The organism is Corallincola spongiicola (genome assembly GCF_004284785.1).
GTDB classification, from domain to species: Bacteria; Pseudomonadota; Gammaproteobacteria; order Enterobacterales; family Neiellaceae; genus Corallincola; species Corallincola holothuriorum.
In genome coordinates, this window is sequence record NZ_SHLY01000007.1 from 172,054 (window position 1) to 218,908 (window position 46,855).

Sequence of the window (46,855 nt, forward strand, 5' to 3'; positions counted from 1 at the left end):
AACGCTATCGCCAACTGCGCGCCATCGATGCCAATGACTTCCACACCTGTTTTTACTGTGGCTGTATCGCAACTGAATTTGATTTTGCACCCCCCAAAGCTCATTGGCAGTCGTTTCAATATCGGCAATTGTCAGCAGATAACCTGCAAGTCCCCTCGTGTATGGAGTGCATTAAGTTGCTCAAAGGCTGCACGATGGGATTGGTACAGCAGCGTCGTGAATTAGTGCATACCAAAATTGCCAGTAAATACAAAAAGGCGATCGGTGTGTTTTTACGCTGGAATGAAGATGAATTGGAGGAACTGGATTTCTCTCTGCATCACAGCATCGCTGCCGGATTAAAGCTGGGGGAAGAGTCTCATCGGCGCAGTAATTATGTCGGATTTTCCTATGAAATTGACGGTGCCAAAGCGACCGGCTTAGTGCCAACTGCCGCACCGCTCAAGGTGTTTGGTGAGCAGTATGCCAGTGTTAAAGACGCACTGGTGGCGGTCAGTAAAAGCTACCGTATCAATCAGGCCAAACTGGTTGAAGGGATGGCAAAACATGACAATAACCTTGAAGCGGTGGTGATGGCGTGGCAGCAACAACAACAACACGCCATGTTTCAGCGTGAATTAAGAAAACAGTGCGCGGCGTTCGCCAAACAGCATAAACAATCCCATCGTTTCGTGGTCAATGAAATCGAACGTTATCTGGATAAAGATGCTGAACTCTCGATCGCCGATGCGTTAGACAAACTGTATCAAGAGCGGGTAAAGCACTATCAACCCTTGGTGAAGTGATTTACAGCGTTGATCCTAACCCAATGCTCCGCCCTTTAGACTTCTACAACCCAATATAACGCCTACCCACATAATCGCTTAGTTGAATGTATTTGCACACAATGCGGCCAAGCTTGAGCGTAAATATTTCTCAGATTACGAATGATCCTCAACTACGCTTTTATTTCACGCGTCTATTTGATTAGGGAAAAGTAATCATGGAAAGAAACGATATTGCATCCGCTGCATTTATAGTGCTCTCTGGGGCTGCTGCGGCAATGGGACCAGCAGGGGTCCCGATGTTCTTGCTGGCAGCTTCTATCGGAACAGTGTTAAACCTTTATGGTGGAAAAGAGGAGGACCAGGGTCCACCTATTGAAGAGGTAATTGATCAAACCGTTAGTGAGCACTTCGTACTAAATAATGCGCGGATCGCTTGGGCAAAGATTAAACCTGCATACACCTACTATGAGAGTTACGTTAATCGAGCTGAAGGCGGGGAGGAGTTTTCGGCCCGAGATTTAGATACGCTGGCCAGCGCCATTAACGATGCGATTGGTCCAAGCTCGGGGCTGACCCAAGGTTTAGCAATGCTTTACGATGAGCGTAATCCCAATGACTTCGGTAATGTTGAGTACAATTTGCCTATTTATATGCTAGGCGCGAGTTTGCTAATCCAATATCGTTTATTGGATATCGCAGAGCAAAAATTTAATGGTGAAATCATCGTTTCGGCTCAGTGGCAGCAAGTCCGGGAACTGACTACTCAGTTTGTACAAAACGTCACCTCGATCCATCGTTATGTAAAGAGCTTTACCATTGAAAAGATCCTTTACGATGAATTAAATGCAGGTAAGTTAAAGCGTCAGTCACCCGAGTTGGCTGCGCGTAATGACGAATTACAAATGCATTATCTCGGCGGAGAGCAAAAACTTATTAAATACTTATATGATTTGCGGATGATTGAGCAGCGGTTACGGGAAACAGCTTAGTTACCGGGTTCTGACAGTGATACTGTTTTAGCTGAGCATCATGTTGACGATGCTCAGCTTATTCGTTGATGTTCTATTTGTTATAGAGCACCCATTTAGAAAATCGCCTGATAGAGCAGACCTGCACTGACAGCCATGCCTAATACGACCACCAGAAAGGCTATAATCATTTGATTCTTAAACAGTGATTTCAGCAATACCACTTCAGTTAAGCTTGCACCGGCACTGCCAATAATAAGTGCCATAACTGCCCCAAGCCCCATGCCCTTTGCAGCAAGTGCTGCGCTTAAAGGGATCACGGCTTCAGCCCGAACATAGAGTGGAATACCAATCACCGCGGCAACTGGAATAGCAAAAGGGTTACTGTCACTGGCGACGCTAGCAATGAGTTCTGCAGGCATAAAACCATAGATCGCTGAGCCAATCGCAATACCTCCCATCAGGTAGGGCAGGACTTTTTTAAAGTCGCTCCAGGTCGAACGCCAAATAGTTAGCCACTTACTTTCCGACTTCGCTTTTCCGCAGCATGCTTTAGATGTCTTAGGGGTGTCATACGCTTCTGGTTTGACATATTTTTCAAATCCCAACTGCTCTAACGCTACCCCAGCGATGATAGAAACAGCCATCGCAATGATGAAGTAGAAAAGGGCCACTTTGACCCCAAAGGTCACGGCGAATAAGCCAATGATGATTGGATTGAGTAGAGGGCTGGCAAATAGAAAGACCATCATGGTGCCAAATCCTGCTTTGGCTCTGAGTAGCCCTTTCAGAAAAGGGATGGTGGAGCAGGAGCAGAACGGCGTGATGGCTCCAAGAAATCCTGCAATTAAGAAACCTTTGCCATTGCGGCTGCTGAGAATGCTTTGGATCCGTTGTGGTGGGATCACGCTCTGTAAAGCGCCGACAGCATAGCTGATGACTAGGAACAGTAAGGTCAGTTCCAAACTAAGGAACAGAAACATGTTGAGCGTATCCATCAACATGGTTTGGTCTATTGAAAAGTTTAGCATCGGGTATGTATCTTAATCTATATTTCTAGAATGATGGAAATATAATTCTATCAACATGGTCAGGTCAAGATATTTCTAGTAATATCGAAATAATATATGGCGAAGTATGCCAATTACGCCTGTGAATAGTGCCACAATGACCGCTGTATTTGAGGAGATCCTGATGACCATAGAACAAGTCGCCAAGGCGCTAAAAGAGCTCGGGCATCCAACACGTCTTGCCATATATAAAGGGGTGGTTAGAGCGGGTGAACAGGGAGTTGCTGTTGGTGTATTGCAGGAGGCGTTAGGGGTACCAGGGTCCACTTTGTCTCACCATATCTCTAGTTTGGGCTCTGCAGGGCTTATTTTTCAGCGCCGAGAAGGGCGAACCTTGTACTGTGTTGCTGAATATCAACAATTGCAGTCGGTCATCGATTTCTTACAAGATGAGTGCTGTATTGGTGAGTATGAGCAATCTAAATAGCGTGCGGTGTGGGCGCTTGTTTAGCGTACGGTTAACGCCCATACGCTCTTTCGAGGCTGATGCTCGGCTCTGAGCCAGATAATAACCTCAAAAAAATCTGTGAGTTAGTGCGCTTATCCCAGTGATTTATTGGTTTACCTAACGACCAAACAACTATACTCAGTGCTGAATTATATGCTGCGTTTTGGGTGGCTCAAAGTCCCCAAAGGTGGTGTTTGAAACTAGCATCCTATATGCGGAGGTTGGTTGATTGGAGAGGGCATGCGGATCAGCATAAAGGCGACCCATTTTGTCGTGGTTTGTCTCGGTTACATACTACTGGCTAACTTGGGCTCGTACTTTGCTATACCACCCAGCCCCGCCAGTGCAATATGGCCTGCAGCAGGTTTTGCTCTGGCCACTGTTCTGCTATTCGGCCGGATTGCTTGGCCTGCTATTTGGCTGGGTTCCTTCTACGTTACTCAGCAGATTAATTGGGATGCGCTCAGTTGGGGGAGTTTCCTTCTCCCCGCTACTATGTCGCTGGGAGCGACCTTACACGCAGCTGTTGGTGCTGCGCTGGTTCGCCGTTTTGTTGGTTTTCCTGATCCCTTGCTTAAGCAAAGCAAAATCATTCTGTTTACCCTGTTAGTTGGGCCGGTAAGTACCCTTATATCGTCGCTGATCGGCGCGACCGCTTTGACTGGGTTTGATGTGATCCCCGCTGAGGCGTGGCGGAGCAGCTGGTTGACCTGGTACACCGGTGATTGTATCGGTGCTTTGCTATTTGCGCCGTTTACCTTGCTGGTTTTGGGTGGCGAGAAAGTCTTTGGTCGCCATCGGCGGCTCTTGGTGGTGTTACCGACACTGATTACCTTCTTGTTGGTGACCTGGAGTTTTAATCTGAGTCGGCAAGCCCACCAAGAAAAGCTGACGTTGGAACGTGAAGCTGCTTTTCAGCAGTTACATGCTGAAGTGGTAAAAATGTTGGAAATAAGTGCCGAGCCTTTGTTGTCTCTCACTGCCTTTTTTCAATTTTCAGAAAAAGTTCGTCGAGAAGAGTTTGTTCACTTTGTTACCGTGATCCGTCGCAACTTACCGGCAATAAAGGCGATATCCTGGGTGCCTAGAGTCACTCATGCTCAGCGTCAGGCGTATGAATCGCAGGCGATTCAGGCGGGTTTTAAGGATTATCAGTTTACCCAGCTTAATGTTAACGGTGTGATGGTGCGTCGACAGCCGGCCGATGTTTACTACCCGATATTTTATAACGAGCCATATATTGGCAACGAAAAGGCATTGGGTTTGGATCTGCTGTTTCACCCGCTGACGAGGGGGGTGGTGAGTCGAACTATCCAGCAATCTGAACTTAGCATTACGCCGCCAATTCAGCTGGTGCAAGAGACAGGTACAAGTTATGGCTTCTTATTACTTTATCCTGTGTGGCTGCATGGTGAGGAGAAGGGCGAGTTTGCGGATGGCTTGGTTGAAGCGGTCTTTCGTGCTAACGATCTGTTTGCTGACTTAACTGTGCAGGCCGAACAGCTCGGCTATGTTTTCAACGTCGATGACATTACTGATGGGGAACAAAGAGCGCCATTGGTGGCGAGGGCTGGTGTTGATGAACGGCCCATTTTTCAGCAAGTGATACCTATCCATAATCGGCAGTGGCAGTTAAGTTATTTTCCTAGAACGTCTGCTGTTACAGCAAAAGATGATTGGTTCAGCTGGTCCACTCTGGTTTTGGGGATGCTGTTTACTGGCTTATTGCAGCTATTCGCATTTGTGATGACGGGAACCAACGCAGTGATCAGCAAAACCGTGGTGGAGCGTACCGAGCAGATGCGCATGGCGAAGGAGGAGGCTGAGCGGGCAAATGCCGCCAAATCACAGTTCCTTGCCAACATGAGTCATGAGATCCGCACGCCGATGAATGCCATTATCGGTTTAACTGAGCTGTTGCTCAGCGATAAGCTGTCATCGAACCAACGCAAGCGTTTAGGTCAGGTTAAAGTTTCTGCCGATACCTTACTTCAGTTGCTAAATGAGTTGTTGGATATGGAGAAGATACTCTCTGAGCAGCTAGAAATAGAGCAGGTATCCTTTTCATTAGATGATGTCATGCTCAAAGTCGATGCGCTGTTTAGTAGTGCAGCGCAACAGAAAGGCATTCAGTTTTCGATCGAGATTGACGATGTGCCAGCGAACTTGGTGGGAGATCCATTAAGACTGGCGCAGGTGTTGTTTAACCTGGTTTCCAACGCCTTGAAATTTACTGAACAGGGAGAGATCAAGTTACAGGTGAGCGGCCGACCGTTAGCCGATGAACGTTGGCAGCTGACGTTTTCTGTGACAGATACAGGCATTGGCATTGCTGACGAGGCGATAGCAAATCTGTTTCAGCCCTTTACGCAGGCTGATGCGTCTATGGCAAGATTGTACGGTGGCAGTGGCTTGGGGTTGAGTATAAGCCAGCGCTTGGTGAACCTGATGGGGGGAGCGATAGAGATCGATTCCCAGCAGGGTAAAGGCAGCTGTTTTCGATTCAGCCTAGCGTTGCTGGCAGCAGACGATCAAGCGAATGATGCTGCCGGGATGACACCTGCCAGCGTTGATCTGTCAGTACTCGCCGATAAAGATGTTTTGATTGTCGATGATAATGGTGTCAATCGAGAGATCCTGGAGTCGCAACTACAGGCGCAACAGGTGCGGGTGTATCAGGCTGAGGATGGGCCTGCCGCATTGGCTGCACTTCATCAACAACGCTTCGACGCCGTATTGTTAGATATTCAGATGCCAGGTATGGATGGTTATGAAGTGTGCCGACAGATCCGGTTGAACCCGAGATTGGCAGAGCTACCAGTGATTGCTGTGAGTGCTAATGTCATGAAGGCTCATCGGGAGCAGGCCTATCAACAGGGCTTTAATGACTATATTACTAAGCCGATTGAAGGCGACCGCTTGTACCCAACATTGGCCTACTGGTTAGAAGGTGAGCCCAGCGACAAAATTCATCTGGCTGAAACATTGGTAGAGCCAGAGCGGGAAGAATCGTCGCCGATCGACCTCGCTGCAGGGCAAGCTATGGCAGCTCTTGATGCTGAAGCAGGAAGCGTGCGCGCCGGAAATGAAGCGCTGTACCAACGTCTACTAGCGATGTTCGTTGATGACTTCTGTGACTTCTCGGTGCAACTACAGCAACAGTATCGCGTTCAGAATAGAGAAGAGATGATCAATCTTTTGCATCGTTTGAAAGGGGTGAGTGGCAATCTGTGTGTGGAGGAAGTCGCAGCGCTTAGTGCCGCATTTGAGCAGCGTTATTTAGATGACGGCGAACTGGATGACGATGAGGTGCAACGCTTGTGTAATGCTTTACAGCGTGCATTCGCTGCGGTTGAGGAGTACCTGCTTACGGTTAAACAGGAGGTGGCTGTCGATGCTTCGGTTCAACCCCTGGAGACACTGCTTTCCGAGCTGCGCCAATCATTACAGCAATCGGAATATATTGATGAAGAGATGTTGCAGCAGGTGTCATTAGCATTGGCCGCTAATAATATTGATGGCAGTGCACTATTGACCGCCATTACGCACATGGATGAAACGTTGGCGTTGCAGCTACTGGATGAAATAGTAGCTGCAACGTAGCGAGATAATTTTTTCGGACGATCGGTCTCAGTGTCTTACTGGCTCTGTGGCTGTTTGTCTCAAGCCTAATTGTTCTAACAGCTGTTTAGTACTCGCTTTAATCAGCGGGTTTTGCTGCAGTGCCGCGCCAGCCAATTGAAATCGCCCGGTCAACGCTTCAACCTCGTGTGCTTCAAGATCCCAAGTCCGCAACCAACCTGACTTCACTATGCTTCCCGGTTGCCATTGTCCGCTGTTGTCTGACTCGACTTCTCCTACTAACAAATAATGGTGAAGTGTTGGGTCGTCCATCTGCTGTTGCAGCATGGCATCATTAATGTCGGTTAGTTCAAAGATGGTCCAATGCTTGAGTCGCGCGACATATTTATGGTCTAGTTCCATGGCTATTCTCCTGCGGTTAGCTGTTGCCAGGTTGATGAACTGCCAACGTGAATCGCTATTTGAAAATGCATGTGCTGTCTAACAGCATAGTTAAATATAGGGCAGTCATTGATTGACAGCCTGCGAGCGTCGAACTTCGCTGCCTCTTGGCGGTCAAAATGGCTCGAATTAGTTGTTATATCAAAAGCCCTGTTGTTTGAGCTTGCTATGCTTTTAAATCAGTCTTCTTTCTCTTTTTGATCACTATGGAGTGATGCATGACCGTATCTTCTTTGGCCCAAGCGGGCATCTTAGCCGCCGTTCCTGCAGCTGGCTGTTATCTGACTTTTTCTCTACGGAGTACGGAGACGCTTTGCACGGATCTGCAAGCGCTGGCGGCTTCAGCCGATGGCGAAGCTTGTGTGGTGGGTATAGGTTTGGCTACGCTGAATGCGCTGAACGTCACGGTTGATGGCATGAAAGAGGTGGCTGCGTTGACGGGGGTTGGAGTCTCCTCTCCTGCGACACCTGCCGCCTTGTGGTGCTGGTTGCGTGGTGACGAACGTGGCGAGCTGTTGCACCGCGCCCGTGAGATCGAAACGATGCTTGCCGGTAGCTTTGAGTTGCAGCAAAAAATCGACGGCTTTAAACATAAAGAGGGGCGGGACCTGACCGGCTACGAAGATGGCACAGAGAACCCTGAGGGAGAGGCTGCTGTGGCTGCAACTTTACTGGCCAGTGAGCAACCTGGACTGGCGGGCAGTAGTTTCGTGACTGCACAATTGTGGCGGCATAACTGGCGTGAATTTGATCAGATGACGCAGGGGGCTAAAGATGATTGTATTGGCCGTCGGCAGACCGATAACGTTGAGTTTTCTGAGGCGCCCCCTTCGGCACATGTGAAGCGCACCGCGCAGGAAAGCTTCACCCCGGAAGCCTTTATGTCCCGTCGCTCAATGCCATGGTCAGATCCCCATGGCAGTGGTTTGATGTTTGTCTGCTTTGCTAACAGCTTTTACCCCTTTGAAGCGCAAATGAAACGGATGCTGGGGCTGGAAGATGGCATTGTTGATGGATTGTTTAACTTTAGCCAACCCCAAGGCACCGCTTACTTCTGGTGTCCGCCAAAGTCGAATCAAGGTGGTCTTGATTTGACTGCGTTGGCTTTGTAATTCGTTCGCGGAACCAGCAATGCCTTTCTCCCGTTGCGCCTCAATTATTGGCGGCTTGCTTATTGCGCTGTTTGCAATCGTTGGCTGTGAGCCATCCTCTAAGTTCGAGTTGCCGCCAGATAAGTCATCGTTGGTCGGTGCATGGTTGCGTGCCCAACCCGCAGGCGATGGTTACGAGGGGGTTGTATTAGAAGCTGACGGTCGAGCATCCGTCCTCGGTATAGGCTCGCTGCAAGCGGCGCATTGGGATTGGGAGAATGGCTCTATATTGCTGGCTGTCTATGAAGACAATACGGCTGTTGAGTTGACCACAACGGTTAAGCGGATGATGGTGGTGGAGTTAGATCGTCACACCATGACGTTAGAAACCCAATCTGATTATTTTTCAGGTCGCTATTTGCGTCGCGATGATGCGGTTAGCCGTATTTTTGGGCGAGTGGTGTTGCCGGTGGCGCAGCTGGAGAACGATTCAACGCTGACTTTTACATTAGAAAGTGATGGTGCCGTGGGGGCTGAGTCCCATCGTTTGCTGTCGCATAAGCTCCGCATTCATAGCAAACAAGTTGACGGCACTGTGCCGTTTTCGCTCTATTTTGTGAATGCGGATCTGCAGCAAGGGTATGACTACCAACTTGTGGTTGAGTTGGCAGACGCCGGCGGGCGACATCATCATCACGCCAAGCATTCTGCCGCGATTAATCGCAACGGCGATCCCGATCCTGAACTGTTGGTTAATTTGGTACCTGTTGAGGTGAAATCACAAGGATAGCCGGGTTATTTGTCATACTCAGCGTAGATGGCTTTAATCTCAGCTGCGAGGATTGTGACGGCTTCATCGAGTACCTCTTCTGACTGGGCGTAAGAGAGGCGAACACACTCCTGCTGATGGCGCCAGTCACTCTGCAAACCTGGAAAGAAATGTTGTCCTGCCACCACGACTAAGCGCTTCTCCTTGAGGCGCAGGTAAAGTGCTTGTGAACTGATGGGCAGATCTTTGAACCACAACCAGAGAAAGATAGCGCCTTCTGGTTTGTGGATCCGGAATCGTGGATCGTCAATCGCCTGTTTAAGCTTTGCCGCCAAATAACATGCTTTATCATGATAGTAGGGCTGTATTAACTCATTACTGACTTTCACTATCTCGCCACTGCTTACCATCGATTCGGCGATGACAGGGCCGATATTGCCAGGCGCCAAACTCATTACGCCAGAAAGATTGGCTAATGTTTTGATGATGTTGGGAGCGGCGACTATGATACCGCAGCGCGCCCCAGGCAGTCCGAGTTTAGATAAGCTGAGACAGAGGATCACATTGTCATTAAAGGGCAGTTTAAGCTCTGAAAACACAATGTTGGGAAATGGCGCACCATAGGCGCAATCAAGTAGCAGGGGCGTGTTGGCAGCCTGGCATCTACGATCCAGCTCTGAAAGTTCTGTTTCGGTTAGGACATTGCCTGATGGATTCGTTGGACATGATGTGACCACCAATCCGATATCTTCTGTGATATCTAGCTGTTCAAAATCGATCTGGTATTTGAATTCGCGGTTATCTAAAAGATTAATTTGCGGCTTAATGCTGGTGAAAATGTCATCTTTAACCCCGAGATCGCTGTAACCAATATATTCCGGTGACATAGGTAACAGGATCTTTTTCAGCGAGCCATCCTCACGCTGTCCAGCGAACAGGTTGGCCAGGGCAAAGAAAGCGCTCTGTGAACCGTTGGTCAGGGCAATATGCTGTGGCTGTATCTCGCTGTCGAACACACTAGAAAGTAACTCTGCCAGATGTTGGCGAAAGCTATCTTTACCGAGCGGCCCGGCATAATTACTTAGTCCTTCCAGCAGAGTTTGATCTTCGGCAGCCGCTTCGATTTGGCGTTGAAAAAGTGCCTTAACGGCGGGTATTTGTGCCGGATTACCACCACCTAGCATCAACATCTGGTCGTTTTGCACCCCTTGATTGAGGTCTTCCATTAACGATGAGATGGCAGAGGGCTGGCTAAATTTCTTTTCGAAGTGACTGGGCATGGCTGATCTGAGTAGTTAAAACTACAGCTTAGTGGTTATTGTTGGCTAAATCGATGATTAGTCCGACGTTTCGGTGGAGTGATAGCCATGGCTGTTCTAGTCTTTAATGCAGCAGTGAGAACAGATGATGTTACCAATGCCGCTCTTTTTCTGCCTTTTACGTGGCAGACCATTCGTCTGAGTTAGCTCGAGATTAAAGGAAGTATGTTATGCGAAATGTGTTTTTTGCTCTGATGTCCCGCATGCAAAACATCCAACGCTGGAGTAAATCGAATCCTACCCGCTCTGAAAATGTTGCTGAACACAGTTTACAGGTTGCGATGTTTGCGCATTGCCTAGGAGTGATCCGCAATACAGTTTACACAGACCGCCCTAAGGTAAATGAAGACAAATTAGCGACCCTGGCCTTGTTTCATGATGGTCCGGAAGTGTTGACCGAAGATGTGAATAGCCTGATTAAGTACAGTGATAACAGAATGCTAAATCTATGCCGCGAAATGGAACATATCGCTTGCGACATGATGGTAAATACGGTGCCGGAGGAGATGGCTGATATCTATCGGCCGCTAATTCAACAGCATGAGCAGGGCAGTGAAGAGGGGCTATTTGTTAAGGCGGCCGATATTTTGTCTGCTTATGCTAAGGCATTGTCAGAATTACGGGCAAACAACACTGAATTCAAAGGAACGAAAGAGAAGCTAGATAAGGTGCTGGCTGACTATTGTGAACGTCTGCCGGAGGTTGGCTACTTTATGGAGAAATTTATGCCTTCTTTTATGCTGACCATTGATGATTTAGTGGATGCGGCGTTTATGCCCAGTGATGGAGAGCAGCAAGCGTTGCACCGGCGCCGAGTTATTTAACTTCACTTTGTAACCTGAATAGCGACCACTTTGGTGCTGGCGCACAATGGTGGTGCGGCATTGATGTTTTGTAGCAGTATGTGCCACAGGATAAAAACCGCCATTAAGGCGGTTTTTATCCTGAGGTGATACTCAGTGATCTACTCAGAAACACTGATGACCGAGTTATCTCCACCCATGGGGCTAGGACGATAACTTTCAGCTTCCCAATCGTTATCAAATACTTCCGTACCATCTTCTTTAACCAAGCAGAAGCGGTATTCATAGTCTGCTTTTTCATCTGTTGGCAGATTGACGGTTGCCTTGAAATGACCTGCTTTCAAGCCTTTCATCGGTTCGCGCTGCCAACCGTTGTGTTCACAAAGTAAGTAAACATCTTTGGCGTCTTGAGCGGCCTCTTTGCTTACTTCAAAGGTTACCTTTACTACAGGCTTTGATTTTAGGAACTGCTTCTTAACGGACATAGTGATGTCCCCTCCATTTAGCTAACTTAGGATCCATTTCTAGGCAAAATGACTTAGCAACAGTGTAAGTACAAATATTGAATTTTTCATTACACCGGTCAAATTCCCATCAGTTTAGTGTAATTATTCATCATTCGTGCCAAAACTCAAATCGGAACAGTGACAAAAGCTTGCTGTAATAACATGCGCGTAAAGGTTTTCTTCAAATAGAACCCTTTCGGTTGAGCCTGGATCGGTTTGCCCTGACCATCAAAAGCTTTGGTGGTCACTGAACCGTCAGCGGCTTTTGGTCTGAGCTGCAAATATTCGCCATGGCGTGCATTGATTGAATGTCCAAGCGCGATCAGCTCCATTAACTCTTCCCAGTCCGCTTGCAGCAAGGCTTCCTGTTGTTCTGTGGGTTGCCACAATAGTGGCGTGCCGATGCGGCGTTCATGTAACGGCTGTTGTCGTTCAGCTTCAACTGGTACCCAAAGTACGTGAGCTAGCTTTTTATAGACGAGTGATTGTCGCCAGCACACACCGCTTTGTCCTAATCTCGGCGCGACACAGATATAGGTGGTTTCCAGCGGCTCACCTAAGTGACTCACAGGCAGGGTCTTTAATTCGACTCCGAGCTTGGTGAAGTCAGGTTCCGGCCTGGAGCCAGCGTCGGCGCCTAAAGCGTACTCAATTAGTTGCCCGACCCAGCCCTTTTCTCTGGTCAGGTTTTTCGGCATTTGGATGCTGTAGTGCTCCGCGAGCTCTGCCAAGGAAAGCCCTGCGATGGCTTCGGCGCGAGCAATTAATATATCAAGGGATGTTGGCGCGGATGGACGAGGTTGCACTGTGGATACTCACGTTAAAAGTGAAGCAGTAGGGTAGCATAAAACTATGGCTGTTTCTTCACCAGTGCTTATATTTGAGTTGGCGAAGTTCGTTATAACTAGCTGATTTCATGCTGTTTTGTTTATATTTTTTGTGGCTTTCACTGCGAGTTATAAAGACTATTCACTTAGTTTAGGTAAGTTGCTCACATGATTATCCACAGTAATTCTGGATAACTCGAGATTAACGCCATATCTCAACGATATACTTGCGCAATATTTACTGTTGCGCAGCAAACTCTGGTTCTTGGTTCACTATCTAACCAGATGGCTTGTGGATAAACCAACTGTGGTTGATTTTTGTTCTGATCTTTTTGTGGGCAATTTTTCGATCTGATTCGATCACCTCAAAACGATCTTTGATCGTCAAAAAAGATCATTTAACTGCTATTTTATTTCTGATATTAAAGGAAAAAATATACTTTCCAGTTTGTGGTTTGAGTTTTGTTACCTGTCGTTTAATTTCATCAGATATTTTTATCCACAGGATAGAACACAGTTTTACTCACAGAAATTGTGCATTAGTTCTCATCGCATTCGTTGCTTCTGTGAACAACTTTCCTTTTGCCTTGATTTTATCCACTGAGACTCAGGTCTTATTGCAGAAATGGATGATTGCCGCCACCCACTGATTGTGGAACAATCGAAACATGTAAGTTTTTTAGCTGGATACAGCGAATTGTGATCGATTCAGAAGGCTACCGCGCGAATGTCGGTATCGTCATCTGTAACCGATTGGGTCAAGTGTTTTGGGCGCGTCGCTTTGGACAACACTCCTGGCAGTTTCCTCAAGGTGGTATAAACGAAGGGGAAACCGCTGAACAGGCGATGTTTCGAGAACTCTACGAAGAAGTAGGGTTAAAGCCGCAAGACGTTAAGATTATTGCGACAACCAAAAACTGGTTGCGTTACAAACTACCCAAGCGGTTAATCAGGCGAGATTCATCTCCAATGTGTATTGGCCAGAAGCAACGCTGGTTTTTACTTCGACTGGAATCTAAAGAGGATGCCGTTAACCTCAAGGCAAGCCATCACCCCGAATTTGATGGTTGGCGTTGGGTGAGTTTTTGGTATCCGGTTCGACAGGTCGTCTCTTTTAAGCGGGAAGTGTATCGCCGCGCAATGAAAGAGTTCGCCATTGCTGCTCAGCCGCCTTCGCATAAGCGGCGGCCACGTAGACGGAATAGATAGAGGAGCGTTTTTGCTATGGAGATGTTGACCACGCTGCGAAGAATTGTTCAGCAGGTTAATCAAACCTCCGATCTTGAGCATGCGCTAGACCTGTTGGCGGCTGAAACCAAAGCCGCCATGTCGGTTGATTGTTGTTCTGTCTACTTAGCGGATTATGAGCAGCAACAATTTCTCTTGATGGCCACCGATGGACTTGAACAGGCTGCGGTTGGTCAAGTCACTATCGGATTCTCTGAAGGCTTAGTTGGGTTAGTCGGACAGCGAGAAGAGCCGATTAACGTGGCAAATGCGCAACAACACCCTCGCTTTAAATTCTTCCCGGAAGCAAAAGAAGATACGCTCTGTGCATTCCTCGGTACACCGATTATTCATCACCGCAAAGTGTTGGGTGTCTTGGTGGTACAGCATGCCGATGCCCGCCAGTTCAGTGCTAACGAAGAGTCATTTCTCGTTACCCTAGCGGCGCAGTTGGCGACGGTTATTGCCCATGCAGAAGCGCGTGGGGTGCTTGAACGAGCGAGTGGACGTCAGCGGCGTTGGGTGAAAACCCTTAAAGGGGTACCCGGCTCGCCTGGTGTGGTTATTGGCCGTGCGTTTGTTGCTGAGCCAAGCTATCGCCTGGAATCTGTACCCATTGTTCAAGCAGAAGATAAAGACGCTGAACTCAAACGCTTTATACATGCGTTGGCATCCACTCGGCAGGAGTTGCGGGTACTGGCCAATCGTATGACCGAACTGGTGAGTCCTGAAGTCGCTGCCATCTTCGAGATGTACCAGCAGATGCTGCAAGATGCCTCAATTGCCGATGCTGTCGAAGCGGAGATCGAGCAGGGGCTGGCTGCGCAATCGGCTGTGAAGAAGGTGCTGCTAGGTTTCGTGGATCAGTTTGAAGCGATGACAGATCCTTATATTCGTGAGCGTGCCAGTGATGTTAGAGATCTGGGACAGCGGCTGCTGGCGCAGCTGAACCCGAATAAACGCGATCAACGGCAACTTGAAGATGAAGTGATCCTGGTGGCAGAAGAGGTCACTGCGTCGATGTTAGCCGAGATCCCAAGGCGTAAGCTTGCCGGTTTACTGTCGATGCGTGGTTCGAATAACTCCCACGCAGCTATTTTAGCGCGAGCGATGGGGGTACCGGCGCTGCTGGGTATCGAAGAGGTACCTGTTGCGCAATTGGATGGTTTAGAGCTTATTATTGATGGCTATAGCGGCGAACTTTATGTCTCGCCGAATGAAGCTGTTCTGAGTGAATATCGCCGGCTGATTGGCGAAGAAGATGAACTGCGCAGCGTCTATACCAAACAAGCCGATCTGAGTGCCACCACCCCTGATGGTTTTGAAGTCCGTATTCATCTGAATGCGGGTTTAAGTGCTGATACCGATATTGCACACAGTTCTGGCGCCGATGGTGTTGGCCTCTATCGTACCGAGATCCCATTTATGATGGAGGATCGTTTTCCATCGGAAGAGGCGCAGTTCAATATCTACCGTAAAGTGCTGCAAAGTTACTGTGGCCGCCCTGTCACCATGCGCACCTTAGATGTGGGGGGAGATAAATCGTTACCTTATTTCCCTATCAATGAGGATAATCCTTTCTTGGGGTGGCGTGGGATCCGAATGACGCTGGATCATCCGGAGATCTTTCTGGTGCAGATCCGGGCCATGCTGCGGGCTAACCTGGGTATGGATAGCCTGAATATCATGTTCCCCATGATCACCAGTATCAGTGAAGTCGATGAAGCATTGCGCTTAACTCGGCAAGCTTACCGTGAGGTGAGCGAAGAGATTGCTGCGCAGGGTAACGATCAACTATTAGCTCGGCCTAAAATCGGTGTGATGATCGAAGTGCCTGGGATTATTTATCAACTGCCAGCGTTGGCGTCTCGCGTAGATTTCATTTCTGTTGGATCTAATGATTTGACCCAGTATCTGTTGGCGGTCGATCGGAATAACTCCCGTGTTGCCGAGCTTTATGATTCCTACCACCCAGCGGTATTGCTGGCACTGAAGCATATTTTTGATCAAGCGCATAAGTGCGGAATTCCAGTGAGCTTGTGTGGTGAATTGGCTGGTGAGCCTGCCGGCGCATTGCTTTTGATGGCAATGGGCTATCGCCAACTGAGTATGAATATTCACAACATTCCTAAAATTAAGTGGGTGATCCGTAAGGCGCGCCTTGACCAGTCGAAACAAGTTTTAGATCAAGTGTTGGCATTAGAGTCTCCCAATGATGTGAGGCGTGTCATGTCACAACATCTTGAGACATTAGGGCTGGGTGGTTTGGTTCGCGCGGGTAAATAGCCCCAGTGTCTTCTGCATTATTTATTTTGCTCTGCTCACTACCTGTGGGCGTTTTAGTGGGCGCTATCTCAGGCCTGCTGGGTATTGGTGGTGGGCTGGTATTAGTGCCGGTTTTTTATTTGCTTCTACCACTTGCGGGCGTGCAGCCTGACAACCTGATGACAATGTCATTGGCGAGTTCACTCGCGGCGGTCATTATCACCTCACTCTCTTCCTGCTTGGCCCACGCTCGATTGGGTAACGTGCCGTGGCAAAATATTCCGCTGCTGTTGTCTGGTTTAGCCAGCGGTGCCTTAATGGCTGGCTATTTGGCTGCACTTATCCCTGCTTGGTTTTTGGAGCTCGCGTTTGCCCTGTTTGCGGGCGCTATGAGTATTCGCATGTGGCTGGATCAACGCCAAGCTAAGAGTGAACAGAGCAAGCCCTATCGGAAGTTCCATGTGCTTGTTGCAACAACGGTCATTGGTGGTGTTTCGGCACTGTTGGGGATCGCTGGTGGTACGCTATTGGTTCCCTACTTGAGCAGTCACGGTATGATCATGAAACGCGCAATAGGCGCTTCGGCATGCTGTGGTATTATCGTCGCCGCTGCGGGTACGCTGGGTTACATAAGTAGTGGATTGCAGGTGAGCCACTTGCCTGAATTCAGTATTGGCTATGTATATCTGCCCGCAGTGTTAGGTATTGCTATCACTGCGTTGTTTAGTGCTCCGTTAGGTGCCAAGTTGGCGAGTCGTTGGCCAACACGTAGGTTAAAAAAGATCGTCGCAATCATGTTGCTCTTGGTTGCTGTTAAATTACTCCTGTTTTAGAGATTGGATCGTTACATGGCCGATGAGTTTATGGTGTTAGCTAAGATTGACCCGGTGATTTTTTCTATTGGGCCACTGTCTATACGTTGGTATGGCATGATGTACCTGCTGGGATTTGCTGCCGCCATGCTATTGGCCAATTATCGTGCGCAAAAGCCTGGTTCCGTGTGGACGAAAGAGCAGGTTGGTGACTTACTCTTTTATGGCTTTCTCGGGGTGATCCTTGGTGGGCGGATTGGCTATGTGTTGTTTTATCATTTCGATCTGTTTTTGGATAACCCGCTCTATTTGTTCCGTATCTGGGAAGGTGGTATGTCTTTCCATGGTGGCTTATTAGGGGTTATAGCCGCGATGTTTTGGCGTGCCCGAAAAGAGCAGAAAACCTTTTGGCAGGTGGCTGACTTTGTCGCACCTTTGATCCCTATCGGTTTAGGATTGGGGCGCCTGGGTAACTTTATTAACAGCGAACTATGGGGGCGTCAGAGCGACGTGGCATGGGCGATTATCTTTCCTGATCCTGCGTCTGGCGGGGTACCGCGCCACCCTTCGCAGCTGTATCAATTCGCCCTGGAAGGTGTGGTGCTATTTACGCTGCTTTGGTGGTTTTCATCGAAAACTCGGAAGCCAGGCGCTGTCGCAGGTTTATTTCTGCTGGGTTACGGCAGCTTCCGCTTCCTGGTTGAATATGTGCGTGAGCCGGATGCACACTTGGGAGTGTTGATGAATATGATCACGATGGGACAATTGCTCTCGCTTCCCATGATAATATATGGCGCATACCTGATGTTACGCGCTGCTCCTGCAGCCGCTAAGTCATAGACGTAGGATTTATGAAACAGTATTTAGATTTGATGCAGACACTGCTGGCGCAGGGAACTCGTAAAGATGATCGCACCGGTACCGGTACGTTTTCTATCTTTGGCCATCAGATGCGTTTTAATTTGGCCGATGGTTTTCCTTTGGTTACAACCAAAAAACTGCACCTTCGCTCAATTATTCATGAGTTGCTTTGGTTCTTACAAGGCGACACGAATACCGCTTATTTAAAAGAAAACGGTGTTTCTATTTGGGATGAGTGGGCTGATGATGAGGGGAACCTTGGGCCTGTTTACGGTGCGCAATGGCGCAGTTGGCCAACACCTGATGGTGGCCATGTTGATCAGATCAGTCGAGTGATTGAGCAGATAAAGCAAGATCCCGATTCTCGCCGTATCATCGTGTCGGCGTGGAATGTGGGAGAGTTGGATAAGATGGCTTTGGCACCATGCCATGCGTTGTTTCAGTTTTACGTGGCAGACGGCAAACTCTCCTGTCAGCTTTATCAACGTAGTTGTGATGTCTTCCTCGGCCTACCGTTTAATATTGCCAGTTATGCTTTGCTGACCCATATGGTGGCGCAACAGTGCGACTTAGAGGTGGGCGATTTTGTTTGGACTGGAGGGGATACGCACCTCTATTCTAATCATATCGAACAGACGAAGCTGCAGTTGACACGGCAGCCGTTAGCGTTGCCTAAGTTGAATATTAAACGCCGTCCAGCGTCGATATTTGACTATAAGTTTGACGATTTTGAGATTGTTGGTTACGAATCCCATCCCCATATTAAAGCCCCCGTCGCTATTTAAAGCGCCGGCGTAGGAGTTGTCATGAGCTTAAACAAGACGTTAAGTGAACTGAGAGTATTAGCGGTTGATGATCAACCGATTATTCTTCACATGATGGCTGGGGTGTTAAATCAGCTGGGGCTGCACCATGTTGAAACTGCGCAAAGTGCAGAGATAGCGCTGGCGATGCTGGAAGCGGGCAATATCGATCTCGTATTGGTTGATATTGAGATGGACGGTATGAATGGCCTTGAGCTGGTCAAACGTATCCGTTGTAATCAGACCGGCTTGTCCAGTGCAACACCGGTGTTAGTGGTGACCAGCCATACCGAGGCGAGTGTATTGGGCACAGCTATCGCGCTGGATGTGAATGGCATAGTTGCTAAACCGGCAAAACCTGAGCAGCTGGTTCACAAGATCTCAGAAGCGATTAATGCCGAATTTAAGGCTCGCCCAAGGATAGGTTACGAGGTGATCCGTACCGATGTGGTTGAGCCGCTAGAGGCCGATGAGCTACCTGTTGGGCAGCCACAAAAGGTTACTCTGGAGCACCTCGAAGAGGGCATGGTATTGGCTGCGCCTGTGACAACCAAAGAAGGGAAGATCATGCTTAATCAAGGCATTCGTCTGAACAACAATACGATCCAGCGTATCGCAGAGGTTGTTGCCTTACTGGATGACCAACCTATGTTTGAGGTGATCGCCGATTAGTTTGTTGCACAAGCCGCTTGCTAAAAGGCTCCATGGTTGGAGCCTTTTTTAATGCGCTATTGCATCGATAATGCCGTTTGGGGTGAGTTAGGTGTTGCTGGCTCGGCCAACGCTGCATCTGGCATATAGCGTTGACGCCGCTTCTCTTTCAATAGATGGGTATCTACCAACACCAGGCCATCAATGCAGGCGGCGAATTCAGGATCGATACCAAAGTCTAGGAACCGCACGCCACCCGGTTCGCATACTTCGCTGTACTGTTTATAGAGGGTCGGTACGCTGCACCCCATGTTCGCTAGCATGTTTTTGAGTAGAGCAAACTCTTCGATGTAGTTTTCACCGGAAAATGTCACTCCTAGCTGACTATTTTCGGCAACGCGATAGGGATGGTGGGATCTTGCTATTTGCGATGCTGAGCCGAAGTATTGCAGGTAAAACTGGATCATCAGATCCCGTGCTGCGGTTGGCATCTCTTTGCTGATAGAGACAGGGCCAAACAGATAACGGCATTCGGGATAGCGGCTGATATATGCGCCAATGCCGTGCCATAGATAATCCAAAGAACGTCTGCCCCAGTAGCGAGGCTGGACAAAGCTACGGCCTAACTCCAACCCTTTGGCGAGATAGGGGCTCATCTCTTTGTCAAAGCTGAACAGCGAACTGGTATACAACCCCTTGATACCTTGTTCAGCAACGATTTTTGCCGTCGGTGCAAGCCGGTAGGCACCGGCGATCTCTAGATCATTAGGATCCCAAAGTAATAGGTGCTCATAGTAGTTGTCATATTTATCCAGATCCCGCTTGCGACCTGTTCCTTCACCGACAGCGCGAAAGGCGATTTCTCTTAACCGTCCTAGCTCCCGCATGATGGTCGAATTAACCCCAGCCTTGTAAAGTAAGATCTGCTTGCCGTCAGGTGTGGCTCCCAAGAGTTCACAGGCTTTTAAGGCTTGCTGCAGGTAGCTCCTATTCTCAGGGTGACCAATGGCTGTTTCAGTGCGAAATAGCGGGCTTTGGTTCTTACCGATGCGGTAAAGATGACGTTTAAACAGTTTTACCTTCGCCCGGCGAGCAAGTTGATCACCCTTGTAGGCATCGAAAGGGATAGGATCTCCGATAACTAATGACAAAGAGCCACTGGATTGGCGAAACATCTCTTTTGCTAACAATAGGGTCGAAAGCGGCTTGTATAGCATTGAGGTACCATAAAATAGCGCGGAGTTTCTGCCTTTGATAAACACGGGAACGACGGGTGACTGAGTTTGGCTGGCGATCCGCAAGAAACCGCCTTGCCAACGTGTGTCTCTGACCCCTTGTGGTCTAAGCCGCGATACTTCCCCCGCCGGGAAGATAATTATGGCGCCTTCGTTGTCGAGGTATTCACTGATTGAACGCAGCTGAGCCTGTTTACTACCTCCACCCATAGCGTTAACAGGTAATAGCAGATCCCTAAGCGGCTCAAGACTATAAAGTAGTTCGTTAGCGACCGCTTTTACGTCCTGGCGTATGGTGCTCACTAAGTGGAGCAATGCCAAACCATCAAGAGAGCCAATGGGATGGTTAGCAATGATAACGACTCGGCCGGAAGAGGGGATACGGATCCGCTCATTCTCTTTGACCGTGTAAGTGAAGTTGAAGTGTTCAAATATCTGCTCGATTAGCGCTAATCCTCGCAGATGCGGATAGTCATCGGAGAAACGGATGAACTCTTGTTCGTTGAGGAGGGTGCGCAGCATCGCCTTGACCGGTTTATGCAGCCAGGGTTTATCTTGCAGTTTCGGGTAGTGTTCATTGATCAGCTTTTCGACTGACAACATAGCGTTATTTCCGTTGGTATCTCCTGCTCACAAGTTAATTGCTGTTGATGACGGAAATGATGCGTTTTTCTTGCAGTAATATGTCAGTGTTGGCGACTCAGGGCGACAGACTAAGCTGCTTGATGATTTATGGGTAGTTCAGCCAATTGCTGTGTCTGGTCACTCCAATGTAATAGCTCAAGATCGCCATTGCGCTGCTCCACTAAAGCTGTGCAGCTTTCAACCCAGTCACCATCATTCATATAGATGATGCCATCTTCATGGCGCAAACGAGGCACATGGATGTGACCGCAGACAATGCCATCATAGCCGCGGCGCTTAGCTTCGTGGATAGCTGCTTGCTCAAATCGCGCAATGGCTTGTGCAGCTTTACGACTTTTCTGTTTTAGATAACTGGCGAGGGAAAAGTAGCTAAAGCCAAAATTCCGGCGCTGTTGATTAGTTTTACGATTTAGCCATAACAAAAAGTCATAGGCCCGATCACCAAACCAAGTGGTTAAAGGGCCACATTTCACCGCTGCGTCAAATTGGTCACCATGTACTAGTAACAATTTTTTGCCCTGATGAGTCGTGTAGTCATATTGCAGGTGTAGCTCTAAACCTAGTAAGGGAAGCTGAGTGAAGGCTCTTAGGTCTTCATCATGATTACCGGGTATGTAGATCACTCGGGTACCATTTTTTGATAGCTTGGCGAGTTCATGGAGTACTGCTTGGTGAGACTCCGGCCAGTAGCTTCTTTTTTTAAGTGCCCACAAATCAATGACATCACCGACTAAAAATAGTGTGTCAGTTTTCATGCTACGAAGAAAAGAGAGCAGATAGCTGGCCTGGCAATCTCGACTACCCAGATGAATATCTGATAACCAAATCGCCCTGTAGTGATGGAGCACCGTTCGTGTTGTCATGTCACTTTTCCTCTCCTTCGGAAGCTGATCGAAAGATAGAAAGTGGATGTGAAAAAGTGGTGACATTGAGGTGACATTGAGGTGACGGTTAAATGACTAGACGCTGATATTTTGATTTACTTGATGCTAACGTGACCGATGCGACAAAAAAATGACGCTTTTTCCTGTTTTTTTGACGATTCCTTGATAGAATAGTGTCACTTTTTCGGCAAATAAGGTACTGGGAAGGGAGATGAACCTGGATCAAATAAGAACCAATTCGGCACCCGCGGTGAAGCTGCTGAAGGCAATGGCAAATGAACGGCGCCTCTACATACTGTGTCATCTACATGATGGTGAATTATCAGTTGGAGAGCTCGCAAGATTAGTAGACTTGAGTCAGTCTGCGTTATCGCAGCACTTGGCATGGCTTCGCCGGGATGGTTTGGTGAAGACGCGCAAAGAAGCACAGACAGTCTATTATTCTCTGGCAAGTATAGAAGTTGGCCAGATGATTTCACTGTTGCATAGCATGTACTGTGAACAGCCTGTAGAGGCTGCTGCAGCCTAAATAAGCTGCTTAGTGTGCCAGCAGGAGAGCATACGCATCCTGTTAAAAAAAATCGGCTAAGGCCGATTTTTTAATGCCTGAATTTTGTGAACAGCTCATCGAGACACCAATTTGCCGGATCTGGCCACGGCGGTTTGAGGTGGCAAGTTGAGTTAAGTGGTAATGTACAAGGTAGGGATCTGCAGATATAAAAAAACCGGCCGAGGCCGGTTTTTTTAATGACGAATTCTTTTCGCTTACAGCGCTTGGATTTTAGAATTCAGGCGAGCCTTGTGACGGGCTGCTTTATTCTTATGTACCAGGCCTTTAGCTGCTGCACGGTCCAGAATAGGTTGTGCGCTTACGAATGCTGTTTGAGCAGCTGCTTTGTCACCAGCTTCAATTGCAACAATTACCTTCTTCAGGTAAGTACGAAGCATTGAACGACGGCTAGCATTGTGCTTACGGTTCTTCTCCGACTGCACTGCGCGCTTTTTAGCTGACTTGATGTTAGCCAAAGTTGACTCCTAAAACTTGTTCAGAGGGTTTATCAAAAGGCCGAGGAGGGTATTCCTTTTTCGACCAAAAGTCAATCAACACTTTTTGCTGAGGAAATCAGTATTGGTTTCCTTTGCAAAGCAGCGCTAAGATGGCGCGGAATTCTATCAGCAATCTTTGCCGCTGGGTAGCTGAAGTTCTAGTTTCGTTCAGGGAGTGTTCGTGGGTAAGAGTTTGCTGCGTTCTGGCGCCATCGTTAGTGCAATGACATTAGTCAGCCGTGTGCTTGGCTTGGTACGTGATGTTGTGATTGCAAATCTGCTGGGGGCAAAGGCTGAGGCGGATGTATTTTTCTTTGCCAATAAGATCCCCAATTTTCTTCGCCGTCTATTTGCTGAAGGCGCGTTTGCTCAAGCTTTTGTGCCTGTATTCACTGAGACCAAAGAGAAGGGGGAGCTCAGTGATGTGCAAGCCTTGGTTGCTAAAGTGTCTGGTACGCTCGGTGTATTGGTGACCATAGTAACCTTGTGCGGTGTGATTGGTGCGCCCGTGGTGACCGCGATCTTTGGTACCGGCTGGTTTCTCGACTGGGTAAATGATGGCCCCAATGCGGGGAAGTTTGAGCGAGCTTCCCTGCTGCTGCAGATCACTTTTCCCTATCTCTGGTTTATTACCTTTACTGCGTTGTCGGGCGCGGTGCTCAATAGTTTGGGTAAGTTTGCCGTGGCGGCATTTACGCCAGTGTTTCTTAACGTCGTTATTATCAGTTTTGCACTTTGGGTGTCTCCTTCGTTAGAGCAACCCGAAATGGGATTGGCTTGGGGTGTATTTTTCGGCGGTATGGTGCAGTTTGCTTTTCAGATCCCGTTTCTGATTAAAGCCAAAATGTTGGTTCGGCCATCATGGGGATGGAATACACCTGGGGTGGTAAAGATCCGAACTCTGATGATCCCGGCGCTGTTTGGTGTTTCTGTCAGCCAAATTAATCTGCTATTTGATACCTTGATCGCGTCATTTCTGATGACCGGCTCGATCAGTTGGCTCTACTACTCTGATCGCTTGCTTGAGTTCCCATTGGGTTTGTTTGGTATTGCTATCGCCACGGTTATCTTGCCGCACCTCTCTTCGCGCCATGTCTCTGCCGGCAAAGAGGCATTTGCGGCGACTGTTGATTGGGGCGTGCGCACGGTGTGCTGCCTCGGTTTTCCTGCCGCTTTTGGTTTAATCGTGCTGGCACAACCGATGCTCATGGTGCTGTTTATGCACGGGGCTTTTGATGTCAATGACAGCCGTATGGCCAGTTACAGCTTAATCGCCTATGGCAGCGGTTTAGTCAGCTTTATGCTTGTGAAAGTGTTGGCTCCGGGTTACTACGCCCGCCAGGATACTAAAACTCCGGTACGTTACGGCATCATCGCTATGGCTAGCAATATGCTCTTTAATCTGATTTTTGCCATCCCATTTGGTTATGTTGGTCTGGCTATCGCCACCAGTCTTTCGGCAACGTTGAATGCCGGGTTACTCTATCGCGGCCTGAAACAGCTGGATGTTTTTCAATTACAACCAGCAACACTAATTATTCTTAGCAAAATGATTCTCTCTGCGGTGTTGATGGCATTAATGATTAACTGGATGAAACCGGTTGAAGCGGAATGGATAGCGATGGATTTTGGGGCTCGAGTGATGACTCTAGGAGGTCTTATCGTTGGCGGTGGTGTGGTTTATCTCTTGGCTTTACTGTTGCTTGGTATACGTCCTCGGCACTTGGCTGCCCATGGAAGCTGATCCTATGGGAAGAGTGGTATATAATCCCGCGGTTTGGGTCGTTAGAAGGTTAGGGTAGTAATGGAGCTGATCCGCGGTGCGCATAATATATTGCCGCAGCATCATGGCTGTGTACTAACTATCGGTAACTTCGACGGTGTGCACTTAGGGCATCAGGCAGTTATTCAGTCCCTTGCGGATAAGGGAAGAGAGTTGTCGCTACCTGTGACCGTGATGACCTTTGAACCGCAACCTCAGGAACTGTTTCAACCAGATCTGGCACCGCCTCGCTTGTGCAGTCTGACTGAGAAAGTGGTTCAGCTCAGCGAATTGGCTGTGGCACGTATTCTCTGCATTACCTTTTCTCGTCGTTTGGCGAGTATGGAACCAGAGCAATTTGTACGTGAACTACTGGTCGAAAAGCTGGGGGTAAGGCATTTGGTTGTGGGTGATGACTTTTGTTTCGGCAAAGCACGCCGCGGTGATTTCAAAATGCTGGTTGAGGCTGGACAGCGTTACGGCTTTGGTGTGGAAAGCACACAAAGTTTTCGTTTGCAGCAACAGCGAATAAGCAGCACATTGATCCGTCAGGCGTTAGCCGATGGCCAATTGGATAAAGCAGCAACCATGCTTGGCCGCCCCTACAGTATCAGTGGCCGTGTCAGCCATGGTGACAAGAAAGGCCGCTTACTCGGTTTTCCTACAGCCAATCTGGCTTTGAAGCGGCATAAAGCTGCGCTTTCTGGCGTATTTGCCGTCAAGGTTAGGTTGTTTAATGGAGAGCCTGATTGCGATGGTGTCGCTAATATTGGCTATCGTCCAACAATGAATGGACAGCAGGCTCGGCTAGAGGTGCACCTGTTTGATTATGCAAGTGATCTTTACGGCCAAAGGATTGAAGTGCAACTTCTAAGCAAGTTGCGCGATGAAATAAAATTTGAAGCATTTGAACAGTTAACAGCTCAAATCAAGCTAGATGTCGAACAGGCCAAAGCTTGTTTTGCCGATGGTTTGGGCACTCGGATTTAATACTGCGAACACAGAAAGCCTCTTGCATGAGGGATCGGAACTTAGATGACTGACTATAAAGCGACACTGAATTTGCCTGAAACGGCTTTTCCGATGCGGGGTAACCTGGCACAGCGTGAGCCAAAAACTTTGCAGCAATGGCAGCAAAAAGGCTTATATCAAGCGATCCGCGAAGCCCGTGCTGGCCACAAGAAGTTTATTCTTCATGATGGCCCTCCATATGCCAACGGCGATATTCATATTGGTCACTCAGTTAATAAGATCCTCAAAGATATTATTGTGAAGTCGAAAACTCTGTCCGGCTTTGATGCGCCATACGTACCGGGGTGGGATTGTCACGGTTTGCCTATTGAGCTGCAGGTAGAGAAAAAGGTGGGTAAGCCGGGCGTAAAAGTGAGCGCCGCTGAGTTTCGTCAAAAATGCCGTGAGTACGCTAAAAAGCAGGTGGATGGTCAGCGTGAAGACTTTATCCGCCTAGGCGTTTTGGGCGAATGGCAGAACCCCTACTTGACCATGGATTTCCGCTTTGAAGCCAATATCATTCGGTCGTTGAGTAAGATCATCGAGAACGGTCATCTGCAGCAAGGCTCGAAGCCTGTGCACTGGTGTACAGACTGTGGCTCAGCACTGGCTGAAGCGGAAGTGGAATACAAAGATAAGCAGTCGCCTGCCATCGATGTGAAGTTTGCTGTGATTGATACTGCGGCAGTGGAAGCAAAATTTGATCACCCTGAAGGTCATGTGGGTGAAGGTACCATCTCAGCAGTTATCTGGACGACCACCCCATGGACTTTGCCAGCTAACCAAGCGGTAGCTGTGCATCCTGATCTTGAATATGCCCTGGTGCAGATTGAAGGTGAGCAGGGTAAAGAGCGGTTAATCCTCGCCCATGACCTGTTGCAGTCAGCCATGGATCGCTATGGCATCCAACATTTTCATGCTTTGGGTTATGCCAAAGGGGCCGATCTGGAATTGTTGTCGTTACAACACCCTTTCAATGATCGTCAAGTGCCGCTGATCCTTGGCGATCATGTGACTACTGATTCTGGTACTGGCTGCGTGCATACCGCGCCAGGGCACGGTCAGGATGACTTCGTGGTCGGTAAAAAGTATGACCTCGAGGTGGTTAACCCGGTGGGCGGTAATGGCGTGTTTCTGCCTGATACAGAGTTTTTTGCTGGCAAGCATGTGTTTAAAGCTAACGCCGATGTGGTTGATGTGCTGAGTGAACGTAATGCGCTGTTGCATCACCATGCGTATGAGCACAGTTACCCACACTGCTGGCGTCACAAAACACCGATTATCTTCCGTGCCACACCACAGTGGTTTATCAGCATGGAGCAGGCGGGTTTGCGTGCCGCCGCCTTGAATGAGATCAAGAAGACGGAATGGTTACCAGATTGGGGTCAGAGCCGTATCGAAGGCATGGTTGAGGGCAGCCCTGACTGGTGTATCTCACGCCAGCGTACCTGGGGGGTGCCAATTGCCCTGTTTGTTGATAAAGACACTAACGAGCTGCACCCAGACGCTATTCGTTTGATGGGCGAAGTGGCTGAACGTGTCGAGAAAGAGGGGATCCAAGCCTGGTTCGATTTAGATCCTGCTGAACTGCTCGGTGAAGAGGGTGCAGAACAGTATCGCAAAGTGACTGACACGTTAGACGTTTGGTTTGACTCTGGTGTAACCCATGCGGCAGTCGTCGATGACCGTGATTATTTAGGCGGGCCTGCCGATCTGTATCTGGAAGGCTCAGATCAACATCGCGGTTGGTTTCAGTCGTCACTGAAGACCTCTGTAGCGATGAAAGGGCATGCGCCTTATCGTCAAGTGCTGACGCACGGGTTTACCGTTGATGGTCAGGGACGCAAAATGTCTAAGTCTCTCGGTAACGTGATGTCGCCACAAAAAGTGGTGAACAAGCTGGGAGCGGATATTCTGCGCTTGTGGGTCGCCTCTGCTAACTATTCTGCTGAGATGACGGTTTCCGATGAGATCCTGATGCGTTCCGCTGATTCTTATCGTCGTATCCGTAATACCGCACGCTTCTTGCTATCGAATCTAAATGGCTTTGATCCGAAGAAAGATCAGGTGGCTTTAGAAGATATGGTGGCGCTCGACCGCTGGGTCGTGGGGCGAGCTGCTGATCTGCAAGCCGAGATCCTTGAGGCTTATGACAGCTATCAGTTCCACCTCGTGGTACAGAAGCTGATGCATTTCTGCTCAATCGAGTTGGGTAGCCTCTATCTGGATGTGATTAAAGATCGTCAATATACCGCGAAAGCAGACAGCGTTGCTCGTCGCTCTTGTCAAACAGCGCTCTACTTGATCGCTGAAGGCTTGGTGCGGTGGATGGCACCGATCATGAGCTTCACTGCTGATGAGATCTGGGCATTGTTGCCAGGCGAGCGCGGTGAGTTTGTTTTCACTGATACCTGGTTCGATGATTTAGCGAGTTTACCTGCTTCAGGGATCGCGATGGATAATACTTTCTGGCAACAGATCATCGAGATCCGTAATGACGTCAACAAGGCGTTGGAAGCTGCACGCCGCGAAGAGACTATCGGTGGCGCTCTGCAAGCTGAAGTGACTTTGTACGCCAACGAAGCATTGGTGGGAGAACTAAACAAGCTTGGCGATGAGTTGCGCTTTGTGTTGTTGACCTCAAAGGCTGCGGTCATGCCATTGGCTGACGCTCCGGCGGATGCCGTCGATTGTGAGGTTGAAGGCCTGAAAGTGGGTGTTGCCCGTTCTGCCGGAGAGAAATGCGAGCGTTGCTGGCATCACCGTGAGGATGTTGGAGAGAGCGTTGAGCATCCGACGATCTGCTCCCGTTGTATCACCAACGTGACTGGAGAAGGGGAAGTTCGTGAATTCGCCTAAGTTAGCATGGCAGGAAACTGGTTTGCGCTGGCTCTGGCTGGCGCTTGTCATCGTGATTGCCGATCAGGCCACTAAATTGTGGGTGGCCAACACCTTTGCTTATCGCGAAACAGTAGAGTTTATTCCCTATCTACAGTGGACTTATGTTCATAACGAAGGTGCTGCGTTTAGCTTTTTAAGTGATGCGGGAGGTTGGCAACGTTGGTTTTTTGCATTTATCGCTTTTGTCATCAGTGGAGTACTGCTCTATTGGCTTAAAGGTATTTCCCGTCACATGCTGCTGCAAAGCGTGAGCTTTTCGCTAGTGCTGGGTGGTGCGATAGGTAACCTGATCGATCGGGTGTATCTCGGCTATGTTATCGATTTTATCGATTTCTATATCGGCAACTGGCATTGGCCTGCATTTAATATTGCCGACAGTGCCATCTGCATCGGTGCTGGATTGTTGATCCTGGATGCGCTGAAAGGTGAATCAAGACATGAAGAAGCAAAAGGCAAGTCATGAGTAAGGCTGTGATTGATCCACATTCTGAAGTAGTGATGCATTTTACCTTAAAACTGGCCGATGGCTCGGTTGCAGAAACAACCAAGTTGAACCAGCAACCAGCCAAGCTGGTGATGGGCGATGGCTCGCTAACGCCTGCATTTGAACAGTGTCTGCTCGGCATGTGTGCTGGCGAACAAAAAGCGTTCGAGCTTAAGCCTGAAGATGCCTTTGGCTTGTCAAACCCTGATCTGATACATCATGTTGAACGCAGTAAATTCCCCGCAGATTTGGCGCCAGAAGAGGGAGCGATAATGACTTTCTCACAGCCGAACGGAGCTGAACTTCCCGGCATTATTCGCGCCGTAGCGGGGGAGTCGATCACCGTGGACTTTAATCACCCATTGGCTGGTCAAACGATTACCTTTGATGTCGAAGTTATTACTGTGGCTCAGCCAGAGGCTAAATCATGAAGATCTTACTCGCCAACCCCCGCGGTTTTTGCGCTGGTGTTGATCGCGCCATCAGCATTGTTGAGCGTGCTTTAGATATCTTTCAGCCGCCTATATATGTGCGCCATGAAGTGGTGCATAACCGATATGTAGTTGATGGCTTGCGCGATCGCGGTGCTGTTTTTGTCGAAGAACTGTCTGAAATCCCCGATGACAGTATTGTCATCTTTAGTGCCCATGGGGTAAGTCAGGCGGTGCGGCAGGAAGCTAAATCACGTGGCCTGAAGATATTTGATGCCACCTGTCCGCTGGTGACTAAAGTGCATATGGAAGTCACCCGCGCTAGCCGCAAAGGCCATGAGTGCGTGCTGATTGGTCATGCAGGACACCCGGAAGTGGAAGGCACCATGGGGCAGTACAGTAATGCTGATGGTGCGATCCATTTAGTAGAGTCGCCTGCTGACGTAGCCTCCTTGCCTGTGAAAGATGAAACTCATCTGTGCTACGTCACCCAAACTACATTGAGCGTCGATGATACCGCAGAGGTGATAGATGCTTTACGTGTGCGCTTCCCGAATATTGAAGGGCCACGGAAAGACGATATCTGTTATGCGACCCAGAACCGTCAAGATGCAGTGCGTGATCTGGCAGCCAAATGTCAGTTAATGCTGGTGGTTGGCGCGAAGAACAGCTCAAATTCCAATCGTCTGCGCGAGTTGGCTGAAAAGCATGATACCCCTGCTTATCTGATCGATACCGCAGAGAACATTCAGCAGTCGTGGCTGACCGGTGATGTCGCGTGTGTTGGCGTGACAGCCGGAGCGTCGGCTCCTGAAGTGCTAGTGAAACAAGTGATCGAAAAGCTGCAATCTTGGGGCGGCGAGCAAGTGGAAGAAAACCCTGGGCGGGAAGAAACCATTACCTTTTCTGTGCCTCCTGAACTTCGGATTGACACCGTTACGGATTAATCATTTGTTTAGTAAAGAAATACTGGACGTAGATCACGCAAATGCCTTCATTTATTGAAGGTATTTGTTTATCGGAGGTATAGTCAATCGATCTTGCTTTGTGTTTTTTTAGTAAATAATTGAATAAAAAAACCTCATATACATTGAAGATTTGTGACGGCATGTAAAAAAAGCTGACACTTTTGCGTTAAACTGATGGAGTCAGTTTTACATTTCGTTGCAAGGTATGGCGACAAGGCAGTGAATATTAGGATTATGAATAAACGGATGCATTACTCCAAGCAAAAAGCTTCAGGCTTCTCTCTGATCGAATTGATGGTGGCTGTGATTATTGTGTCTATCGGTGTGCTGGGCGTTGTCGCTATGCAAGGAGCATCGATAGGGAGCGCGCTCGATGCCTCTCAGCGCTCGACCGCCGCTGCACTCTCTGCACAAATTGTTGAAAGTATGCGTGCCAACGCAACTCAGTTAAATTCATACAATAATGCTGTCGTCGGCAATGGTAGCTACCTATCTCCCTCATCAGATTGTGGCGCCGTTGGCGCTACCTGTTCACCTGCAGAGATGGTTTCTTGGGACCTGTCGGTATGGGAGCGAGCAGTGATGGGTAAGGATACTGCTAGTGGAGGCGAGAGTGCCGGTGGGCTTGTCGATGGCAAAGGTTGTATTTTAGTCGATAGCGGTACTGTTACCGTTATTCTTGCTTGGCGTGGTGGAGTTGAAACTTCAGATGCAGCAGACAGTTCCAAGTTTACCTCTTGTGGAACTGATAATGATTATCGCCGCCAGCAAGTTATTGAAACATTTGTCACCATATAAGACAGGCAGGTAGTTTTCGAGATGGTAAATAGAAAAGGTTTTTCACTGGTTGAAGTATTAATTTCGCTGGTGCTCGGTGCGTTTCTTATTGCCGGTGTTGGCTCCTTGTTTGTAGGTCAAATTCGGACTAGTGAGTTGTCCCACGCCGTCAATGAAGCACAAGAGAATGCTCGGTTAGCATTGAATTTAATTGCGAGAGATCTTTCCCAAGCCGGTTTTATGGGGGACTTAGACCATACTATGCTGAATGTTGATGCCGCAGTCACTTTCCATGGTATGAATGCCGCCGCCCCTGTTGCCGCTGCCGATGATTGTGTAGGCGGTGATAACAATGCAAGTTTTCCTAACCTAGCATCTTCATACTCATTCCGTGCTTTACATGCTGAGCATAAAGGTGCGGCAAGCCTTGCGACGTTGGAACCGTGCACAAGTATTAGTTCTCATACCGCTGTCGCGGGGAGTGATGTGTTGCAACTAAAACGTTTCATTGCTGCGCCAGGCACTTCAATGGCGGACATGCCTGCAGGGACCGATATATTGGATCCAATTGCCCTTAGTGAGAGTAGCAATCGCTATTACGCCTACGCTAATTTTGAAAATATTGTGTTTTATCCTGGTGACGTAGCGACAGCCCCAGCTTGGAATACTGCGGTGAATGGGCGGGTTTTTCAGTATCAGCACCATGTTTGGTGGGTAGGCGATGACGACGGACAACCATCTCTATTCCATCGCTACCTATTACGCAGTGGAGGCGTCGGGAAGATGTCTTCTGTCAGTGGCGCATTGGTGCCAGGCATTGAAGCCCTCGCATTTCAGTTTGGTTTGGATGTTAATGGCGACTTCATTCCTGATCGCTATATAGCGACTGATGATATGACTGTGCAAGACTGGGAAGGAACAAATGGCAAAATTATTACTGCTAAGGTGGAAGTGCTAGGGCGCGCTACCTCAGAAGATAAGCAGCACAAAGACACTAAGACCTATACGATGTCGAGTGGCACTTTTGGTCCTTATAATGACACTTATCACCGGATACTTATCTCGACCGTGGTAAAACTGAGGAATATTCAATGAGATATCCTTTCTATCGCTATCAGCAAGGCGCCGCTCTCATTGCCGGCATGTTGTTTATGGGAATATTAACTGCGGTGGGTGTCGCTGTACTGACCTCCTCGAGCTTTGGTTTGAAACTCTCGGGAGCTGCGGCCATGAAGGTTGAGTCGACACAAGCGACTTTTGGTGGTGTTGATGAAGTGGTTGATCAAGGAACCCGTGGGGCATTGGCTTGCGCTGGTACTTGCAATAATTTAGTCAATTTGAGTGACACGTTTGATGAGGCTATTACTGTTAATACCGAAGGCACTACTGCAAACGTTAAAGTGCTAAATGATGCCGCCACAGGGCAACCCATAGCGACCTGCCCTAGAGACAGGCAAGCATGGGAATCGCAAGATATTAAGTGCAAAAGTGCCCGTGTTACTTCAGATCACAAGTTTAGTGAACAGGCAGAACAACCTAGATCAGGGGCTGAGGCATTGGTCTTTCAGCGTTATTACACACAAGGGTAGGGCGCAGTATGAATTTCGGAATAAAGAATTTTAAACGGTTAGCTATTGCTGTTGCTGCGTGCCTTAGCACTGTCGTGGTGGCAGATGACACTGAACTATTTGTAAAAGAGATCAGTACTCGAACCGGCTTTAGACCACAAATTTTGGTTATCTTTGATACGTCAGGGAGCATGCATGATAACTCTGTCCTGACGAAACAATTTTTTGACGAAGAGATTGTTTACCCCACTTCAGGTTATTTTGAGGTGCGTATAGACAATAGTACTAAGCAGTGCCGCACCAGCAGCAACGGTTCGTGGTCAAGTAGTGCATGTGGCACCGTGCCCGGTTTCAATGGTTCGAATTTCTATTGGGTAAAGGGTAACTCTAGTGGCGGCGAACCACCGGAATTGAGTGGTAATAACCAAAAATTTAAGGGAAAACTGCTTAATTGCCGGTTGGCCAGAGACACAATCGCTGAGCAGGGTTTTTTCTCCGGCTATCTTCGTCAATATAAATATTCAGGTAATGACGGCAGCTGGGAAGAGTTTCCTGATGAAGATGTGAATGGCACGCTTGTTGGTGGCGTTAATTCAGATACTAAAAGTGGTCTACCGATCGATTGCTTTGCTGACATAGAAGAAGGCAATAATAAAAATAACGGCAAGATGAAAGACCACACAGGGACTTATGTTAGCACCCATGATGGCTTTCCTGTTGACGGTCAGGGCGACCCTGATAGCCGAGTATACTGGGATAATTCAGGCAGCTATGTCAATAACACGGCATTTGGTTTGGGTGAGGCGGTCACTATCTACTCCGAAAATTACCTGCGATGGCATCATAACGACAATATTGCTAATAAAAGTTATACACGGATGCAGATTGCTCAGGAGTCAATGACTAATGTCATTGGTGCAACGCTGAGTGCCGACTTTGGTTTGATGGTATTTAACAAAAACAATGGTGATGATGGTAATCCTAGCCTTGTTAATCACGCTGGACGTGTCGTTGCTGGCATTAAGTCCCGGACCGTCTCTCAAACTGGAGATTTGCAGGATTTGATTAGTGGATTGGCTGGCAGTGGTCATACACCGCTTTGTGAGTCTACCTATGAGGCCTACCGTTACCTTGCTGGAAAAAATGCACGATGGGGTAATGATGAAAGCCGTAATTGGAATACTACCAGCTACCCTAACCCAGATTACACAATTCGCGCTGGCGGCGTTAGTTCTGGCGCCTATTTAGACCCATATAAAGAATGTAGTGGTAATGTTTACATTATCCTCATGTCTGATGGAGATCCTGTCAGTGATAATGTGCTTAATGGTACGATCTCAGGTGAATTTAATGGTCTTGGCGGCAAGGTTCATGGCAGTTATTTGCCTGCATTGACAAAGTGGTTAGCAACCAATGATGTGAACACCCTAAAGGGGGGCGATCAGAAAGTAACGACCTATACCGTAGGTTTTGGTACTGGTCTTAGTTCAAAAGGGGAAGAGATCCTGAAGCAAGCGGGCGAAGGGTCTGGTGGACGTTTCTTTACTGCCGAAAATACCACACAATTACAGGCCAAATTGCTAGAAGCTATCGTAGAAATTTTGGGCGCCAATGCTAATGTGACCTCCCCTGCTGTCGCGACTGACAGCTCAGATAGAACCCAGATCCTTGATAATCTGTACTATGCAGTTTTCAGTCCATCAAAAACAGCGCGCTGGGCTGGTAATTTGAAGAAATTAAAGCTTAGTGATGATGGTACAAAGGTCGTTGATGCATCCTCCGCGGACGGTGCCGAAGCGCTTAATCCTGATGGTGGCATTAAAGATGGAGCCTTGACTTTTTGGACTCAATCGGGCGTTGCTGATGGCGGAGCTGCTGATAAAGGCGGGGTAGCGGAAACTTTAACAGCAAATGCTGGTTCTCGAGCTTTAAAATTTAATGATGGAATTGGCAATTTAAAAGTGATGAACCGCTCCAATTTGCAGGCGGCAGCGGGTAGTCAAGAGCAGCTTGCTTCGCATATGCAAATCGCTGTAGAAGATATCGATACCGTACTCAGTTTTTTACAGGGTATTGATACCGAAGATCAAGATACAGATGGTTCTCATACTGATGCGCGTAAAGATTCCATGGGGGATCCTATGCATGCTCGACCGGTAGCGATCAATTACGGTAACGATGATATTCGCATCTTGCTTGGCACTAACACCGGCTTTGTTCACCTTTTTAAAGACAAGGGAAACACAGTTGAAGAAAGTTGGGCATTTATGCCGTTTGAGCTGCTGCCTAAAGCTAATTTGTTGCGAAAGAATACGGAATCAACGCCGAAGGTATACGGCATGGATGTCACCGCTACCGTGTATAAGGAAGATCCGAATAATGACGGTAAGGTTAATGATGGCGAGAAAGTGATTGCATACCTTGGCATGCGACGGGGGGGCAGTAGTTATTATGCCTTAGATATCTCTGATCCAGATGCACCTAAACTTTTATGGACCATTGACGGCGATGACGCCGGCTTTGGTGAATTAGCGCAGACTTGGTCAAAACCGACGGTTGGCTTCCTTCGCAACGTTGGTGCGAATAGACCTGTGCTGTTTTTTGGTGCCGGTTATAGTGTTAATAAAGATACCGATGGTGTGGGTACTAACGATTCAACGGGTCGAGGTATCTATGTCGTCGATGGTCTAGACGGTAGTCTTATCTTTAGTTTTACTCCCGCTGATACCACATCTACAAACGTAGAAATGACTGGGATGACAGATAGCTTCCCTGGCGAAGTGGCGACGTTAGACAGTGTGATTGATGGCTTCGTTGACCGTCTTTATGCCGCTGATACTGGTGGTAATATTTGGCGCTTCGATTTTCCTGAAGCGGATAAGGCTACGTGGGGCGGATTTAAGTTTGCGTCAGTCGGTGGCAGTGTCGCCGCTGACGATCGACGTTTCTTTACCAAGCCAGTGATCACGCGTACCTATTATGATGAGATAACAAAAGAGACGGTTGATAGTGTGGATATCTTTCGACGGAGAGAGTTGCCTGCAGATTTTGTTCTGTTAGGGTCAGGTGATATTCCAAGTCCGCTGGGAACTGATACCAATGATTACCAATTTATGCTGCAGGATAACTATATTCAGCCAACCGATTGGAATACTGAAACACCCCCATCAACCATTGCTATCGCTGATATGTATCATTTAAATATTGCACAGACAGCCTACGCAGCCGCGACGACAGACGAAGAAAAACTCAGTGTTTTGGCAGGCTACACGTCTGACTTCAAAGGTTGCTATATCAGTCATGGTGTGGGTGAAAAAATTATGGGGCCATCAAGGGTTTTAGCTGGTTATTCACTTCATACGACGTTTACTCCTGGCGAGGAGTCGGAGGGCTGTAAGCCAGGCTTTGGAGTAGGACGTTTATATATTAGTAATTTATGTCGAGTGAATACGACTTTAACCAGTTTTAATGTCAGCACTCTTCCTATGTATGATGCGCCAACAATTGTGCCTCCCAAAGCTGATGCAGACCCGGATACGACCGATCGGCCCCAGTTACTCCTCCCTGGCGGTGTGAAGGATGTCCTTTGTGAAGGAGGACAGTGCGCAGATGAAGATGGCAAACCTATACCTACTGAGCCTCCGGGTACTGCGTTGTTTAATCTAATTAAGCACAATACCCATAGTGTGGAGAAGGAATAATGAGGCGATCCCAAGGCTTTACCTTGATAGAGGTAATGATAACTGTCGCTGTCATTGCTATTTTGGCTTCGTTCGCTTACCCGTCTTATCAAAATTATATGGCTAAGACATATCGCACAGAAGGTAAGCGGGAACTTGTCAGGTTATCGAATTTGATGGAACAGTACTTTCTTGATAGCAGAAAATACCCGACAGATCTGTCTAAACTTGGTTTAGTAACGTCCTCGAGTGGATTTGAGACCGAGGACGGCCATTATGTGATTAGTGCGAGTCAAACAACTGTTTTTGACTATACGCTCAAAGCGTCCCCGCAGGGAGTCCAAGCGACAAGGGATTCAAGCTGCGGATACCTCACACTTGATAACCTTGGCACTAAGGGTGCTCAGGGTAGTGTCGCTGACTGTTGGAGATAATGAAATGAAAATTATAACATGTGCGACATCAGCGTTCGCTATTTTGCTTATGGCTACTAGTGCCAATGCTAGTGCTGAAGTATCTCTTCTGTGTTTGTATGAAAAGAGCCAAGGGACGGAAGTGATTCAACACGTTCAGCGGATCAGTTTTCCCCATAACAATGAGATGCTAGCGCGGCAGCAAGTAAAAGAGTTAAGACCAGTACAAGACTGGAATAACAGCAAGTCTGGTTATCGGCTGGTTGAGTGCTCTTACGATAGCGTGCCATCAAGGGAAATAGAAAAAGTTTGGCAGGCCCAGCTAGAAGAAAGTGAGTAGGCATCAAATTATTAGGCTGTTGCGAATATAAGCTAGGCCTGCTTTCTCGGCAGACCTAGTTTTTAGCAATTGATGGCGGTTACGTCTCTCCAGCTTTGAATTTTTATTCTCCCTGAAATAGCAACGATAACTTCTCTTCCTTGATCGCCCTTTTTGTTCGGGCAAACTGTGATTGTTATTCCTGTGCCTGAAACCATACCCTCGGGGTTGAATACTATCCGGCCACTGTTATTGGCAATCACTTTATCTCTATCTTCTATAGCATCGACTTCTCGTAACTTCTTATCTGTGCCATTAAACTTACCGTTATTATCTGAATCTATAAAGGCCGTGACACCATTCTGCCAATTACTGCTGCAATTATTGCTTGCATCAAGGTTACAGACGGTGACGGTTGTTGACAGGGTCACTGCCTGACCTCTTGCCACTGATAACGTGTTGAAGTAATCGTTGGCCATGGCAAACCCTCTAGAGTTCGCCGCCGTTGTCGTAAAGCTAGGCACTGCAGCGGCAACAACAATCGCGACGATAGCCATTGTGACGACTAATTCAAGTAGGGTAAATCCAATCTCTTTACTACGCATGATATTCCCGTACCATTAAGATGTTTCTTGCAGCACCCTATATTACACCAGAGCCCAGCGTTTGAGTGATAAATACAGTTCTATTACCATTTCACATTAAGTTCTGTGAAGTAAGTCTGATCCGTAAACCCAAGGGTAATAATCCTCTCTCTAGTGTTTTTTCAGGCCCTTTGCATACTAAACGAAGTGCGTATTTCGTTATGTAATAGCGTAAGGAAACGCTAATGGTTTGTTTAGGCACAACTCTGCTGTGCAAAACGGCAAGAGCTGGATAGCTCTAATCGATCAACTTGATCTGATTCTCGAATACGATCTCTAACAGGACAAATCAGTAGCAGAAATTGTTTCAGCTGGTTACAGTGAAAGGGTGGCTCTCATGTTGTGCGTTTGGTGGGTTTTATGTGCGCAAGGGTCGTCAATCCGCCGTTGGCTCAAAATTATAAAACGAATTATTGGCAAAGGTCGTCGTTATCCTATTTGCTCAGGATTTGGTCGAACTAATTGGTAAGTAAAGAGGAATTCAGAATGAAAAAGGTTGAAGCGATAATCAAGCCGTTCAAGCTTGACGATGTTCGCGAAGCCCTAGCGGAAATCGGTATCACGGGTATGACAGTCACCGAGGTAAAAGGTTTTGGCCGGCAAAAAGGGCACACAGAACTATATCGTGGTGCAGAGTATATGGTGGACTTTCTGCCAAAAATGAAGATTGATTTGATTGTCAACGATGAAGATGTGGATCGTGTCATTGAGTCAATTGCCAATACGGCAAAATCAGGAAAGATTGGCGATGGTAAGATTTTCGTTTCTGATGTGTCTCGTGTTGTGCGTATTCGTACTGGTGAAGAGGGTACCGACGCCGTTTAATTTACACGGTTGAGTTGCATCATGAAGTAAAAAAGGGAGCCGAAGGCTCCCTTTTTTACTTACGTTATTATTAACTAGTTACGACGGTAGCCTACGAAACCTAGCGCAGCCAAACCGAGGAGCAACACTGAGGCCGGTGCTGGAACTTGTGCATCAGCTGTGTAGATAGTTAACTCTGAATAATCGAGAACCCAACCGTCACCACTTGATACAGTATCAATACGTATTTCTGCAGCATTGTCGAGTAAAGCAGCAAAGTCTGTTAACTGAAAGATATCTAGCGTTGCGTAGTTGTACTCTGGTCCTGTGTCATCACCATCAGTTAGCAGACCTACATTAACCCCATCCAAGTAAACTGTGCTTTGGCCATTTAGCCCTTGACCACCAGTGAATATTTCTAATGTTGCGTCAACAATGCTACCGAAACTGGTCAGGTCAAAGGTGTGTGAAAAGATGTAGTCGCCATTGCGCCAAACATCTGTGCCATCGCCATCGCCCGGACCTACATCGCTGTAGCTGAAGCCTTCGCCATCTTGAACGCCGATGCCAAAGCCGTCCTTGTCACCGATTAGGTCGACGATAACGCCTGCATTTGCAGTTTGTGCTAATAATAAACTAGTGAGGAAAATAAGAGTTTTAACTGAAAGTTGTTTGATGCGCAGCATTTTAGCTATTCCATTAGGATTGAATAAAGAAAATGCGCATATGCAAAATTCGGGCCGACCAATAGAGGTCCTTTAAAATTAGATTGTTAATGATTTAAGTGTATTGAGTGACGGGTTGCTTTGTAAATTATGCTGACGGAGCGTTTTTGATTCGTTTTAAGGCTCTCAATTACTGAGAGCCTTAAACTATTAGCTATTTTGAGCGAGAGGGTTTTCAGGGAAATTTAAGCGTAGCGTTGCTTGAGCGTCTGCTTTCAGATCTTGTAAGCCTAACTTGTCGTAGGCTTGAACCATTACCTCTAATGCGCCTTCTGTGGAACTAGTATCGGAAAACGTTTCGATAATGTATCGCCCGCGATTTGCCGCAGCAATATATGCCTGACGTTTGATGTAGTAGCGTGCGACGGAGAGCTCGTGTTTGGCTAAGCGCTCTTTAATATAAATCATCCGCTGGCGTGCATCTGGAGCATATTTACTGTTCGGGTAACGCCCCAGTACTTTAGAAAAATCTTCAAATGCTTGCTGCGCAAGGTTTGGGTCCCTGTCTGATCGGTCAATGCCAAGTAGATTTTGCAGAACTTCCTGATCGGCTTCCAGGTTTGTTAGTCCTCTCATATAGAGCACGTAATCATTATCTGGGTGGGTAGGGTTTAAACGAATAAAACGGTCGGAGGTTGCCAACGCTTGAGCTGTCTCGCCCAACTTGTAGTAAGCGTATATCAGATCCAACTGAACTTGATTTGCGTGGGGACCAAACGGATAGCGTGATGACAGAGCCTCTAATGTCTTTGTTGCACTAGAAAAATTACCTACTTCAAGTAATTCCTGCGCATCTTCGAATAGTGCGGCCGGTGACTTTTCCGGTACGCGCTCAACATTTTCGTTGGTGTTTGAACAGGCACTTAACAGTGAGATAAGTGCGGCAACTAATAGGGCTTTTTTCATTATTTAATCGTTATCATGCCAATTGACCGCCTAGAACAGGCTTTTTCTCGGGCAAGGATTGTACCCCAGTCAGGATAGCACTGTACAATAAGAGCTATTGATAGTGTTAATAAGGTCGCTCATGGCGCAAAAAATATCTTTGAATGGCGAAGTGCCGTTCGAGCTTAATGGTAAACGTTTGGATCAGATCGTTGCCGAATTGTTCCCTGACTATTCTCGTAGTCGTATCAAGCAGTGGATACTTGATGGGCACGTATGTGTCGACGGGACTGTCCATAGTGTTCCGAAGTTTAAGTTAGTTGGCGGGGAGCGCGTGACCGTTGAGACTCAGCTGGAAGAGCAGGGGGAGTGGGAAGCGGAAGATATTCCTCTGGATATCGTATTTGAAGATGAGCACATCCTGGTTATTAATAAGCCGGCTGGTTTGGTAGTTCATCCAGGCGCGGGCAATCCTGCCGGAACGGTGTTGAACGCGCTGTTGCATCATTGTCCTGGTATTGTCGAAGTGCCTCGCGCTGGTATTGTTCATCGTTTAGATAAAGATACGACGGGGCTGATGGTGGTAGCGAAGTCTGTGCCCGCTCAAACGCATCTTGTCGAGCAGCTGCAGGCGCGTGAAATAACCCGTGAGTATGAGGCTTTGGTTAACGGGTTGCTTACGGCTGGTGGGCGGGTTGATGCGCCAATCGGCAGGCACCCCACGCAGCGTACTCATATGGCGGTTGTCCATGGTGGGCGGGAGTCTGTGACGCATTATCGGGTGATGGAGAAGTATCGCGCCCATTGTCGACTGCGCTTGCGTCTAGAAACCGGACGTACCCATCAGATCCGTGTTCATATGTCTCACATCAAGCACCCCCTCGTTGGTGATTTTACATACGGTGGCCGTCCAAGGCCGCCGCGAGGTGCATCAGAGGAGTTGTTAAGCGTATTGAGAGGGTTTCGTCGGCAGGCGCTGCACGCAGCCAAGCTTGAGTTGGTTCACCCTATCACCGGCGAGTTTATGAGCTGGGAGGCGCCTGTACCTGAAGATATGCTTGATATGGTGGCGGCGTTTAAAGCTGACTTTAAAGAGAACCCGGTACCGCAGTGGTAAAGTTGTGGCAGCCAGTTGATTGGCCTGCACCGAACCAAGTGCGGGCTATCTATTCCTTACGCCAAGGCGGGGTAAGCCAGCCACCATTCGATTCCCTTAATTTAGGTTTGCATGTTTCTGATGATCCCGATGCCGTTTTAACGAATAGAGCCATGTTGCAAGGGGCGGCTAAATTGCCCCAGTCGCCGTATTGGTTGAATCAAGTGCACAGCACTACTATCTTGGACGTTTCTTGTCCTTCGGATAGCGAAGCACCAAGTGCCGATGCTATGACCAGCCGAGCGCTGTCGATGCCATTGGCCATCATGACTGCAGATTGTTTACCTGTATTGCTGTGTGATAAGCAGGGCGATTGGATCGCCGCGATACATGCTGGCTGGCGCGGACTGGTCGATGGCATCATTGAAAAGACCGTGGCGAAGTATCCTGGCGACCCAGCGTCTCTAGTCGCTTGGTTAGGTCCTTGTATTGGTCCTAAGGCATTTGAAGTCGGCAAGGATGTGCGTAGTCAATTTTTAGATGCTACCCCCGAGGCTGCCTTAGCGTTTGTTGAATATGGCGAAAAATACCTAGCAAACCTGCCGTTACTGGCACAACAAAGGTTGGCGTCAATCGGCGTTATGAATGTCACATTTAGCCACTTATGCACCTATACGGATGCCGCTTCTTTCTTCTCCTATCGGCGAGATGGCGTGACAGGCCGCATGGCCGCTATTATTTGGCTGAGCGATTGAGTTTGATCAGCTTTTCAGACTTCTATACTTGAAATATCCCTCTGTAGATACCAATTACTAAGTCAAACGTCGCTACTCCGTCGAGGCAAATATGCGTATTGATAAGTTGACCAGTAAGTTCCAGCTCGCGATATCTGACGCTCAGTCGATGGCTTTAGGTCGTGACCACCAATTTATTGAACCTGCCCACTTAATGATGTCTTTGCTTAATCAGGAAGGTGGCAGTGGTCGTCACTTGCTTCAGAGTGCCGGTGCAGATGTCAATGCATTGCGTAGTAAGTTAGGCGCATCACTTGATCGCTTGCCAAAAGTTGAAGGGATCGGTGGCGATGTACAATTGTCGTCGGCGCTTATTTCGCTTTTTAATCTATGCGACAAATTGGCTCAGCAACGTAAAGATAAGTTTATCTCTAGTGAGCTATTTGTATTAGCGGCGGTTGACGACAAAGGCGAACTTGGTCAGCAGTTACGAGAGCTGGGTCTGACTAAAGAATCCGTCGAAAAGGCAATAGAGCAAGTCCGCGGTGGTCAAAAAGTCGATGATCAAAATGCCGAGGATCAGCGTCAAGCGCTCGATAAATATACTGTTGATCTGACCGAACGAGCCGAGCAGGGCAAATTGGATCCTGTGATTGGCCGGGATGAAGAGATCCGGCGAACCATCCAGGTGCTCCAGCGGCGCACAAAAAACAACCCTGTACTCATTGGTGAACCTGGGGTGGGGAAAACCGCTATTGTGGAAGGGTTGGCGCAACGGATTATTAATGGTGAAGTCCCCGAAGGCCTTAAAAACAAACGTGTGCTTTCATTAGATATGGGGAGCTTACTTGCTGGGGCCAAGTATCGCGGCGAGTTCGAAGAACGGTTAAAAGCTGTACTTAATGAGCTTTCGAAAGAGGAAGGTCAAGTCGTCCTGTTTATCGATGAGCTCCATACCATGGTTGGGGCAGGTAAAGGTGAAGGTGCTATGGATGCGGGGAATATGCTCAAACCCGCATTGGCGCGTGGCGAACTGCATTGTGTTGGCGCCACCACGCTGGATGAGTACCGTCAGTACGTTGAAAAAGATGCGGCGTTAGAGCGTCGCTTCCAGAAAGTTCTCGTGGATCAGCCATCCGTGGAAGACACTATCGCCATCTTGCGCGGGTTAAAGGAACGTTATGAGCTACACCACGCGGTAGAGATCACTGATCCGGCTATTGTGGCCGCTGCTAATTTGTCTCACCGTTATATATCCGACCGCCAGTTGCCAGATAAAGCGATCGACTTGATTGACGAGGCCGCTTCACGCATTCGTATACAGATTGACTCTAAACCGGAAGAGCTTGACCGTTTAGAGCGTCGAATTATTCAATTGAAGTTGGAACGTCAGGCGCTGGAAAAAGAAGCGGATGATGCCAGTAAAAAGCGCCTGAATAAGCTTGATGAGGAGCTGAAAGAGGGCGAATTTCGTTATAACGAGCTTGAAGAGGTATGGACTTCAGAAAAAGCGGCGTTATCTGGTACGCAAAACATTAAGGCTGAATTAGAACAGGCAAGAATGGAGCTGGATACGGCTCGTCGCGCTAGCGATCTTAACCGAATGTCAGAGCTGCAGTATGGGCGCATTCCAGCGTTAGAGAAGCAGTTGGATCTAGCCAGCCAGGCTGAAATGCAGGACATGAAACTGCTGCGTAATCGCGTGACAGAGAATGAGATAGCCGAAGTTCTTTCCCGCTGGACAGGGATCCCTGTTGCCAAAATGCTTGAGGGGGAACGAACTAAGTTACTCAATATGGAGCAAGGCCTACATAAACGTGTGATTGGCCAGCATGAAGCGGTGGTGGCTGTGGCCAACGCGATTCGGCGTTCACGAGCAGGACTTTCTGATCCGGCAAGACCTATTGGCTCATTTCTTTTTCTCGGACCAACGGGGGTAGGGAAAACGGAACTGTGTAAAGCGTTAGCACAATTTTTGTTTGATACCGATGAAGCCATGGTGCGTATTGATATGTCGGAGTTTATGGAGAAACACTCTGTTGCTCGATTGGTCGGCGCGCCTCCTGGGTATGTGGGGTATGAAGAGGGGGGCTATCTGACTGAAGCTGTTCGCCGTCGACCCTATTCAGTTATTTTGCTTGATGAGATCGAAAAAGCTCACCCGGATGTTTTCAACATTCTTTTGCAAGTGCTAGATGATGGGCGCTTAACTGACGGCCAAGGTCGTACTGTTGATTTTAGAAACTCAGTGGTCATCATGACATCGAACCTCGGTTCGGATCTGATTCAGGATAAGCATCAAGATGCTCAGTACGAAGAGATGAAAGCGCAAGTCATGGAGGTCGTTGGTCATCACTTCCGACCTGAGTTCATTAATCGAATCGATGATACTGTGGTGTTTCATCCATTGGGGTTGGAGCAAATTAAGAACATTGCCCATATTCAGATCGAGCGCCTGAAACAGCGCTTGCAATTGAAAGAGCTGTCCTTAGATATAGATGATGCGGCGTTGGGGCTACTTTCTGAAGCTGGTTTTGACCCTGTTTATGGCGCAAGGCCCTTAAAGCGTGCAATACAGACTGAGCTGGAAAACCCATTGGCGCAGAAACTATTACAGGGTGACTATATACCGGGAACCGAGATAAAAATTGGCACTCAGGATGGTGAATTAACCTTTTCGCATTGAATGATGTTGTAGAGAGAAAAAGCAGCAATAAAAAACAGGAGCTTATGCTCCTGTTTTTTATTGCTGCTCAAGGGGCGCCAGGACCTACTAGTTGCAAAATTTATCGACTTCCTGTTGCGAACGCTTTTCAATTCTCTGTTTCTCTTCATAAGACAGCATGGTTTGTGTGCCATCTTCGTTTTCTTGACGCACAAAATGCTTATTCTCTAGTATCCACAGCGAGTGCTTTGCTGCATCACAGCGCTGTGCTGCCATCTCGCGTTCTTGCTGTGCTTTCTCTAATTCTGTCTCTGTTGCTTGCTCGTCAGCTTCGTCTTGAAACAGCGATTCGTAGCTGTATTTTTTCTCTTTCTTTTCGGTGGGAGCGTCAAGCATCTCAACTGCGTAAACCCGTTTCCCTGTAGGGCGCTGTTCGGCAAAATGAATAACGCCAGCTTCGTCGTACCAAAAATACACTAGGTTTTTAGCTTCCGCATAAACTGAAAACAACAAGGTAATTAACCCGGCTATCACGAAGCTATTCTGGCGAAACTTGGTTTGCATCAACTATTTCCTGTTATATAACCACTGCGGAAAGAAAGCACTCTATGCTATCTTGTGTCTTAATTAAGAACTGTTAAATGTCTCAAACTCTTATATGAATCAGCATACGACAAAAGAATCTCATAAGCATCGTGGTATTTATTTACTGCCTAATTTATTAACAACCGCAGGCCTGTTTTCTGGCTTCTATGCGGTTGTCGCCTCTATGAATGGGCGCTTCGAAGCCGCCGCTGTGGCTATCTTTATTGCGATGATTATGGATGGTCTCGATGGTCGCGTTGCGCGAATGACTAACACCCAAAGTGCGTTCGGGGCGGAATATGACAGCATGGCAGACATGGTGTCTTTCGGTATTGCACCCGCTCTGGTTGCTTATAATTGGGGCTTAGCAGACTTAGGAAAGATTGGTTGGTTAAGTGCGTTTATCTTTGTTGCTGGAGCTGCGTTACGTTTGGCGCGCTTTAATACTCAAGTCGGGATCGCTGATAAGCGCTTCTTCCAAGGGCTCGCGAGTCCGGCAGCAGCAGCCATTATTGCAGGTATGGTCTGGGTAGGTAGTGACTATGGTATCGCTGGCGCAGATGTCAGCTTGATAGTCGCTGTTATAACTGTAGCGTCTGGTTTATTGATGGTGAGTAACTTCCGCTATCACAGCTTTAAGGATGTTGATTGGAAAGGGAAGGTCTCTTTCGTTGCTATTCTTGCGGTTGTACTGATTTTTGTCGTCGTCGCGACCAATCCGGCATTGGTGCTATTTGCTATTTTCTTCTTATATGCGGCTTCAGGCCCTGTGGTGACGTTACGTAGCGTACGAGAACTAAAGATGGAGCATGTCGTTGGCGATGGAGAAGACGCTGACTTTGAAACGCAGGCCGCGGCCAGTTCAAACAAAGAACAGGAAGATAAAGACAGCTCTGACGTAGCGGATGCCGTGAACAAAGAAGAAAAGACGGAAAAATAGTTCGGCCGTATTTACCCTGGACAGTTTTTATTGCCGTAACGCCCTCTATTTCGAGGGCGTTTTACGTTTTTCAGGGGCTTAGAGTTATATTTGGTTGAATACTGACCACTTGAACTAGATCACATAAAAAAAGCGTTGACGCTAGGATTAAGGTGCCTATAATGCCGCCTCACTCGCTCAGGGCGAGGCAGCGGGAAGAAACGAACGGTTTAAGTTTTTATCTTTCTTCTGGTCACTTGGTAAAAAAGATGTTTTTACTGGGTTGACAGCGGGGCTGAGAAGCGTAGAATGCGCAGCCCTTGCCGCGGACAACGAATGAGTTGACCGGGCAGCCAAGCTAAGGTTTGGCGAGATGCAACAGCATCGTTCTTTAACAATTTGGTCAGACAATCTGTGTGGGCGCTCACGGGTGTTGAAGTAATCAAAGATTATTCAACGAAAC

At 48.0% G+C, this 46,855-nt stretch carries 43 protein-coding genes (1 of these 43 cut by a window edge); 31 read left to right on the top strand and 12 right to left on the bottom strand.

Going from position 1 to position 46,855, the window contains the following annotated elements; translation table 11 throughout:
• Window positions 1-785, top strand: partial view of a hypothetical protein gene (locus EXY25_RS16535; RefSeq protein ID WP_130567731.1) — the 3' portion only. It extends 16 nt beyond the left edge of the window; only the last 785 of its 801 coding nucleotides appear in the window; its start codon lies off the left edge, out of view; its stop codon occupies window positions 783-785.
• Window positions 786-982: 197 nt separating this feature from the next.
• Entirely contained in the window at window positions 983-1,756 is a 774-nt protein-coding gene (locus EXY25_RS16540; protein WP_130567732.1) for a hypothetical protein, read from the top strand.
• 95 nt (window positions 1,757-1,851) lie between these two features.
• Here the strand turns inward: EXY25_RS16540 and EXY25_RS16545 are convergent, their stop codons facing one another.
• Window positions 1,852-2,766 (bottom strand): permease, encoded by a 915-nt coding sequence (locus tag EXY25_RS16545; protein ID WP_130567733.1) that lies wholly within the window; start codon window positions 2,764-2,766, stop codon window positions 1,852-1,854.
• Window positions 2,767-2,929: 163 nt separating this feature from the next.
• Here EXY25_RS16545 and EXY25_RS16550 point away from each other — a divergent pair, with 163 nt between their 5' ends.
• Together EXY25_RS16550 and EXY25_RS16555 are read left to right on the top strand one after the other, a co-directional pair.
• Complete coding sequence (locus tag EXY25_RS16550) at window positions 2,930-3,232, top strand: ArsR/SmtB family transcription factor (protein ID WP_114339223.1); 303 nt, start codon at window positions 2,930-2,932, stop codon at window positions 3,230-3,232.
• A 261-nt stretch (window positions 3,233-3,493) separates the two neighbouring features.
• Window positions 3,494-6,856 (top strand): CHASE domain-containing protein, encoded by a 3,363-nt coding sequence (locus tag EXY25_RS16555; protein WP_130567734.1) that lies wholly within the window; start codon window positions 3,494-3,496, stop codon window positions 6,854-6,856.
• Window positions 6,857-6,883: 27 nt separating this feature from the next.
• Here EXY25_RS16555 and EXY25_RS16560 read toward each other — a convergent pair whose 3' ends face one another.
• Window positions 6,884-7,237 (bottom strand): hypothetical protein, encoded by a 354-nt coding sequence (locus EXY25_RS16560; protein ID WP_130567735.1) that lies wholly within the window; start codon window positions 7,235-7,237, stop codon window positions 6,884-6,886.
• Between the two features lie 257 nt (window positions 7,238-7,494).
• Between EXY25_RS16560 and EXY25_RS16565 the strand changes: the two genes are divergently transcribed.
• Together EXY25_RS16565 and EXY25_RS16570 are read left to right on the top strand one after the other, a co-directional pair.
• The gene (locus EXY25_RS16565; protein WP_130567736.1) at window positions 7,495-8,388 is read left to right on the top strand and encodes a Dyp-type peroxidase; all 894 of its coding nucleotides are present in this window, start codon (window positions 7,495-7,497) and stop codon (window positions 8,386-8,388) included.
• 19 nt (window positions 8,389-8,407) lie between these two features.
• The gene (locus EXY25_RS16570) at window positions 8,408-9,157 is read left to right on the top strand and encodes a lipocalin family protein (protein ID WP_130567737.1); all 750 of its coding nucleotides are present in this window, start codon (window positions 8,408-8,410) and stop codon (window positions 9,155-9,157) included.
• A 5-nt stretch (window positions 9,158-9,162) separates the two neighbouring features.
• On the opposite strand, the gene EXY25_RS16575 is transcribed toward EXY25_RS16570, so the two are convergent.
• Window positions 9,163-10,416, bottom strand: a complete 1,254-nt coding sequence (locus EXY25_RS16575) for a valine--pyruvate transaminase (RefSeq protein WP_130567738.1) — start codon at window positions 10,414-10,416, stop codon at window positions 9,163-9,165.
• A gap of 209 nt (window positions 10,417-10,625) precedes the next feature.
• On the opposite strand from EXY25_RS16575, the gene yfbR reads away from it, so the two are divergent.
• Window positions 10,626-11,279 carry a 5'-deoxynucleotidase gene (gene yfbR, locus EXY25_RS16580; protein WP_130567739.1) on the top strand — a complete coding sequence of 218 codons (654 nt, stop codon included), beginning with the start codon at window positions 10,626-10,628 and terminating at the stop codon, window positions 11,277-11,279.
• 140 nt (window positions 11,280-11,419) lie between these two features.
• Here yfbR and EXY25_RS16585 read toward each other — a convergent pair whose 3' ends face one another.
• Together EXY25_RS16585 and mutH are read right to left on the bottom strand one after the other, a co-directional pair.
• Entirely contained in the window at window positions 11,420-11,743 is a 324-nt protein-coding gene (locus EXY25_RS16585) for an isoamylase early set domain-containing protein (protein WP_114339183.1), read from the bottom strand.
• A gap of 146 nt (window positions 11,744-11,889) precedes the next feature.
• Window positions 11,890-12,570 carry a DNA mismatch repair endonuclease MutH gene (gene mutH, locus EXY25_RS16590; protein WP_130567740.1) on the bottom strand — a complete coding sequence of 227 codons (681 nt, stop codon included), beginning with the start codon at window positions 12,568-12,570 and terminating at the stop codon, window positions 11,890-11,892.
• A 720-nt stretch (window positions 12,571-13,290) separates the two neighbouring features.
• Between mutH and rppH the strand changes: the two genes are divergently transcribed.
• Genes rppH through EXY25_RS16620 form a run of 6 tightly spaced genes read left to right on the top strand, consistent with a single transcriptional unit; the run spans window position 13,291 to window position 19,231 of the window.
• Window positions 13,291-13,800 carry an RNA pyrophosphohydrolase gene (rppH, locus tag EXY25_RS16595; protein ID WP_114339186.1) on the top strand — a complete coding sequence of 170 codons (510 nt, stop codon included), beginning with the start codon at window positions 13,291-13,293 and terminating at the stop codon, window positions 13,798-13,800.
• 21 nt (window positions 13,801-13,821) lie between these two features.
• On the top strand, window positions 13,822-16,104 hold the full coding sequence (ptsP, locus tag EXY25_RS16600) for a phosphoenolpyruvate--protein phosphotransferase (protein WP_114339224.1): 2,283 nt from the start codon (window positions 13,822-13,824) through the stop codon (window positions 16,102-16,104).
• Between the two features lie 5 nt (window positions 16,105-16,109).
• Window positions 16,110-16,916, top strand: a complete 807-nt coding sequence (locus tag EXY25_RS16605) for a sulfite exporter TauE/SafE family protein (RefSeq protein WP_165419394.1) — start codon at window positions 16,110-16,112, stop codon at window positions 16,914-16,916.
• Window positions 16,917-16,931: 15 nt separating this feature from the next.
• Complete coding sequence (gene lgt, locus EXY25_RS16610; protein WP_114339188.1) at window positions 16,932-17,735, top strand: prolipoprotein diacylglyceryl transferase; 804 nt, start codon at window positions 16,932-16,934, stop codon at window positions 17,733-17,735.
• Window positions 17,736-17,746: 11 nt separating this feature from the next.
• A complete protein-coding gene (thyA, locus tag EXY25_RS16615) occupies window positions 17,747-18,541 on the top strand; it encodes a thymidylate synthase (RefSeq protein WP_114339189.1) in 795 nt (264 codons plus the stop codon).
• Between the two features lie 21 nt (window positions 18,542-18,562).
• Window positions 18,563-19,231: a response regulator gene (locus EXY25_RS16620; RefSeq protein ID WP_130567742.1), complete on the top strand. Its 669-nt coding sequence runs from the start codon at window positions 18,563-18,565 to the stop codon at window positions 19,229-19,231.
• Between the two features lie 56 nt (window positions 19,232-19,287).
• Here EXY25_RS16620 and olsF read toward each other — a convergent pair whose 3' ends face one another.
• On the bottom strand, window positions 19,288-21,048 hold the full coding sequence (olsF, locus tag EXY25_RS16625; RefSeq protein WP_130567743.1) for a bifunctional ornithine lipid synthase OlsF: 1,761 nt from the start codon (window positions 21,046-21,048) through the stop codon (window positions 19,288-19,290).
• A 110-nt stretch (window positions 21,049-21,158) separates the two neighbouring features.
• Window positions 21,159-21,953: a UDP-2,3-diacylglucosamine diphosphatase gene (locus EXY25_RS16630; RefSeq protein ID WP_130567744.1), complete on the bottom strand. Its 795-nt coding sequence runs from the start codon at window positions 21,951-21,953 to the stop codon at window positions 21,159-21,161.
• A 232-nt stretch (window positions 21,954-22,185) separates the two neighbouring features.
• Between EXY25_RS16630 and EXY25_RS16635 the strand changes: the two genes are divergently transcribed.
• Window positions 22,186-22,503, top strand: coding sequence for an ArsR/SmtB family transcription factor (locus EXY25_RS16635; RefSeq protein ID WP_114339193.1), 318 nt, complete (start codon window positions 22,186-22,188; stop codon window positions 22,501-22,503).
• A gap of 236 nt (window positions 22,504-22,739) precedes the next feature.
• Here EXY25_RS16635 and rpsT read toward each other — a convergent pair whose 3' ends face one another.
• Window positions 22,740-23,000, bottom strand: a complete 261-nt coding sequence (rpsT, locus tag EXY25_RS16640; RefSeq protein ID WP_114339194.1) for a 30S ribosomal protein S20 — start codon at window positions 22,998-23,000, stop codon at window positions 22,740-22,742.
• 202 nt (window positions 23,001-23,202) lie between these two features.
• Here rpsT and murJ point away from each other — a divergent pair, with 202 nt between their 5' ends.
• The 12 genes from murJ to EXY25_RS16700 all read left to right on the top strand — a co-directional run bounded on the left by murJ (window position 23,203) and on the right by EXY25_RS16700 (window position 37,356).
• Window positions 23,203-24,765 (top strand): murein biosynthesis integral membrane protein MurJ, encoded by a 1,563-nt coding sequence (gene murJ, locus EXY25_RS16645; RefSeq protein ID WP_130567745.1) that lies wholly within the window; start codon window positions 23,203-23,205, stop codon window positions 24,763-24,765.
• Window positions 24,766-24,825: 60 nt separating this feature from the next.
• A complete protein-coding gene (gene ribF / locus EXY25_RS16650; RefSeq protein WP_130567746.1) occupies window positions 24,826-25,773 on the top strand; it encodes a bifunctional riboflavin kinase/FAD synthetase in 948 nt (315 codons plus the stop codon).
• 45 nt (window positions 25,774-25,818) lie between these two features.
• Entirely contained in the window at window positions 25,819-28,653 is a 2,835-nt protein-coding gene (gene ileS, locus EXY25_RS16655; RefSeq protein ID WP_130567747.1) for an isoleucine--tRNA ligase, read from the top strand.
• Entirely contained in the window at window positions 28,640-29,158 is a 519-nt protein-coding gene (gene lspA / locus EXY25_RS16660; protein WP_130567748.1) for a signal peptidase II, read from the top strand. Before ileS ends, lspA begins: the two co-directional genes overlap by 14 nt.
• Complete coding sequence (fkpB, locus tag EXY25_RS16665) at window positions 29,155-29,610, top strand: FKBP-type peptidyl-prolyl cis-trans isomerase (protein WP_130567749.1); 456 nt, start codon at window positions 29,155-29,157, stop codon at window positions 29,608-29,610. The genes lspA and fkpB overlap by 4 nt, the downstream gene beginning before the upstream one ends.
• Window positions 29,607-30,557 carry a 4-hydroxy-3-methylbut-2-enyl diphosphate reductase gene (gene ispH / locus EXY25_RS16670; RefSeq protein WP_130567750.1) on the top strand — a complete coding sequence of 317 codons (951 nt, stop codon included), beginning with the start codon at window positions 29,607-29,609 and terminating at the stop codon, window positions 30,555-30,557. Before fkpB ends, ispH begins: the two co-directional genes overlap by 4 nt.
• A gap of 240 nt (window positions 30,558-30,797) precedes the next feature.
• Window positions 30,798-31,376 (top strand): type IV pilus modification protein PilV, encoded by a 579-nt coding sequence (pilV, locus tag EXY25_RS16675; protein WP_165419395.1) that lies wholly within the window; start codon window positions 30,798-30,800, stop codon window positions 31,374-31,376.
• Window positions 31,377-31,397: 21 nt separating this feature from the next.
• On the top strand, window positions 31,398-32,450 hold the full coding sequence (locus EXY25_RS16680) for a PilW family protein (protein ID WP_130567772.1): 1,053 nt from the start codon (window positions 31,398-31,400) through the stop codon (window positions 32,448-32,450).
• Entirely contained in the window at window positions 32,447-32,944 is a 498-nt protein-coding gene (locus EXY25_RS16685; protein WP_130567752.1) for a hypothetical protein, read from the top strand. Before EXY25_RS16680 ends, EXY25_RS16685 begins: the two co-directional genes overlap by 4 nt.
• Before the next feature lie 8 nt (window positions 32,945-32,952).
• Window positions 32,953-36,624, top strand: a complete 3,672-nt coding sequence (locus tag EXY25_RS16690) for a pilus assembly protein (RefSeq protein WP_130567753.1) — start codon at window positions 32,953-32,955, stop codon at window positions 36,622-36,624.
• Window positions 36,624-37,037, top strand: a complete 414-nt coding sequence (locus tag EXY25_RS16695; RefSeq protein WP_130567754.1) for a type IV pilin protein — start codon at window positions 36,624-36,626, stop codon at window positions 37,035-37,037. Before EXY25_RS16690 ends, EXY25_RS16695 begins: the two co-directional genes overlap by 1 nt.
• A gap of 4 nt (window positions 37,038-37,041) precedes the next feature.
• On the top strand, window positions 37,042-37,356 hold the full coding sequence (locus tag EXY25_RS16700) for a hypothetical protein (RefSeq protein WP_130567755.1): 315 nt from the start codon (window positions 37,042-37,044) through the stop codon (window positions 37,354-37,356).
• A gap of 62 nt (window positions 37,357-37,418) precedes the next feature.
• On the opposite strand, the gene EXY25_RS16705 is transcribed toward EXY25_RS16700, so the two are convergent.
• Complete coding sequence (locus EXY25_RS16705) at window positions 37,419-37,940, bottom strand: GspH/FimT family pseudopilin (protein ID WP_130567756.1); 522 nt, start codon at window positions 37,938-37,940, stop codon at window positions 37,419-37,421.
• 525 nt (window positions 37,941-38,465) lie between these two features.
• Here EXY25_RS16705 and EXY25_RS16710 point away from each other — a divergent pair.
• A complete protein-coding gene (locus tag EXY25_RS16710; RefSeq protein ID WP_114339207.1) occupies window positions 38,466-38,804 on the top strand; it encodes a P-II family nitrogen regulator in 339 nt (112 codons plus the stop codon).
• A 74-nt stretch (window positions 38,805-38,878) separates the two neighbouring features.
• On the opposite strand, the gene EXY25_RS16715 is transcribed toward EXY25_RS16710, so the two are convergent.
• Both EXY25_RS16715 and EXY25_RS16720 read right to left on the bottom strand, forming a co-directional pair.
• The gene (locus tag EXY25_RS16715; protein WP_130567757.1) at window positions 38,879-39,469 is read right to left on the bottom strand and encodes a PEP-CTERM sorting domain-containing protein; all 591 of its coding nucleotides are present in this window, start codon (window positions 39,467-39,469) and stop codon (window positions 38,879-38,881) included.
• A 189-nt stretch (window positions 39,470-39,658) separates the two neighbouring features.
• Entirely contained in the window at window positions 39,659-40,414 is a 756-nt protein-coding gene (locus tag EXY25_RS16720) for an outer membrane protein assembly factor BamD (RefSeq protein WP_130567758.1), read from the bottom strand.
• A gap of 121 nt (window positions 40,415-40,535) precedes the next feature.
• Here EXY25_RS16720 and rluD point away from each other — a divergent pair, with 121 nt between their 5' ends.
• From rluD to clpB, 3 genes are all read left to right on the top strand, one after another.
• On the top strand, window positions 40,536-41,510 hold the full coding sequence (gene rluD, locus EXY25_RS16725) for a 23S rRNA pseudouridine(1911/1915/1917) synthase RluD (protein WP_130567759.1): 975 nt from the start codon (window positions 40,536-40,538) through the stop codon (window positions 41,508-41,510).
• Window positions 41,504-42,244, top strand: coding sequence for a peptidoglycan editing factor PgeF (gene pgeF / locus EXY25_RS16730; protein ID WP_130567760.1), 741 nt, complete (start codon window positions 41,504-41,506; stop codon window positions 42,242-42,244). Before rluD ends, pgeF begins: the two co-directional genes overlap by 7 nt.
• A 91-nt stretch (window positions 42,245-42,335) precedes the next feature.
• Window positions 42,336-44,909, top strand: a complete 2,574-nt coding sequence (clpB, locus tag EXY25_RS16735) for an ATP-dependent chaperone ClpB (protein WP_130567761.1) — start codon at window positions 42,336-42,338, stop codon at window positions 44,907-44,909.
• Window positions 44,910-44,996: 87 nt separating this feature from the next.
• Here the strand turns inward: clpB and EXY25_RS16740 are convergent, their stop codons facing one another.
• Window positions 44,997-45,452: a hypothetical protein gene (locus EXY25_RS16740; protein WP_130567762.1), complete on the bottom strand. Its 456-nt coding sequence runs from the start codon at window positions 45,450-45,452 to the stop codon at window positions 44,997-44,999.
• 94 nt (window positions 45,453-45,546) lie between these two features.
• On the opposite strand from EXY25_RS16740, the gene pssA reads away from it, so the two are divergent.
• Entirely contained in the window at window positions 45,547-46,413 is an 867-nt protein-coding gene (gene pssA / locus EXY25_RS16745) for a CDP-diacylglycerol--serine O-phosphatidyltransferase (protein WP_114339214.1), read from the top strand.
• Window positions 46,414-46,855 lie beyond the last annotated feature (442 nt).

Excerpts from the sequence above, each read along its gene's own strand:
- pssA (WP_114339214.1), top strand. The coding sequence starts at position 45,547 with ATGAATCAGCATACGACAAAAGAATCTCATAAGCATCGTGGTATTTAT.
- EXY25_RS16545 (WP_130567733.1), bottom strand. The coding sequence starts at position 2,766 with ATGCTAAACTTTTCAATAGACCAAACCATGTTGATGGATACGCTCAAC.
- EXY25_RS16555 (WP_130567734.1), top strand. The coding sequence starts at position 3,494 with ATGCGGATCAGCATAAAGGCGACCCATTTTGTCGTGGTTTGTCTCGGT.
- EXY25_RS16630 (WP_130567744.1), bottom strand. The coding sequence starts at position 21,953 with ATGACAACACGAACGGTGCTCCATCACTACAGGGCGATTTGGTTATCA.
- EXY25_RS16635 (WP_114339193.1), top strand. The coding sequence starts at position 22,186 with ATGAACCTGGATCAAATAAGAACCAATTCGGCACCCGCGGTGAAGCTG.
- ribF (WP_130567746.1), top strand. The coding sequence starts at position 24,826 with ATGGAGCTGATCCGCGGTGCGCATAATATATTGCCGCAGCATCATGGC.
- EXY25_RS16550 (WP_114339223.1), top strand. The coding sequence starts at position 2,930 with ATGACCATAGAACAAGTCGCCAAGGCGCTAAAAGAGCTCGGGCATCCA.
- EXY25_RS16740 (WP_130567762.1), bottom strand. The coding sequence starts at position 45,452 with ATGCAAACCAAGTTTCGCCAGAATAGCTTCGTGATAGCCGGGTTAATT.
- ispH (WP_130567750.1), top strand. The coding sequence starts at position 29,607 with ATGAAGATCTTACTCGCCAACCCCCGCGGTTTTTGCGCTGGTGTTGAT.
- EXY25_RS16685 (WP_130567752.1), top strand. The coding sequence starts at position 32,447 with ATGAGATATCCTTTCTATCGCTATCAGCAAGGCGCCGCTCTCATTGCC.
- rluD (WP_130567759.1), top strand. The coding sequence starts at position 40,536 with ATGGCGCAAAAAATATCTTTGAATGGCGAAGTGCCGTTCGAGCTTAAT.
- EXY25_RS16695 (WP_130567754.1), top strand. The coding sequence starts at position 36,624 with ATGAGGCGATCCCAAGGCTTTACCTTGATAGAGGTAATGATAACTGTC.
- EXY25_RS16565 (WP_130567736.1), top strand. The coding sequence starts at position 7,495 with ATGACCGTATCTTCTTTGGCCCAAGCGGGCATCTTAGCCGCCGTTCCT.
- EXY25_RS16700 (WP_130567755.1), top strand. The coding sequence starts at position 37,042 with ATGAAAATTATAACATGTGCGACATCAGCGTTCGCTATTTTGCTTATG.
- EXY25_RS16540 (WP_130567732.1), top strand. The coding sequence starts at position 983 with ATGGAAAGAAACGATATTGCATCCGCTGCATTTATAGTGCTCTCTGGG.
- EXY25_RS16570 (WP_130567737.1), top strand. The coding sequence starts at position 8,408 with ATGCCTTTCTCCCGTTGCGCCTCAATTATTGGCGGCTTGCTTATTGCG.
- EXY25_RS16715 (WP_130567757.1), bottom strand. The coding sequence starts at position 39,469 with ATGCTGCGCATCAAACAACTTTCAGTTAAAACTCTTATTTTCCTCACT.
- EXY25_RS16705 (WP_130567756.1), bottom strand. The coding sequence starts at position 37,940 with ATGCGTAGTAAAGAGATTGGATTTACCCTACTTGAATTAGTCGTCACA.
- ileS (WP_130567747.1), top strand. The coding sequence starts at position 25,819 with ATGACTGACTATAAAGCGACACTGAATTTGCCTGAAACGGCTTTTCCG.
- yfbR (WP_130567739.1), top strand. The coding sequence starts at position 10,626 with ATGCGAAATGTGTTTTTTGCTCTGATGTCCCGCATGCAAAACATCCAA.
- EXY25_RS16575 (WP_130567738.1), bottom strand. The coding sequence starts at position 10,416 with ATGCCCAGTCACTTCGAAAAGAAATTTAGCCAGCCCTCTGCCATCTCA.
- EXY25_RS16620 (WP_130567742.1), top strand. The coding sequence starts at position 18,563 with ATGAGCTTAAACAAGACGTTAAGTGAACTGAGAGTATTAGCGGTTGAT.
- EXY25_RS16710 (WP_114339207.1), top strand. The coding sequence starts at position 38,466 with ATGAAAAAGGTTGAAGCGATAATCAAGCCGTTCAAGCTTGACGATGTT.
- EXY25_RS16720 (WP_130567758.1), bottom strand. The coding sequence starts at position 40,414 with ATGAAAAAAGCCCTATTAGTTGCCGCACTTATCTCACTGTTAAGTGCC.
- clpB (WP_130567761.1), top strand. The coding sequence starts at position 42,336 with ATGCGTATTGATAAGTTGACCAGTAAGTTCCAGCTCGCGATATCTGAC.
- EXY25_RS16680 (WP_130567772.1), top strand. The coding sequence starts at position 31,398 with ATGGTAAATAGAAAAGGTTTTTCACTGGTTGAAGTATTAATTTCGCTG.
- fkpB (WP_130567749.1), top strand. The coding sequence starts at position 29,155 with ATGAGTAAGGCTGTGATTGATCCACATTCTGAAGTAGTGATGCATTTT.
- olsF (WP_130567743.1), bottom strand. The coding sequence starts at position 21,048 with ATGTTGTCAGTCGAAAAGCTGATCAATGAACACTACCCGAAACTGCAA.
- EXY25_RS16560 (WP_130567735.1), bottom strand. The coding sequence starts at position 7,237 with ATGGAACTAGACCATAAATATGTCGCGCGACTCAAGCATTGGACCATC.
- ptsP (WP_114339224.1), top strand. The coding sequence starts at position 13,822 with ATGTTGACCACGCTGCGAAGAATTGTTCAGCAGGTTAATCAAACCTCC.
- EXY25_RS16690 (WP_130567753.1), top strand. The coding sequence starts at position 32,953 with ATGAATTTCGGAATAAAGAATTTTAAACGGTTAGCTATTGCTGTTGCT.
- lgt (WP_114339188.1), top strand. The coding sequence starts at position 16,932 with ATGGCCGATGAGTTTATGGTGTTAGCTAAGATTGACCCGGTGATTTTT.
- EXY25_RS16585 (WP_114339183.1), bottom strand. The coding sequence starts at position 11,743 with ATGTCCGTTAAGAAGCAGTTCCTAAAATCAAAGCCTGTAGTAAAGGTA.
- thyA (WP_114339189.1), top strand. The coding sequence starts at position 17,747 with ATGAAACAGTATTTAGATTTGATGCAGACACTGCTGGCGCAGGGAACT.